The sequence below is a fragment of the Halobacillus sp. 12SKB genome (genome assembly GCF_052941655.1).
Window position 1 is genome coordinate 3873836 of record NZ_JBRFWR010000001.1, and the last position, 55747, is coordinate 3929582.

Annotated in this window: 63 protein-coding genes, 2 tRNA genes and 1 other annotated feature (1 of these 66 only partly in view); of the genes, 26 read left to right on the top strand and 39 right to left on the bottom strand. The window is 42.5% G+C overall.

The genetic code is table 11. The annotated features are described in order from the left end of the window. Positions 1-241: 241 nt before the first annotated feature. The gene (locus ACQ4XT_RS19465; protein WP_446855231.1) at positions 242-1714 is read right to left on the bottom strand and encodes a CoA-acylating methylmalonate-semialdehyde dehydrogenase; all 1473 of its coding nucleotides are present in this window, start codon (positions 1712-1714) and stop codon (positions 242-244) included. Between the two features lie 225 nt (positions 1715-1939). Here ACQ4XT_RS19465 and ACQ4XT_RS19470 point away from each other — a divergent pair, with 225 nt between their 5' ends. Continuing rightward, positions 1940-2803, top strand: a complete 864-nt coding sequence (locus ACQ4XT_RS19470) for an SDR family oxidoreductase (protein ID WP_446855232.1) — start codon at positions 1940-1942, stop codon at positions 2801-2803. A gap of 95 nt (positions 2804-2898) precedes the next feature. On the opposite strand, the gene ACQ4XT_RS19475 is transcribed toward ACQ4XT_RS19470, so the two are convergent. Both ACQ4XT_RS19475 and ACQ4XT_RS19480 read right to left on the bottom strand, forming a co-directional pair. Further along, on the bottom strand, positions 2899-3555 hold the full coding sequence (locus tag ACQ4XT_RS19475; protein WP_446855234.1) for a hypothetical protein: 657 nt from the start codon (positions 3553-3555) through the stop codon (positions 2899-2901). 54 nt (positions 3556-3609) lie between these two features. Beyond that, entirely contained in the window at positions 3610-4977 is a 1368-nt protein-coding gene (locus ACQ4XT_RS19480) for an alkaline phosphatase (protein WP_446855235.1), read from the bottom strand. Between the two features lie 221 nt (positions 4978-5198). Between ACQ4XT_RS19480 and ACQ4XT_RS19485 the strand changes: the two genes are divergently transcribed. Together ACQ4XT_RS19485 and ACQ4XT_RS19490 are read left to right on the top strand one after the other, a co-directional pair. After that, positions 5199-5687, top strand: coding sequence for a hypothetical protein (locus ACQ4XT_RS19485; protein WP_446855237.1), 489 nt, complete (start codon positions 5199-5201; stop codon positions 5685-5687). Positions 5688-5806: 119 nt separating this feature from the next. Further along, positions 5807-6472 (top strand): DUF3889 domain-containing protein, encoded by a 666-nt coding sequence (locus ACQ4XT_RS19490; RefSeq protein ID WP_446855239.1) that lies wholly within the window; start codon positions 5807-5809, stop codon positions 6470-6472. A gap of 138 nt (positions 6473-6610) precedes the next feature. On the opposite strand, the gene ACQ4XT_RS19495 is transcribed toward ACQ4XT_RS19490, so the two are convergent. Next, positions 6611-6683: transfer RNA gene (locus ACQ4XT_RS19495), tRNA-Val, on the bottom strand. 172 nt (positions 6684-6855) lie between these two features. On the opposite strand from ACQ4XT_RS19495, the gene ACQ4XT_RS19500 reads away from it, so the two are divergent. Further along, positions 6856-8175: a DUF2254 domain-containing protein gene (locus ACQ4XT_RS19500; RefSeq protein ID WP_446855241.1), complete on the top strand. Its 1320-nt coding sequence runs from the start codon at positions 6856-6858 to the stop codon at positions 8173-8175. Positions 8176-8301: 126 nt separating this feature from the next. Here the strand turns inward: ACQ4XT_RS19500 and ACQ4XT_RS19505 are convergent. Then, positions 8302-8374, bottom strand: a tRNA-Val gene (locus ACQ4XT_RS19505). Positions 8375-8718: 344 nt separating this feature from the next. On the opposite strand from ACQ4XT_RS19505, the gene ACQ4XT_RS19510 reads away from it, so the two are divergent. The 4 genes from ACQ4XT_RS19510 (at position 8719) to ACQ4XT_RS19525 (ending at position 11209) form a co-directional block, all read left to right on the top strand. Beyond that, a complete protein-coding gene (locus ACQ4XT_RS19510; protein ID WP_446855242.1) occupies positions 8719-9447 on the top strand; it encodes an alpha/beta hydrolase in 729 nt (242 codons plus the stop codon). A 33-nt stretch (positions 9448-9480) separates the two neighbouring features. After that, positions 9481-9996: a 2'-5' RNA ligase family protein gene (locus ACQ4XT_RS19515; RefSeq protein WP_089653965.1), complete on the top strand. Its 516-nt coding sequence runs from the start codon at positions 9481-9483 to the stop codon at positions 9994-9996. 6 nt (positions 9997-10002) lie between these two features. Continuing rightward, positions 10003-10425 (top strand): GNAT family N-acetyltransferase, encoded by a 423-nt coding sequence (locus ACQ4XT_RS19520; protein ID WP_446855244.1) that lies wholly within the window; start codon positions 10003-10005, stop codon positions 10423-10425. Positions 10426-10531: 106 nt separating this feature from the next. Beyond that, a complete protein-coding gene (locus ACQ4XT_RS19525) occupies positions 10532-11209 on the top strand; it encodes a DUF421 domain-containing protein (protein ID WP_446855245.1) in 678 nt (225 codons plus the stop codon). Here ACQ4XT_RS19525 and ACQ4XT_RS19530 read toward each other — a convergent pair. The 5 genes from ACQ4XT_RS19530 to ACQ4XT_RS19550 all read right to left on the bottom strand — a co-directional run bounded on the left by ACQ4XT_RS19530 (position 11196) and on the right by ACQ4XT_RS19550 (position 13289). Further along, positions 11196-12095 carry an MBL fold metallo-hydrolase gene (locus ACQ4XT_RS19530; RefSeq protein ID WP_446855247.1) on the bottom strand — a complete coding sequence of 300 codons (900 nt, stop codon included), beginning with the start codon at positions 12093-12095 and terminating at the stop codon, positions 11196-11198. The genes ACQ4XT_RS19525 and ACQ4XT_RS19530 overlap by 14 nt on opposite strands. Before the next feature lie 22 nt (positions 12096-12117). Beyond that, positions 12118-12417, bottom strand: a complete 300-nt coding sequence (locus tag ACQ4XT_RS19535; RefSeq protein ID WP_446855249.1) for a hypothetical protein — start codon at positions 12415-12417, stop codon at positions 12118-12120. Between the two features lie 36 nt (positions 12418-12453). Further along, positions 12454-12669 (bottom strand): hypothetical protein, encoded by a 216-nt coding sequence (locus ACQ4XT_RS19540; RefSeq protein ID WP_446855250.1) that lies wholly within the window; start codon positions 12667-12669, stop codon positions 12454-12456. Then, the gene (locus tag ACQ4XT_RS19545; protein WP_446855252.1) at positions 12666-12980 is read right to left on the bottom strand and encodes a DUF1360 domain-containing protein; all 315 of its coding nucleotides are present in this window, start codon (positions 12978-12980) and stop codon (positions 12666-12668) included. Before ACQ4XT_RS19545 ends, ACQ4XT_RS19540 begins: the two co-directional genes overlap by 4 nt. Positions 12981-13058: 78 nt before the next feature. Then, positions 13059-13289 (bottom strand): hypothetical protein, encoded by a 231-nt coding sequence (locus ACQ4XT_RS19550; protein ID WP_446855253.1) that lies wholly within the window; start codon positions 13287-13289, stop codon positions 13059-13061. Between the two features lie 191 nt (positions 13290-13480). On the opposite strand from ACQ4XT_RS19550, the gene ACQ4XT_RS19555 reads away from it, so the two are divergent. Continuing rightward, on the top strand, positions 13481-13984 hold the full coding sequence (locus ACQ4XT_RS19555) for a CotY/CotZ family spore coat protein (protein WP_446855255.1): 504 nt from the start codon (positions 13481-13483) through the stop codon (positions 13982-13984). Positions 13985-14031: 47 nt separating this feature from the next. On the opposite strand, the gene ACQ4XT_RS19560 is transcribed toward ACQ4XT_RS19555, so the two are convergent. Beyond that, positions 14032-14583 carry a CotO family spore coat protein gene (locus tag ACQ4XT_RS19560; RefSeq protein ID WP_446855256.1) on the bottom strand — a complete coding sequence of 184 codons (552 nt, stop codon included), beginning with the start codon at positions 14581-14583 and terminating at the stop codon, positions 14032-14034. A 182-nt stretch (positions 14584-14765) separates the two neighbouring features. On the opposite strand from ACQ4XT_RS19560, the gene ACQ4XT_RS19565 reads away from it, so the two are divergent. Further along, positions 14766-15788, top strand: coding sequence for an EAL domain-containing protein (locus tag ACQ4XT_RS19565; protein WP_446855258.1), 1023 nt, complete (start codon positions 14766-14768; stop codon positions 15786-15788). Positions 15789-15842: 54 nt separating this feature from the next. Here the strand turns inward: ACQ4XT_RS19565 and fabI are convergent, their stop codons facing one another. The 3 genes from fabI to mgtE all read right to left on the bottom strand — a co-directional run bounded on the left by fabI (position 15843) and on the right by mgtE (position 20741). Beyond that, a complete protein-coding gene (fabI, locus tag ACQ4XT_RS19570) occupies positions 15843-16622 on the bottom strand; it encodes an enoyl-ACP reductase FabI (protein WP_089653955.1) in 780 nt (259 codons plus the stop codon). 876 nt (positions 16623-17498) lie between these two features. Further along, positions 17499-19361 (bottom strand): monovalent cation:proton antiporter family protein, encoded by a 1863-nt coding sequence (locus ACQ4XT_RS19575; RefSeq protein ID WP_446855260.1) that lies wholly within the window; start codon positions 19359-19361, stop codon positions 17499-17501. Between the two features lie 15 nt (positions 19362-19376). Beyond that, entirely contained in the window at positions 19377-20741 is a 1365-nt protein-coding gene (mgtE, locus tag ACQ4XT_RS19580; RefSeq protein WP_446855262.1) for a magnesium transporter, read from the bottom strand. A gap of 262 nt (positions 20742-21003) precedes the next feature. On the opposite strand from mgtE, the gene prpE reads away from it, so the two are divergent. Next, positions 21004-21735 carry a bis(5'-nucleosyl)-tetraphosphatase PrpE gene (gene prpE / locus ACQ4XT_RS19585; RefSeq protein WP_446855264.1) on the top strand — a complete coding sequence of 244 codons (732 nt, stop codon included), beginning with the start codon at positions 21004-21006 and terminating at the stop codon, positions 21733-21735. 62 nt (positions 21736-21797) lie between these two features. On the opposite strand, the gene ACQ4XT_RS19590 is transcribed toward prpE, so the two are convergent. Genes ACQ4XT_RS19590 through yjbM form a run of 3 tightly spaced genes read right to left on the bottom strand, consistent with a single transcriptional unit; the run spans position 21798 to position 24130 of the window. Beyond that, positions 21798-22685, bottom strand: coding sequence for an RluA family pseudouridine synthase (locus ACQ4XT_RS19590; protein ID WP_446855266.1), 888 nt, complete (start codon positions 22683-22685; stop codon positions 21798-21800). Further along, positions 22669-23475, bottom strand: coding sequence for an NAD kinase (locus ACQ4XT_RS19595; protein ID WP_160912035.1), 807 nt, complete (start codon positions 23473-23475; stop codon positions 22669-22671). The genes ACQ4XT_RS19590 and ACQ4XT_RS19595 overlap by 17 nt, the downstream gene beginning before the upstream one ends. Positions 23476-23491: 16 nt before the next feature. After that, the gene (gene yjbM, locus ACQ4XT_RS19600) at positions 23492-24130 is read right to left on the bottom strand and encodes a GTP diphosphokinase (RefSeq protein WP_446855270.1); all 639 of its coding nucleotides are present in this window, start codon (positions 24128-24130) and stop codon (positions 23492-23494) included. A gap of 133 nt (positions 24131-24263) precedes the next feature. Here yjbM and ACQ4XT_RS19605 point away from each other — a divergent pair, with 133 nt between their 5' ends. The 4 genes from ACQ4XT_RS19605 (at position 24264) to ACQ4XT_RS19620 (ending at position 26452) form a co-directional block, all read left to right on the top strand. Further along, on the top strand, positions 24264-24848 hold the full coding sequence (locus tag ACQ4XT_RS19605) for a CYTH domain-containing protein (protein WP_446855272.1): 585 nt from the start codon (positions 24264-24266) through the stop codon (positions 24846-24848). Positions 24849-24902: 54 nt separating this feature from the next. After that, complete coding sequence (locus ACQ4XT_RS19610; RefSeq protein WP_115824142.1) at positions 24903-25301, top strand: globin domain-containing protein; 399 nt, start codon at positions 24903-24905, stop codon at positions 25299-25301. Next, on the top strand, positions 25298-26179 hold the full coding sequence (locus ACQ4XT_RS19615) for a ClpXP adapter SpxH family protein (protein WP_446855274.1): 882 nt from the start codon (positions 25298-25300) through the stop codon (positions 26177-26179). The genes ACQ4XT_RS19610 and ACQ4XT_RS19615 overlap by 4 nt, the downstream gene beginning before the upstream one ends. A gap of 90 nt (positions 26180-26269) precedes the next feature. Beyond that, the gene (locus ACQ4XT_RS19620; RefSeq protein ID WP_446855276.1) at positions 26270-26452 is read left to right on the top strand and encodes a hypothetical protein; all 183 of its coding nucleotides are present in this window, start codon (positions 26270-26272) and stop codon (positions 26450-26452) included. Positions 26453-26492: 40 nt separating this feature from the next. Here the strand turns inward: ACQ4XT_RS19620 and pepF are convergent, their stop codons facing one another. The 3 genes from pepF to mecA all read right to left on the bottom strand — a co-directional run bounded on the left by pepF (position 26493) and on the right by mecA (position 30414). Continuing rightward, positions 26493-28301 carry an oligoendopeptidase F gene (gene pepF / locus ACQ4XT_RS19625; RefSeq protein WP_446855277.1) on the bottom strand — a complete coding sequence of 603 codons (1809 nt, stop codon included), beginning with the start codon at positions 28299-28301 and terminating at the stop codon, positions 26493-26495. Positions 28302-28366: 65 nt separating this feature from the next. Continuing rightward, the gene (locus ACQ4XT_RS19630; protein ID WP_446855279.1) at positions 28367-29530 is read right to left on the bottom strand and encodes a competence protein CoiA; all 1164 of its coding nucleotides are present in this window, start codon (positions 29528-29530) and stop codon (positions 28367-28369) included. A gap of 185 nt (positions 29531-29715) precedes the next feature. Next, complete coding sequence (gene mecA / locus ACQ4XT_RS19635) at positions 29716-30414, bottom strand: adaptor protein MecA (RefSeq protein WP_446855281.1); 699 nt, start codon at positions 30412-30414, stop codon at positions 29716-29718. 295 nt (positions 30415-30709) lie between these two features. Between mecA and ACQ4XT_RS19640 the strand changes: the two genes are divergently transcribed. After that, positions 30710-31375, top strand: a complete 666-nt coding sequence (locus ACQ4XT_RS19640) for a TerC family protein (RefSeq protein WP_446855283.1) — start codon at positions 30710-30712, stop codon at positions 31373-31375. Between the two features lie 85 nt (positions 31376-31460). On the opposite strand, the gene spxA is transcribed toward ACQ4XT_RS19640, so the two are convergent. From spxA to ACQ4XT_RS19680, 8 genes are all read right to left on the bottom strand, one after another. Next, the gene (gene spxA, locus ACQ4XT_RS19645) at positions 31461-31856 is read right to left on the bottom strand and encodes a transcriptional regulator SpxA (RefSeq protein WP_008638741.1); all 396 of its coding nucleotides are present in this window, start codon (positions 31854-31856) and stop codon (positions 31461-31463) included. A 285-nt stretch (positions 31857-32141) separates the two neighbouring features. Then, a complete protein-coding gene (locus ACQ4XT_RS19650) occupies positions 32142-32732 on the bottom strand; it encodes a GNAT family N-acetyltransferase (RefSeq protein ID WP_226588114.1) in 591 nt (196 codons plus the stop codon). Positions 32733-33496: 764 nt separating this feature from the next. Next, on the bottom strand, positions 33497-34717 hold the full coding sequence (locus ACQ4XT_RS19655) for a putative glycoside hydrolase (RefSeq protein ID WP_446855285.1): 1221 nt from the start codon (positions 34715-34717) through the stop codon (positions 33497-33499). Between the two features lie 172 nt (positions 34718-34889). After that, a complete protein-coding gene (oppF, locus tag ACQ4XT_RS19660; RefSeq protein ID WP_446855287.1) occupies positions 34890-35828 on the bottom strand; it encodes an oligopeptide ABC transporter ATP-binding protein OppF in 939 nt (312 codons plus the stop codon). Then, the gene (locus tag ACQ4XT_RS19665) at positions 35825-36883 is read right to left on the bottom strand and encodes an ABC transporter ATP-binding protein (protein ID WP_446855288.1); all 1059 of its coding nucleotides are present in this window, start codon (positions 36881-36883) and stop codon (positions 35825-35827) included. Before ACQ4XT_RS19665 ends, oppF begins: the two co-directional genes overlap by 4 nt. A gap of 16 nt (positions 36884-36899) precedes the next feature. After that, positions 36900-38030 carry an oligopeptide ABC transporter permease gene (gene opp3C, locus ACQ4XT_RS19670; RefSeq protein WP_446855290.1) on the bottom strand — a complete coding sequence of 377 codons (1131 nt, stop codon included), beginning with the start codon at positions 38028-38030 and terminating at the stop codon, positions 36900-36902. Between the two features lie 6 nt (positions 38031-38036). Then, positions 38037-38963: an oligopeptide ABC transporter permease gene (opp3b, locus tag ACQ4XT_RS19675; RefSeq protein WP_160912009.1), complete on the bottom strand. Its 927-nt coding sequence runs from the start codon at positions 38961-38963 to the stop codon at positions 38037-38039. Between the two features lie 182 nt (positions 38964-39145). Continuing rightward, entirely contained in the window at positions 39146-40849 is a 1704-nt protein-coding gene (locus ACQ4XT_RS19680) for a peptide ABC transporter substrate-binding protein (RefSeq protein WP_160912007.1), read from the bottom strand. Between the two features lie 407 nt (positions 40850-41256). On the opposite strand from ACQ4XT_RS19680, the gene ACQ4XT_RS19685 reads away from it, so the two are divergent. Together ACQ4XT_RS19685 and trpS are read left to right on the top strand one after the other, a co-directional pair. Then, positions 41257-41628 (top strand): DUF3899 domain-containing protein, encoded by a 372-nt coding sequence (locus ACQ4XT_RS19685; RefSeq protein ID WP_446855291.1) that lies wholly within the window; start codon positions 41257-41259, stop codon positions 41626-41628. 53 nt (positions 41629-41681) lie between these two features. Beyond that, positions 41682-41878, top strand: a binding site (T-box leader). Positions 41879-41894: 16 nt separating this feature from the next. Then, on the top strand, positions 41895-42935 hold the full coding sequence (gene trpS / locus ACQ4XT_RS19690) for a tryptophan--tRNA ligase (RefSeq protein ID WP_446855293.1): 1041 nt from the start codon (positions 41895-41897) through the stop codon (positions 42933-42935). Positions 42936-42964: 29 nt separating this feature from the next. Here trpS and ACQ4XT_RS19695 read toward each other — a convergent pair whose 3' ends face one another. Continuing rightward, a complete protein-coding gene (locus tag ACQ4XT_RS19695; protein WP_446855295.1) occupies positions 42965-43726 on the bottom strand; it encodes a YjbA family protein in 762 nt (253 codons plus the stop codon). A gap of 90 nt (positions 43727-43816) precedes the next feature. Continuing rightward, positions 43817-44017, bottom strand: a complete 201-nt coding sequence (locus tag ACQ4XT_RS19700; RefSeq protein WP_160915304.1) for a YuzI family membrane protein — start codon at positions 44015-44017, stop codon at positions 43817-43819. Between the two features lie 199 nt (positions 44018-44216). Here ACQ4XT_RS19700 and ACQ4XT_RS19705 point away from each other — a divergent pair, with 199 nt between their 5' ends. Next, positions 44217-45194, top strand: coding sequence for an LCP family protein (locus tag ACQ4XT_RS19705; protein WP_446855296.1), 978 nt, complete (start codon positions 44217-44219; stop codon positions 45192-45194). Between the two features lie 39 nt (positions 45195-45233). Here ACQ4XT_RS19705 and fabF read toward each other — a convergent pair whose 3' ends face one another. Next, complete coding sequence (gene fabF / locus ACQ4XT_RS19710) at positions 45234-46475, bottom strand: beta-ketoacyl-ACP synthase II (RefSeq protein WP_446855298.1); 1242 nt, start codon at positions 46473-46475, stop codon at positions 45234-45236. Positions 46476-46493: 18 nt separating this feature from the next. Next, on the bottom strand, positions 46494-47432 hold the full coding sequence (locus ACQ4XT_RS19715) for a beta-ketoacyl-ACP synthase III (protein ID WP_446855300.1): 939 nt from the start codon (positions 47430-47432) through the stop codon (positions 46494-46496). Between the two features lie 193 nt (positions 47433-47625). Here ACQ4XT_RS19715 and ACQ4XT_RS19720 point away from each other — a divergent pair, with 193 nt between their 5' ends. Beyond that, a complete protein-coding gene (locus tag ACQ4XT_RS19720) occupies positions 47626-47805 on the top strand; it encodes a hypothetical protein (RefSeq protein ID WP_446855301.1) in 180 nt (59 codons plus the stop codon). A gap of 249 nt (positions 47806-48054) precedes the next feature. Here the strand turns inward: ACQ4XT_RS19720 and ACQ4XT_RS19725 are convergent, their stop codons facing one another. Next, a complete protein-coding gene (locus tag ACQ4XT_RS19725) occupies positions 48055-49011 on the bottom strand; it encodes a BMP family ABC transporter substrate-binding protein (RefSeq protein WP_446855303.1) in 957 nt (318 codons plus the stop codon). 87 nt (positions 49012-49098) lie between these two features. Beyond that, the gene (locus ACQ4XT_RS19730; RefSeq protein ID WP_446855304.1) at positions 49099-49620 is read right to left on the bottom strand and encodes a hypothetical protein; all 522 of its coding nucleotides are present in this window, start codon (positions 49618-49620) and stop codon (positions 49099-49101) included. A gap of 135 nt (positions 49621-49755) precedes the next feature. Between ACQ4XT_RS19730 and ACQ4XT_RS19735 the strand changes: the two genes are divergently transcribed. Continuing rightward, entirely contained in the window at positions 49756-49932 is a 177-nt protein-coding gene (locus ACQ4XT_RS19735) for a YjzD family protein (protein ID WP_446855306.1), read from the top strand. Positions 49933-50128: 196 nt separating this feature from the next. After that, entirely contained in the window at positions 50129-50947 is an 819-nt protein-coding gene (locus ACQ4XT_RS19740; RefSeq protein WP_446855307.1) for an undecaprenyl-diphosphate phosphatase, read from the top strand. Between the two features lie 68 nt (positions 50948-51015). Here the strand turns inward: ACQ4XT_RS19740 and moaD are convergent, their stop codons facing one another. From moaD to ACQ4XT_RS19765, 5 genes are all read right to left on the bottom strand, one after another. Further along, positions 51016-51249 (bottom strand): molybdopterin converting factor subunit 1, encoded by a 234-nt coding sequence (moaD, locus tag ACQ4XT_RS19745; RefSeq protein WP_089654271.1) that lies wholly within the window; start codon positions 51247-51249, stop codon positions 51016-51018. Continuing rightward, positions 51246-51704 (bottom strand): molybdenum cofactor biosynthesis protein MoaE, encoded by a 459-nt coding sequence (locus ACQ4XT_RS19750; RefSeq protein ID WP_446855308.1) that lies wholly within the window; start codon positions 51702-51704, stop codon positions 51246-51248. The genes moaD and ACQ4XT_RS19750 overlap by 4 nt, the downstream gene beginning before the upstream one ends. Then, positions 51704-52222, bottom strand: a complete 519-nt coding sequence (mobB, locus tag ACQ4XT_RS19755) for a molybdopterin-guanine dinucleotide biosynthesis protein B (RefSeq protein WP_446855310.1) — start codon at positions 52220-52222, stop codon at positions 51704-51706. The genes ACQ4XT_RS19750 and mobB overlap by 1 nt, the downstream gene beginning before the upstream one ends. Positions 52223-52396: 174 nt before the next feature. Further along, positions 52397-52681, bottom strand: coding sequence for a metal-sulfur cluster assembly factor (locus tag ACQ4XT_RS19760; protein WP_089654274.1), 285 nt, complete (start codon positions 52679-52681; stop codon positions 52397-52399). 104 nt (positions 52682-52785) lie between these two features. Beyond that, a complete protein-coding gene (locus tag ACQ4XT_RS19765; RefSeq protein ID WP_446855312.1) occupies positions 52786-53550 on the bottom strand; it encodes an alpha/beta fold hydrolase in 765 nt (254 codons plus the stop codon). Between the two features lie 182 nt (positions 53551-53732). Between ACQ4XT_RS19765 and ACQ4XT_RS19770 the strand changes: the two genes are divergently transcribed. The 4 genes from ACQ4XT_RS19770 to ACQ4XT_RS19785 form a co-directional block, all read left to right on the top strand. Next, on the top strand, positions 53733-54551 hold the full coding sequence (locus ACQ4XT_RS19770; RefSeq protein ID WP_446855315.1) for a Cof-type HAD-IIB family hydrolase: 819 nt from the start codon (positions 53733-53735) through the stop codon (positions 54549-54551). Between the two features lie 94 nt (positions 54552-54645). Continuing rightward, complete coding sequence (locus tag ACQ4XT_RS19775) at positions 54646-54792, top strand: hypothetical protein (protein WP_202410115.1); 147 nt, start codon at positions 54646-54648, stop codon at positions 54790-54792. Positions 54793-54794: 2 nt separating this feature from the next. Then, positions 54795-55004 (top strand): DUF3813 domain-containing protein, encoded by a 210-nt coding sequence (locus ACQ4XT_RS19780; RefSeq protein ID WP_089654266.1) that lies wholly within the window; start codon positions 54795-54797, stop codon positions 55002-55004. Positions 55005-55426: 422 nt separating this feature from the next. Further along, positions 55427-55747 carry the 5' portion of a DUF6944 family repetitive protein gene (locus ACQ4XT_RS19785; protein WP_446855317.1) on the top strand. 225 nt of this gene lie beyond the right edge of the window, so the window shows 321 of its 546 coding nt (coding positions 1-321); it begins with the start codon at positions 55427-55429; the stop codon falls past the right edge of the window.

Consider the following 55747-nt stretch of genomic DNA (forward strand, 5'->3'; position numbering starts at 1 on the left):
AACCAACATCCCCAAGAATATGATTTCCTTCTCTTCGTTCACCTCCTGTTATTGAATTTTCTTTATTTACTGAATTTTTAAATAACTATTCTTACTTTACATTAAAAATTGAAAAATTCCATTATACATAATGTTAAATGTTGCATTTAGTGTTTAGATTTTTTGTAAGATTGGCAGGGATTTTGTGGATCCAATGGTGGGAAGTGTGCGCGAAATGTGTAAATTCCGCGCACTCATAAAATTAATACCAGCGTTGGGTCAGCATTTTACGCTTCGTATAGAAGTTCAGTCCATCCTTACCATTGGCATGGAGATCGCCATAGAAGGACTTCTTATTTCCAGAGAACGGGAAGAACGCCATTGGGGCAGGAACGTTGACGTTGACACCAAGCATTCCGGCATCCATCTCTTCTCTGAACTGTTGAACGGCTTTTCCGCTTGATGTGTAAATAACAGCACCATTGGCGAATTCAGATTTGTTGGCCGTTTCGATCGCTTCGTCAAGTGAATCGGCACGAACAATACTAAGAACAGGAGCAAAAATCTCATCTTTCCAGATCTTCATTTCATCGGTGACGTAATCAAAAATCGTCGCACCAAGGAAATAACCGGACTCATTCTCTCGAAGTTCTACTCGACCATCACGTACGAGCTTCGCATTATCCTGTTCCCCGGCTTCGATATAGCCGAGAACACGCTCGCGGTGGGAGTCACGAATCAATGGTCCGAGATTGGTTTCCTGATCTAAACCATTTCCTACATTTAACTGGTCAGCGGCTTCTTTTAATTTGGCGACAAGGTCGTCAGCTACATCACCTACCGCTACAACAACAGAACAAGCCATGCAACGCTCTCCTGCGCTTCCGAAAGCCGCATTGATGATACCTTCTACCGACTTGTCTAAGTTACAGTCAGGGAGAACGATGGAGTGGTTCTTTGCTCCAGCAAGTGCTTGAACTCTCTTGCCGTGGTTAGCGGCCGTTTTGTACACATATTCCGCAACAGGCTGAGATCCAACGAATGAGATGGCGTCAACTTCGTCATGCTCAAGTAATCCGTTTACAACATCATGGGCACCATTAACAACGTTGAGTACACCCTTCGGAAGACCCGCTTCATGAATCAACTCGACGAGCATCTTCGCAAGGATTGGAGTACGTTCGGACGGTTTCAATACAAATGTATTGCCACAAACGATCGCGAGCGGGAACATCCATAACGGCACCATCATTGGGAAGTTGAATGGTGTAATTCCACCGACGACCCCTACCGGATAGCGGTACATTCCAGAGTCGATTCCTTCCGCAATATCTGGAAGAACGTCGCCCATCATAAGACTTGGTGCACCAGCTGCGAATTCCACACATTCAATGCCGCGCTGCACTTCACCTGTCGCATCTTTCATCGTTTTTCCATTTTCCTGTGTGAGTGCCTTTGCTAACTCCTCACGATTTTCTACGAGCAACTGGTGATACTTAAACATCACTCTTGCCCGTTTCGGCACCGGCACTTTTTTCCACGTTTTGTATGCTTCTCTAGCTGATTGGACCGCTTTATCTACATCCTCTTTTGATGAAATGGGAACTTGGGCAATGATCTCTCCTGTCGCAGGATTGGGTACGTCCTCCACTTGCCCGCTTACCGACGAAACCCACTCGCCGCCAATGAAGTTCTTGATCGTTACCTGATTCTTTTTTGAGAAAGTTGTCTCCATTTTTTCACCTCTACTCGTAGATTCTGTTCCTTTACACCCTTCAAATATATTATAAATTCAGAAAATTTCTACATCAATGGACGAAGTGTCAAATCAAAAACCTCCCATTTTGACACAATGACCTTTTGCCGAGGGATATCTAATATTTGGATAATACTGGATGACCTGGGCATCCTAATATTGGGTGACCAGGTCATCCAGTATTTTACATATAGGAGGGTTCTGATGAGCAATCAAAAGAAGGAAATTCAGCCGAAGCAGCACCAGGAACGGCAGCCGGGTTTTGAACATAAAATGAATCCGCTCCCGGAATATGTGGATCCAAATTATAAAGGAAGTGAAAAGTTAAAGGGAAAAGTGGCTGTAATCACTGGAGGAGACAGTGGTATTGGGCGTGCAGTCAGCTTGTACTTCGCTAAGGAAGGTGCCGACATTGCTGTCTTATTCCTCAACGAACAGGAAGATGCTGAGAAGACGAAACAGTTGATCGAAGCGGAAGGTCGAACATGCCGCCTATATAATGGAGAGATCGGAAGTCCAGCATTCTGTGAAGAAACCGTCCAGCGCATCAAAGCAGACTTCGGAAAGATTGATGTGCTCGTAAACAATGCAGCGATGCAATTCCCGCAAAAAGACCTCTTGGCTGTTACGAATCAGCAGCTTGAGAAGACCTTTCGGGTGAATTTCTTTTCTTATGTATATATGGCTAAAGCGATTATCCCTCACCTGCAAAAAGGAAGCACCATCATTAACACCTCTTCGGTTACCGCTTATGAGGGGAATGAGCAATTGATCGACTATTCTTCAACCAAAGGAGCCATTACCACGTTCACACGTTCTCTCGCCAAGTCCTTAGTAAGTAAAGGCATCCGTGTGAACGGCGTTGCCCCTGGACCCATTTGGACACCATTGATCCCTGCAAGTTTTGATAAACAAAAAGTGGCGGAATTCGGTTCTACGAATCCCATGGGGCGTCCGGGACAGCCGTATGAGCTCGCTCCTGCATATGTCTATTTAGCAAGCAAAGATTCCAGCTACGTGACAGGTCAAATGATCCACGTGAATGGTGGAATACCTGTGAACGGGTAACACATGATGAACAACAAAAATAAGCGGCCCCTCCACCTTAAGAAGATGAAGGGCCGCTTATTTCTACTATTTTATTGTCCGTCGAACGTAAATGGTTATTTCCATTCTACTTCTATTTTTTCTCCTTCTGCCAACGCGTTCCCTTCCTCATCCAAAACATCACTGGTCTCAATCGTCACAGTCTCTAATTCTTCCCAATCCTGTTCGAGGACGAATCCCATTTGCCCTACTCTTGTTTCGCCTGGCTCGTACTCTCCTTTCAGTTTTTCCAAATAAAAATCGTCATTGAACCCCAACTTCTCCGCCGTATTCGTCTTCAAGACTTCCACAGGCGCTAAGTTCACTTTCTGATCTCCCGTATTTTTTATAGCAACAGTAAACTTAATATAATTAAAATTTGTTTCATTATGAGTATAGGCGTGGAAATAATCCACTAAGTCAGGCGAAGGAGAATAATTGAGCACTTTCACGTCCTTTACCGCCATTTGGACCGGTCCAACTTCGCTATACTTCTCCATCTCCTTCATAGCTTTAAGAGTTAACTGACCATCCATATCTTCTATCTGGTCCCCTGCTTCCTTTAAATCCTGATCATCAGGCGCTTGGGGGTTGTTTTTATATTTTGTTTGTTCTGGGATTTCAAATAATGGAGGTTGATTCTCCGACTCATTCCCTTCTCCAGCCACTTGGTTGGAACACCCCGTGAGAATAATGGAAATGGTTAAACTCAATAATAGCAGCAAACGTTTCAACGTTTATCTCTCCTTTTCTAAAAAAGCCTCCCTAAGGAAGGGAAGCTTTTTCTTTTATTTATGTGCCTGCTTTTTCATCTTTCCATTCTCCATCAAGTTCATGACCTTTTGTCCAACCTCATGGTTATCATGCAGTCCTGCGAATTGTTGAGACTGAGGCCCATAACCGTAAACAATTACATCTTCACCTGTGTGGCCGCCTGTTGTCCAACCGGTACCGGAACGAATATCGAAAATGTGCTCAATCGCATTATCAATCTCCGTGACTGATCCATTTTCTGCTGCATCTTTGACGGATTGAACTTCACCGTCTGTTAATTCAAGGTCGATATACTGCTCTAACGTTTCATCAACCCCTGCCCCTTCAGCAATCTCTGAAGCCATAAAGTCAGGTGTACGTTTCGCAGCTTTCAAAGGTTCAGGATTCCACTGATATTCTCCATCCCGTCCCATCGTCATTCCACCTGTAGAGTGGTCGGCTGTCGTAACAACTAAGGTATTCTTATTGTTCTTCGCAAACTCAATGGCTTCTTCATAAGCCGCTTCAAAGTCCTGCATATCGCTCATAGCCGCCACTACATCATTATCATGACCCGCCCAGTCGATCTGACTGCCTTCCACCATCAGGAAGAAACCATCTTTGTCCTTGCTCAGCCTGTCCAAGGCGGAAGAAGTCATTTCCTTTAAGGAAGGAGCATCGGAAGAACGGTCAATCATCTTGTCCATCCCTTTAGGAGCGAATAAACCAACGATTTGTTCATTGGAATCTTCCATTAGTTCCTCACGAGATTCCACGTAGCTGTATCCATCTTTCTGGAAGTCATTGGTCAGGTCGCGGTCCTCCCTTTTGAAATATGAAGTACCTCCCCCAAGCAATACATCAATTTTATGTTCCCCTTTCACTTTTTCATCAAAGTAATCATCAGCGATATCATTGTAATTATGACGGGATTCATCATGGGCACCGAATGAGGCAGGTGTAGCATGATTGACTTGAGATGTCGCTACAAGACCGGTTGCTTTTCCTTTTTCCTTCGCCAACTCTAGAGCAGTTTTCACTTCATTCTTCTCCATGTCCACTGCGATTGCATTGTTGTAGGTTTTAATTCCGGCTGCCATTGAAGTTGCAGCGGCAGCGGAATCTGTAATACTCTCTTCCGGATCCCAGGAATAGGTCTCCTGCATGCCGATTAAATGCTCATCGAACGCCGTGTTTTCCGTATAAGGAGTAGAAGGGTCATCCTTGAAGTAACGGTAAGCGGATGTATAGTTAGGCCCCATCCCATCGCCAATTAGAAAAATAATGTTCTCTACCTTTCCTTTATCATCTTTAGATTTTGCATGAACTTCATCGTTAAAGGTAAAAGCGGATCCTCCAAGAATCAAAGACGTGGATAGAGCCACAGGCAATAATTTTTTCATATACTTTTTGCTGAACAACTTAATTCCTCCTCGTAATATGTCAATGCAGTAAGCATATTACTTGGAGATTATGAGACATTAATTAATAAACTGTAAATCTAGCGTAAATTTACAATTTAAGACAATAGGATCAGGTCGATTGTCGGAAGTTTATTTGTCGCCGAATCATTGGTTAAGCATGATATAATAGTAAAAATCTACTTGATAAAGGGTGTGCACTCATGAACAAAAGCTTTTGTCACTGCTTTAGTAACAAGGAAGAGATCGAACGAGGAATCGCAGAAAAGTGTACATATCTCGCTTTTTGTGTCGTATCTGGAGAGCATGGAGCTGTCGAGTTCAGTTTCCGTACCAGTTATATTGACAGTGATTCGGTAGCGCCCTACAGGAAATTTTTCGACGTAAGTGAGGAATTTGAGGAAGATAACAAAACCTCAAAAAGAATAAGAATCCATAGCAAACAACCACTTGCCCAAAATGATGTGGAACCAACAGAAAAGTCATTCCTACGGTCTTCTGAACGCTTTTACTCCTATAAAATCAGTCTGGATTTACATAAGCTCCAATCTTTCAAAGACAATCCGGACAGATACTTGAGAACCATCCATTCAAAAAAACTGTACGATGAAATGAAGGCTGTATATAAGAACATTTTCAGGTATCCACCTGACGCATTAAAAGATGATCACTGGTTAGTCCTCGTTGATTAACCTCCCCTTCATTATCAGACGATTTTCATGGAAAACAGGAGTACATAATGGACGGTCACACACCAGTCAAAAATGACATAGGCTATTGAGGATATAAAGTAAAGACAGGGGGAAAATGAATGTACTCCAATTTTAATCATGTCCCTTATGGTTATGGCTATTCCTATGGACCAAATCCTTACTACCCTTATTCTCGTTATGCCTATCCTCAATCCTATGAAACATACGCCAACTACTACGGCTATGATGTAAGGCAGACGGTGCGCGGCCAGGCAACCTGGACAGAAGGCGGAGAAGTGACCAAATGTGGAATTCCATGGTCGAATAACCGATACATGACGGCTGCAGTTGGTCAAAATTCACCTTACCAATGCGGGCAGACGATCAAAGTGAAAAACACAGCCAATCAACGGGTGGTTTTAGTCACGGTCGTCGATCAAGTCCCTAACTATCCAGAAAATAAAATCAACCTTCACAAAAAAGCCTTTGAAACGTTAGGTGCAAGTGTAGATCTTGGTGTCATCAATGTAGAAATCACACCGAACCCTCAATTAGAGGAAGAAAAGTGGGGGAAATATCTTTTAGAGATCGCTCAGTCGGCCTATCCGAATTATAATGCCACAGACTATAGTAAAGTAAGCCAAACCCAGCAGAACGGTAACGTAAAAGAAGTTTACAAGTTTGTTATGGAATCCCCTCAGGAAACCATGAGCATTGAAGGAACGGTCATCTATAATCCAGCGACAGACCGAATCATTTCCATTAACTTCAAGGAAGTATCATAACATTCGATATTTTTAAAGAGACAGCACTCATCTGTCTCTTTTCTTTTGAGAAAAACTAGATATATCTATAAATAAAAAAAGAAATGACGCAGCCTCTCCCTGGATGAGAAACTGCGCCATTCCGGCACTTAGTATGGATGATTCCGATTGGGCTCGAACCAACGACCTCCACCCTGTCAAGGTGGCGCTCTCCCAGCTGAGCTACGGAATCCTATGTAGAAATTTGTCGGCTGTTTTGCTGACAAATAATAATATACTACGGAACAAATGAAGTGTCAATAAAATTTTAAGAGTTTTTTAAGTTCATGTAAAAGCTTCTTTTTATCCTTGCCATAATCGGTCATACTAAGAATCATACCCTAAACGAGGAAGTAGGTCTTTCAATGAACAAAGGAAAGGTTTGGATCAATCTCAGAGATAGTTTTTGGTTTCTCCCAACGATATACAGTATCCTATCAATCATTGCAGTAGCGATAACCGCTCTCATCGATCAATGGATCATATCGGAATACAAAAACAACATCCCTTCTCTCTTTTTGACGAAGTCTTCGGTTGCTCAAACATTATACGGCTCAATGGTGACTTCTATCTTAACGATGACAACCATCAGCTTTTCGACCATCATGGTTGTACTGACAACGTACACAACACAATTCTCCCCACGTACCCTTCAGGACTTTATGAAGAGTCGCGTGACTCAACATGTGCTGGGTGTGTTTTCTTTTGGATTTATTTTTTCTCTTATCAACCTGTTTCTATTAGGAAAAGAACCGGGCTTAGGGTTGGTCAGCCCCCTCTTCACGGTAGTCGTCTCAATTATTTGTTTGGCATTTTTCATCCTGTTCATCCACCATTCATCACGGTTCCTAAAAGTGAACAACTTAATTGGTTCAATAAGAAAAAGCACCTCCGCACTCATTGCAAAAACATTTGAAGAAAAAAATTATCTAACAGCGACCGAGTGGGATGACAACGAACTAAAATCATTAGACCAGTCAAAAGCTCAAATCATCCAGGCTGAGAAATCCGGCTACGTTCAAAATGTCCAGTACGGCTCTCTTATTAAGTGGGCAAAAGATCACACACTCATACTTGAGACGAATTTTTTAATGGGAGACTACATCCAAAAAGGAATGCCCCTCTTTTATTATTGGCGAGATACGGACAGTGAACTTAAAAACCCTCAGGAGTGTGCCGCGCTAGTTCTAATTGGGAATGAACGGATTGATACTCAGGATGTCGAATTTTCTGTACAAAAGCTTGTGGAGATTGCAGTCAGAGCCATTTCACCAAGCATGAATGATCCTCATACAGCGACCAACTGTATTAACCGGATTGGGTCATTGCTCATAGAGCTGGCATCTGTGTATGAACCAATCCGATACTACATTGATGCTGATGAGGACCTTCGTCTAATCGCACAGCCAAAATCCTTTGAAGAGTATCTGTATAAGAGCTTTTACCAAATAAAAATTTATGGTTATCATGATATATCCGTTATGAATAGTGTCGTAGAATCTTTGTACAAAATTGCTGCTATGCACGATCAAGCGGTTCAACAAGATGTTTGGGCATTCGGAAAAACAATCATCAATGCTGTAAGAGTTGAGGAATTGGATGAACTCGATTTCAAGAGGTTCAATAACGAGGTAGAAAAGTTAGCACAAGCTTGTAACGAAGATTTCAGCTTACAAAAGTCATAGGGAAAAAAGATCCGTGAACATTTTTATGCTGACGTCACTTCACAGGATAAGATGTTCACAGATTTAAATGAAATAGTACCATAGAAAAAAGAGAGCCTCCATATAGAAGGCTCTCTTTTTAATTAGTGATTCCGATTGGGCTCGAACCAACGACCTCCACCCTGTCAAGGTGGCGCTCTCCCAGCTGAGCTACGGAATCGTATGTAAAGTTCTGCACTTGCTGACAAGAAATAATATACTACGAAATACAATCAATGTCAATAACCTCGCAAAAAATTATATCCCCTAAACCGTTCTGAACGCTCCCCCCCTTAACGATTAAAAAAAAGAACTCAGAAACATCTTGTAATAGAATCTTCGCAATCCTTCCAGTTAGTGATAAAGTCTTATGAATGTAGAAACTATTTTACCTGAAAATGCCACCTATTATCTTTTCCACTTTTTCGACAATTATATGATAAAATAAATAGTGGAACGTTTACATGAAAAATTTAATGGGAAAGCCTAAAAGAACTTTCCATGCTGTGAGGAGGTGGTCGGAATATGGGTAGAGACGGATCCATGACAGAATACACCATTGATAGTCAATACTTAGAGGAGACAATGACACTGAGGGTGTACACCCCGAAAAATTTCTCTCCATTATACAAATACCATTTCTGTATCATGCAGGATGGAAACGATTATTACTCGATGGGACGCGCGGCCACATTGAGTGATAAACTCCATAAAGAAGATAAGATTGAGAATACCATTTTCATCGGCATCCATTATAATGACAAATATGATCGCCAAGACAAATACCATCCAGACGGAAAGAAACAGGGGGAATACGTTAATTTCCTCATTCGTGAAGTTGTCCCTTTCCTTGATGATGAATTGCCTGGGTACTGTATGGGGCGCGGCCGCACGCTTGTCGGTGACTCTTTAGCAGGAACACTTGCATTGATGACAGCGGTTAAATTCCCGAATATCTTCGGTAATGTCATTATGCAGAGCCCTTATGTGGATGAACATGTGAAAGAAGTGGTGCAATCCACCAGAGACTTTTCTTCCTTGACCATTTACCATACCATTGGATTGGAAGAAACAGATGTCGAAACAACAGAAGGGGCAAGAAAGAATTTTCTTGAACCTAACCGCGAACTGCGCGAATTCTTGAATCGCCAGCCTCTTGCCTACACGTATCATGAATTAGAGGGTAATCATACATGGGGCACATGGCAGAAGGATTTTGAACGTGCTTTATTGAAAATGTTTGGTAAGGAATAGCGATATATAGAAGGAAACAGGAGGGTTAGTCCAATGAGATACGGAATAGCAGTTTTTCCATCAAAAAAAGTACAGGATGTGGCGAATTCTTACCGCAAGCGGTATGATCCCCACTATGCGTTGATTCCCCCACATATCACGATGAAAGAAGCATTTGAAGCAGAAGAAGAAGAAATTGAGAATAAAATCATTCCTGAATTGAGCGAAATTGCTAAGAATACGCAGCCTTTTTCCTATGGTGTTTATAAGGTGAGCTCTTTTTCTCCGGTCACAAATACGATTTACTTAAAAATCGAACCGTCCGATGAAATTTTCGAATTGAATGATAAGCTGCATGCAGGTGAACTTCCAGAGGAAAAAGATTTTGCTTTTGTTCCACATATCACAATTGCCCAGAAGCTTTCGGATGAAGAATTCTCTGATGTATATGGCAGCCTCCGCATGCTGAAATTCGACTTGAATGATAAAGTGGATCGCTTCCAGTTGCTTTACCAGCTTGAAAATGGGGCTTGGAGTGTATATGAAACATTCCGCCTTGGCAAAGGGTGACGCTCCTTGGACATCGTGAAAGTTAGAAATAAACAGCAAAAAGACGACGCTTTCTATGTGAGACGCGTCGTCTTTGTAGAGGAACAACATGTTCCCCTCGAAATAGAAATCGATGAATTTGACGATACTGCCATCCATTTTGTTGGATATGTGGGAAACCAGCCGGTCGCTGCTTCACGACTACGCTTTGTTCATGGATTTGGAAAACTTGAACGGATTTGTGTCATGAAGGAATACCGAGGTCGATCCCTCGGTAAACAGATCATTGAATCGATGGAAGAAGTCATTCGTGACTATGCATTTGACAAAGCCAAATTGAATGCCCAAACCCAGGCAGAGGCTTTCTATGAGTCTCTGGGGTATCTTACCATTTCAGATCCCTTCATAGATGCCGGGATCCCTCACGTTACGATGGTAAAAAAATTATAAAACGATGATAAAAGAAACTCCGGAATTCCGGAGTTTTTTCGTTTATCCTAAGGTCCTTTTGTCTAAAATGAAACGTATAGGCTACAGATAAGGGTCGTGAAACGCTATGGAGTACTTACAAATTACTTTGGAAACACTTTTTGGTTTTGCTGCACTTTTTGTTATGACAAAAGTGCTCGGAAAAACACAAATCACCCAAATTACCGCCTTCGACTTCATCTCTGCTCTTGTCCTCGGCGAACTCGTCGGTAATGCTTTATACGATAAAGAAGTCGGAATCCTTGATATCGGTTTCGCCATCTTGTTATGGACTATTCTTATCTTTACCACGGAAGTAATCACCCAAAAGTTTAAAGGGACACGTAAGATATTGGAAGGAAGCCCCTCCCTCGTCATATATAAAGGAAAGATTGATCGTAATCAACTTAAGAAGAATAAGTTGGACCTTAACCAGCTCCAGCATTTGTTACGCTCCAAGGATGTTTTTTCTATCCAGGAAGTTCAATACGCTGTTCTTGAAACAGACGGGACAATCTCTGTCCTTAAGTCCTCCCAGTATCAAAATGTCACACGTAACGACATGAATTTAGCTCCACAGCCCGTCCCTCTCCCTCGTACCATCATCAGTGACGGAGAGATTATTTGGGACAACCTCCAAGAAGCAGGTTTTGATGAGAAGTGGCTGAATGACCAACTGAGAGCACAAAGTTATAATGATCCTGCTGAAGTCATGTACGCCGAACACAAAGAAGGCGAACCGGACTTATTCGTCATTGGTCTGTAATATGAAAGCTCCACGTATTGTTCATAATGCGGTCCTCAACGAGGCCCGCTTTTTTTAATCCGATCAAGTAAGCGGTGACCGCTGTTCTGAACAGCAGCCATTGGGACAAACCCTGAGCTTCAACGTTATAGTGCTCACACATAGCCCTAACGATCACTTCATGCGCAGCTGGACCTTCTTCGGCCAGGTATTGGTGCAGCCACGCGGACAGCTGTTCATGGTAATCCATGTTGTTTTGGATCGTCAAGGATGGAGAAGCTTCAAACTCACCATGCCCGGGTACCGCCCCCCTGCATGGAATTTGAGAAAGGGTGTCCAAACTCTCCAACGCCAAACTGACATCTGTCATAAAGGGAATTTTATGTTTTTTCAGTGTCTCTACACTAAAATAACTGTCAGCCGCAAAGAGAATGCCATTGACTTTCAAAGCTAACTGATGATAACTATGACCAGGAAGATGGTAAGCTTCCGCTCTTAACGAACCAAACCCTATCTCCCCTTCTCCCACGACCTCATCCACCCGTACAGATGGCCCTTCTAAAAATTTGTTATGTAGCTCTGGCAACGGGTCATTTCCTCCGAATAAATAAAGGGGTTCCATAGCTGGATTTCTTAAAATGGCTTCTTCAAACACAGGAGCGACGGTATGGACTTCGTAGTTTTCCTGAACAAACCTTGCCCCTCCATAATGATCCGCATGAGCATGGGTAATAAAAAGGTGCGTCAAAGGAAGCTCTCTTTTCTCGAGTTCCTTGAGCACCTTTTTCACGGATGAAGCATCGATTCCAGCATCGATGAGTACCCCGTTCACCCCTTGATGTACGTATCCAATATTGACCGTACTATGGTAGTAATAACAACATTCATCCAGCTGTTGAAAAGACATATCCACGACTCCTTTAGCTTTTTCATACAGTTTCGCTAAAGTACTGCCCTTTTCCTGTTATATTGGAAAGAATCTTCTCTGTACCGCTTCTCTTAAACGTAGAGTGGACGCTGTTCACAGCATGGGTATTCCTCGTTATTTGAATCGATTTTCTCCGCTGGTCTTCCACACGGTCTTGTTTATGAGGGTGATTGTGCTTCATATTACTATCCAACGCAGCTTTGAATACTTTTTCAAGGACAAAAGGTGAACGTTCATGCTGGGTCGTTCTGATTTGATAATCCTGATACTGATAATGATTCACAGGCAGAATATATCCCATAGCGACGCCTCCTTTGTTTATCTATACCCTTTTTTCCTACTCAAAGAAACTTTCCATCTTTCCCATCTGTTTGGTCAAAAACTTTTCCATGTCCGTCATCCGCTTGGAGAAACGACGATCCCATGCCTGAAAGTCTTTTTCCCACTCATTGAATTTCTTTTCAGGCTGTTTAATGATTCCATTCATTTTCGACGTTTCTACATCAATTTCCTTTAACACTTCAAATAATGATTTTTCCTTTTTATCTGTCATTGTCGATCCACCCATGTATAGATGATGGATTGTAATCCGGCAAGGGCCAGTAACAGGACCAACCACTCTCCGTACGGAACAATAATATAGAAGAAAAGCATAATTAAAGCAGACCACACACCGACACACCACTGACAACTTAACCCTTCTCCGATAAAACCCTTAGGCTCCACCCATTCCTCTTCTATGCCATGCTCGTTTTCGATCACCTTGACGTCAATAAAAGGCCGGCGGATCCATTCCATAATATAATCTCTAACAATGAGACGGGTCAGACGGAAAGTAGCAAGGGCCAGCAATAGGATTTCCATGTAAGTAAACATTCTTCTACCTCTCTCCCATGAAGAAAAAGCCACTACGATCGTTGTAGTGGCTTACTCTTTATTTTCTTAAAACCAACGAAATCCCCCACGGCGATCGGAAGATTCATCATCATGACGGCGGTTTTTAGAACTGCTTTCTTCTCTTGACTCTTCTTCTCTACGGCGTCTCGGTCCACCAAAAAATGGATCGACACGGTCGTCTCGGTCATGACGGTCATCGCGTTGTGGTTCAATGACAACATTGTCCGCTTTAATAACGAGGTCCTTCACGTGGATGACCTTCTTTTTATCAGACATTCCATTCACTCCTTATTCGAATTCACTTCTAATCTATGGTGTTTGCCCCAGTTGGGTATAGTCTCCTGCCCATGAACAACAAAAAAAGTCCGGATTAAGAGAAAAGAGACAAATGCCCACACCGACCCAGACACATTTCATATTCTAGTAAAGACAATACGTCAATGCGTATGGAAAGGGGAAATTAAAAAATGAGCTGTGGAAAAAGATTCGATTCAGGTTCATGTGTGATTGATATCCTTAAAGATATCGTCGATGCTCAGAATGATGTCATGCACGATTGCACGACAAGCTGTGAGCGTTCAATCGCAGACCTTTTAGGTGACACTGGTGGAGGATCCGGCTTCGACACGGTTCCTGTCATCCTTTACTGTAAAGATGGATGCACACCTTTCAAAGGGTACGGTTCAAAACGAAGTGGCGACGATTGCAAAGTGAAGGGAAGCTTCTTCTTCAGAGTTAAATCTGTAGATGACGATGGTTGTGCCATCCTCGAACTTCTTTTTGCTGACCGCTGGCGTGATGATGACGAGGATGATGACGAAGTTGAAGGTTCACGTCGTCATAGAAACTTCGATCCAAAATCACCAGCTGATCAAAGCTGCAAAGACCTCCGCGCTTCAGGAATCTGCATCACAGTAGACTTGAACTGCTTCTGCCACGTTACATGTCTACCGGCAGCAGCAACTCTTTAAGATTTATAAAAAAACCGCGCACGGATGCGCGGTTTTTTTATCATTCACTAAAACCCTAGAAGTCTAATATCTTTAATGTCTTCAAAAACTACCTCCCGCTGAAACGGACGTTGAAAAACTTTCATGTGCACGACACCATCTACATAATCCGTAATGTACCCCCGGTAATTTTCCTCTTCTGTCGTTACTTCACATTTCATTTTCGGCACGTGCGGGGAAAGATTGAAGAAATATAAAACTTTTTCTTCCAGTGTCATATCATGGAAACGTTGTCTTCGATCTCGTGGTGCATCCTTTTCCACCTTTTCTTCTGAATGAACAGCGGAAAGATCCGCATTCCTTTCCTCTCCACCAGCCTCAGGCTCTTCGGATTTGTTCAATTTAGCCAGTTCTTGACGGTGAGGGGAGTTTTGTCTGCGCATCCGTATTTCACGCTCATTCGATGAAGCTTCTGCCGCCGGCTGTTCTGTCTTCTCTTCTGCTTTAGAAGGCCGCTGACTTCGAAAGCTTGTTTGCATGGGGACTTCTGCTGGTTTCAAGCCCTTAGGCTGGACAATATAAAGCATAGGCTGCTTAGCAAGTCGCTTTTCTTCTGCCATCAAGATCTCTCCTTTTCCATTCGGTCATCATTTTATGTATATGCCCAAGTCACAGACCATGTTCACTTTTGTCCTCATTTGACAAAATCTCTCATGATTTTACACAAATTTAACACAACCCGGTGATTCTTTTATCTTACGGTTGTTAAGGTAAGTGTAGACTACCGATTAGGAGTGTTTTCATGAGTCTTGCTCAACAACGAGAGCGCAAGTCAACAGAAGATGTACTCGCTTCTTACATGAATGAGAATAAGCTTTTTATCCATTATCAACCCATCGTCGATATACATAAAGAAAGCGTCATCGGTTTTGAAGCGCTGACAAGATTTCCGCCGAGCACTTATTTCAAAAGCCCTGTGGAACTTTTCCAATTCGCGGATCAGACGAACCGGTTATTTCAACTTGAAAAACATACACGGGAGCTAGCCATCGACTCAATCACCGCCCACTTGAAGAATGAACAGCAATTATGGGTGAATTTAACGCCGAATGTCATTCATGATGATTCTTTCTCACCAGGTTTCACCCATGCCGTCTTAAAAAATACAGAGTTGAACCCGGACCAAATCGTCTTTGAGATCACCGAACACTCCGCCATTTCTGATTTTCAAAGCTTCCGAAAGCTGCTGACACATTATAGGGAACAAGGGTTTAAAGTAGCGATAGATGACGTTGGTGCCGGTTATTCCTCACTGCAGATGATTTCTGAATTAAAACCGGACTATATGAAAATCGATCGGTCATTGATCACCGATATCGATCAATTCCGTGGAAAACAATACATGGTAGAGGCGTTACAGCATATTGGAAAGAAATTAGGAGCAGGAATAATTGCCGAGGGAGTGGAAACTGAAGGCGAGTGTCTTCAATTGATCCAAATGGGGATCTCCCTTATGCAGGGATATTATTTTGCTAAACCTGGTTATCCTCCTCCCCCGTTACCAAAGTCCATATCTGAACACTTGAAACAGCAAAGAAATAACAAAATGTTTCCTTTGAGAATTGATGAGTGGACCACCTTTTCTGAACTGATGACATGGATATCGGCTTATCAAGGAAGCTATGATCACCTCTCCGCGCTGATCCATGGTCCTAATGGAAAAGAAGTAATTCCATTAACAGAAGTGGTGCGATTTGTTACCTTCTATCATACAAAAAAAGAAGCAACCGTATGGACACACCTTCAATCCTGGCTTAATAAATGACAAAACCCCGTTTTTACTTAAAGTAAAAACGGGGTTTTCGTGTTGGAGATTGGATTAGTAAGCGACAATACTGAATCCGGAATCAACATGAATCACTTCTCCGGTCACGCCGCGAGATAGATCACTCATTAGATAATAACCGGTGTCACCGACTTCTTCTTGAGTGACAGGACGCCCCAGTGGCGCACGTTCCTCAATCACTTTAAGGATTTGATTAAAGTCACCGACGCCCTTAGCGGAAAGTGTACGGATTGGCCCAGCGGAGATAGCATTCACTCGAATGTTATGTTTACCAAGATCGTTCGCTAAGTATTTGACACTTGCATCAAGGCTAGCTTTCGCTACACCCATGACGTTATAATTCTTCACGACTTGTTCCCCTCCAAGGTAAGTGAGGGTTACGATACTTCCTCCATCTGTCATCAACGGTTGGGCTGCACGAGCGACCGCTGTTAGAGAATAAGAGCTGATGTTGTGAGCAGTAAGGAAACCATCACGACTTGTGTTTAAGAATTCATCCTTCAATTCTTCACGATTCGCAAATGCGATACAGTGCGCAAGGCCGTGAATCGTGCCTACATCTTTTCCGATTTGTTCGAATGTCTGAATGATCGCTTCATCGTCTGTCACGTCACATTCATAAACCAGTGACTCCTCGCCACCTTCTAGAGTATCGGCAAGATCCTGCACCGACTTCTTGAAGCGCTCCGATGCAACGGTGAAAATCAAACGCGCTCCAGCAGAGTGAAGCGAGCGGGCAATCCCCCAGGCAATGCTTCGTTTGTTCGCCACTCCCATGACGACATACGTACGTCCTTCTAGTGAAAAGTTCATATTGAACACCCTCCTTGAGGTAGTAGGATCTAAATTAGTATTTGTTATTAGTACCTGCTCCTATTTTAAACCATAAACTTTCGAAAAACAAACTTCCCTTTATCCTTTCCCTATTTCCACTCACATAAGCCCACCCTTTATCCAAAATCAAGAAATCGGATGATGTTATTCAATAAACTGGCAGGATTGTGGAAGACTTGATTTCGAGATGTTTGTGTGGATTTAGGGGCTCCGGGAAAAGGTTTGCTTTCCGTGGGCGAGTGATGAGCCTCCTCGAGCTAACGCTCTGCGGGGTCTCATCTACCACGCACTTCCCACAGGAGTCTCACCGTTTCCCTACGCCCCTTTGCCATATGAGGTTCTCGAAATCCCTCTTATATTACCTGCCAAAAACTGTTATAAATCCTGCTTAAACCGCGTTGATATAGGATTCTCAACCATAAAAGCTCCTATTGCTGAAAGGTAGTTTCGAGAATTTCTTCCGGCAAGTGGACGGAGGGGAATGGCGAGACTCCTAACTTAAGTGTGCAGGCGCCTTGATCAGCGGCGTATGGACTGGACGGAGCTGGCGGAGATAAAGGAAACACGAAGAACGGAGTGATTCGATGTTGACTTATCGTACAGAAGCGAGGGAAGTCTCACTAGCCGCTAGGCGCCAGAACCAGATATCGAAGAGGGAAAAAAGTGCAGGGTGAGACCCCACAGGACGCAGTCCGAGGAGGCTCACCGCGCTCCCGCGGAAAGCGAGCTATTCCCCGTAGCCCCCATCCACTCAATAATAGTCTCGAAACTGAGTCTTCCACTAAAGGGAGCTATAGTGGAAGAAGGGAAATAGAAAAACCGCTCCTTCTCGTGATGAGAAGGAGCGGTTTTAGGTTAACACCATTCACAATATTCTAGTTCCATTTTCAGTTCTTCCACGTACTCATGAGAACCTGTGACGATCAGGCGGTCACCCATCTTCAATTCTGTATCCCCGTGAGGCACGATCGAATCTTTGCCACGGAAGATCCTGACCATAATGACATCTCCGGTAAATGGAAATTCGCGAAGGTGGATGCCATTATAGACTGAATTATTCATGTTGATCTGATAAAGCGCACTATCTTGTTTGGTTAAGATATCTACAACATTCGGTGCTTCGATCATCGCTTTAAGGAGCGCTTTAGAAGACAAGAATACGGAGAACACATTGATATTAAGGTCTTTCATTTCCTGAGATAAGTCCGGAGACTCTACTCGGACAATGATCCGCTCAACTCCCTGCTCTTTCGCAAAGCGAGCAATCTCCGCATTTCGTTCTTCGTCACCCGTAGAAGCAACTAACAAGTCCACCTCGAAGACTCCGAGTTCTTTCATCTTCTCAACATCATAGCCATCTAACTCTTTAATATCAAAGCAATTACGACTGATCCGTTCATCAATTTTGTCCATTTTCGTATGGTATAGATGAGTTTCATAGGCATGAATATCCAGTTCTCGTACAACCGGTAAGGTCATGCGGTTGGACCCAATAAAGGATACAACCGTTTTATGGCCTTCGTCTTCAAATCTTCCATAAATCTTTTTGAAGACAATCGGTGCCACAAGACATGTCAGGACAGCCACCAGGATCAGTGCGCCTTCCATTTGGTCATCGATCATTCCTTCCCGCTTCCCAATGGCAGCCGCAGCAATTACAAGGGAGAGTGTGGAAGTAAGGATAAAACCTGAACCAAATACTGTTTTCTTGTCATACCACTTACTCAAGATTAAAGCAGGAACAATCTTCGAAACGAGCAAGGCTATAAATAACAGCGGAATCAATATGAGGACACGGGAATCAGTAAATAGACTCCAAATATCAATTTCCACACCAACCATGACGAAGAAGATAGGAATTAAAAATCCATAACCGAAGCTGTCCAAACGCTTGACCATCTCAGGGTTAGGAGACAGCAGGGACACGAGTGTACCTGCCAAGAATGCACCAAGGATATTTTCTGCTCCTACCGTTTCAGATAAAGCAACAAGAAGAAGGATGAGCGTAAACACCGCACGCGTATCGATCTGGATGGTCCCTTTGGCCATCGTCTCCACGAACGACTGATGACGAAACTTTTTGCCGATGTAATAGAAAAGAACACCTGCTGCAAAAAGCAGAAGCAATAACCATGTGTTTCCACCGCTCTCCCCATAAATGGATACGAAAACAGCAAGCAGAATCATTGTCACAAGATCGGCAATAACAGCAATAAGCAGAATCGTCTGACCGATCGTTGTCTTCATCATTTGTGCATCTTTCAGTGTCGGCACGACTACACCTAATGAAATGGTAGAGATGATCAGTGTCATCAAGAAGGCATTGTCAATAAAACCTGCCAACACGAATAGATAAGAAAGTGCCAGAGATATGACGAAGATGCCTATGAAAACAGTGGTCGCTACCCATACCGGATTCGGGGCACCTGTACCCTGGTTTTCCGGCTTAGCTTTCTTCTTTCTACTTGCAAATATAGAGAAATCAATTTCTAATCCACTGAGGAACATCAAGAAAATGAACCCTAGTGTGGACAGGATCTCTAACCAGCTTCCTTGCTCTACAATATCAAATCCACTTTGACCGATGATTAATCCTACGATGATTTCTGCTACTACAACCGGAATGATATTCAATTTAAAGCGGTGTAGTAAGATGGGAGTTATGAATGCTGCGATAATTACAATAACTAGAGAAGTTACTGATGCACCATGTTCCATACTCGCCCTCCTTCCTTAAATCAATAAATTCATGAAAGCTGTCGCCAGTCCAAAGTAAATTAGAATGGAAATCAAGTCATTCACCGTTGTAATGAATGGTCCTGACGCAACAGCAGGGTCGATCTTCAAGCGATGCATAAGAAGGGGAACGAGAGAGCCAGCCAATGTTGCTACAACCAAGGTCATAAAGATAGACAATCCGACTAATACGCCTAAGAAGAAGTTTTCATGCCATATATACACAATGAGAGTGATTAATACACCGCAGGAGAGTCCAGTAATTAGACCGGTACCTGCTTCTCTCATCATCATTTTCCATTTTCCTTGCTTTTCAATTTCCCCGGTAGCGATACCGCGGACAGCAACGGCTAGTGCCTGCGTTCCTGTATTTCCCGCCATTCCGGCAATCAGCGGAATAAAAATAGCGAGGATGGCTACTTGATCCAAGGTGTCCTCAAAACGCCCAATAAGACTTGCTGTCAGACTGCCCAAAAAGAGGAGAATGACAAGCCAGGGCAAACGCTTTTTGGCTGATGCAAAAGCATTGTCATCAGGACTGTCGACGTCAGAAACGGCAGCAAGCTTAGAATAATCATCACTTGCTTCTTCTTCCATGACGTCCATAATGTCATCGACGGTGATGATTCCAAGGAGATGGTCCTGGAAATCAACGACCGGTAAGGCAAGAAAATCGTAGTCGCGCACCATGCGTGCCACTTCTTCCTGGTCTTCACCGACTGAGACCGATACCACCCGTTCATTCATAACGTCGGATATCAGCCACTCTTCTTCAGATATAATCAAATCCCTCAACGAAATAACACCGACGAGCCGTTTATCTTCATTGATGACATATGTGTAATAAATCGTCTCGGCGTCCGGGGCTTCTGTTCTCAGATGAACCATCGCTTCCTTGATCGTCATACCAGCCTTAACGACAACGAATTCTGTTGTCATTATGGACCCGGCGGTTTTTTCTTCATAATGAAGCAGGTCTTTGATTTCGTCAGCTGCATCATCATCCATGATCGTCAAGAAACTCGCCACTTTATCTTTATCTAATTCGTTTAAAATATCAACGGCATCATCCGTCGACATTTCAGCGAAGACTTGCGCAGCAAAAGCCGGGGCCATTTCAGTAAAGAAGGGTTCAATTTCATCATAATCGATGTGCTCCATGACATCTGCAACCTCTGCCGGAGAGAGGTAGGTGTAGATCTGCATCCGTATTTCTTCATCTAGATCCTCAAAAATCCGGGCCTGGTCATATGGATGCAGTTCGAGAAATTCTGCACGGAACTGGTCGATATGATCATTGAACAAGGCATCTTTAATATTCGTCCAAACTTCTTGGCGCTCCTGGTCATCTAAGTGTTCCATAAGCAACCCTCCCCAGTGTCTATTTCGTTTTTGACCGTTTAATCTTAATGGCGATACAGATGTTTGTCAACGAAAGTTACTCAATTTCCAAACAGCCAAATTCATCACATAAATGTAGTTTAACAGAAGAAATCAATGTTAGGGAATAAACTCCTCGTATGTTTAGTATTTCAAAGGCTTGGGAAAAATATCTCCTATATATAGGACATTGCCAAATCCATTATGGATAAGACACTTTTCGAATGACTAAAGGAGACTGACCATGAACTACGACGTAATTGGGGACATCCACGGCTGCTTTGAGGAGTTAAAACAATTATTCGATGAACTCGGCTACGAATGGAGCGATGGTCTCCCGCAACACCCTGACGGACGAACTCCAGTCTTCGTCGGAGATATTACTGACCGTGGCCCCTCATCCATGGATTGCATAACCTTCGTCTATCGTTTAGTTACTGAAAAGGGAGCCCATTATGTCCCGGGAAATCATTGCAACAAATTGTACCGCTTTTTTCTAGGTAATCCAGTCCAAGAAAAGCATGGACTGGAGACCACCGCTGAGGAATACCGTTCCCTATCTAAAGATGCACAGAAGGAGATCAAACACCAATTCAAGCATTTGTATGAACAATCCCCTCTCCACTTGATTTTAAAAGATGTTCATGCGGTTGTTGCTCATGCTGGAATCCGCGAAGAAGACATCGGACATAAAAGTAAAAAAATCGAGACGTTTGTTCTTTATGGAGACATTACAGGTGAGAAACTGCCGGACGGTCGTCCTGTCAGGCGAGACTGGGCACAGCATTACACAGGGAATCGATGGATCGTTTATGGACATACTCCAGTCCGTGAACCCCGTTTTGTTAACAAAACCGTTAATATAGATACAGGATGCGTGTTCGGAGGAAAGCTGACCGCTTTCCGCCTGCCTGAAGAAGAGATCGTCAGTGTACCATCGAGTATGCCTTTCATAGTAGAAAAGTTCAGATACTAAAAAAGCAGGAGCACTCGAGTGCTCCTGCTTTTTTTATAGACCATCCATTGATCAAATGCTTCTTAAGTCATTTGTTCCCAAAGTTTTGGTGGTTCTGATGTAAAAGTCATCTTTTTCTTCGTCCATGGATGGATAAAATGAAGCCGTTCACAATGCAAGGCTTGACCATCTATACCTGACACTTTGTTCCCGCCATATAACGTGTCTCCGGCTAAAGGGTACCCTCTATGAGCCATATGAACACGAATTTGATGCGTCCGTCCGGTGAGGAGTTTAAAGCGGACCCGGGAGTAATTCTTACCCTGATTAATCAGGTGGTAACGAGTTTTTGAAGGCTTGCCCTTTGGGGATACAACTCTTCGGATGATCGAGTCTTCTGCACGGTCAATCGGCTCATCAATGAGACCTTCCTTATCTTGAAATTTCCCTTCTACCATGGCTACGTACTGTCGTGATATCAGGTCCGGTTTCTTGGTTAGAAGCCTATGACTATAAGAGTGTTTAGCAATCAACAACAATCCAGAAGTATCTCTGTCCAGCCTCGTAACAATATGGGCTGTACATGGATATCCTCTTTTTTCATATTCAAACAGCAAGTAACTGGCGATCGATGGCTCTTTTTGATCAAAAGGAGGAACGACAGGGATTCCTTCCGGCTTGTTGAGGACCATGACATCTTCATCCTCAAATACAATCGGTAATGTCCCCTGATAGGGGAAGATCGCTCCTTTTTCTTCTTTAGGAAAAACGACTACGACTTCATCCCCCGTCTCTAATGGACGCCACATTTCTTCCTGAGTTCCATTAATCATTAACGCTCCGTCCATACGAACCTTCTTTATTAACTGCCGGGAGAACTCACCCGCTTGCAACAAAAAATCACGAATGGAATAACCGGCGTAAGCATCTGTTACCCGCCAACTCTTTTTGACATCACTCTGAGTAGTCATCAGCTACAAAGGAGTCGTGGACACGTTTCCAGAAAGGAAATGGACGGAACCGTGCAAACCGTACTTTTTCTTCGGCCACGCGGCATTGAATGGATTTCACATCTTTATAGGTACGAGTGATGTGATCGATTGTGAAAAGAAAGCTTCGGTCGTGCTTTGGCTTGAACATGCATGTATGATGACTGGGTAAAATTAACGGGGACCCAATCGTACGGAACACACGGTTATTGATCGAAGCCATTTCAGCAATTTGGAAGGCTTCAAGAGAAGGGTGCAGGATCGCTCCTCCCAGTGCTTTATTATAGGCCGTACTTCCGGATGGTGTAGATACGCAGAGTCCGTCGCCACGGAACGTCTCAAAATGGTCGCCTTTAATTTCGATGTCCATAACCACCGAACCTTCTGACGTTTTAATCGTACACTCATTCAGTGCAAGATAACGATCCTCTTCTCCCCCGCTTTTCGGGCGGATGGTAACTTCAAGGAGCGGGTACTCGACCACCTGAAATGGAGTCTTCGCAATTTCTATGATCAGCTTTTCTAATTCTTCCGGCATCCAATCCGCATAAAAACCGAGGTGGCCGGTATGTATTCCAATGAAAGCTGTTTTATCCAATCGGTGAACATAGGTGTGAAAAGCTTCCAACAATGTACCATCCCCACCAACAGAAATGGCAAGATCGGGTTCATCTTCATCGTATTCCAACTTAAACTCCGTCAAGTAGTTTTTAATTTTCGAACGGATTTCGTTCGATTTCTGGTCACCTTTTGAAAGGATCGAGAACTTCATCGGTCCACCCACTCCTTTAAGTTTTTCTAGGGTTCTTCTTTTGTTCTTCTTTTCTTAAGAACGCGCGTTGAGCTTCTTGGATCTCGCTTTTTATTTTGGACATCTCTTCATCTAACTGAAAGGCGGCCTCACCGGCACGTTTGAGGCGTGATTTAATTTCTGATGGTATTTTCCCCGAATACTTATAATTTAATGAGTGTTCATTGGTCGCCCAAAAATTCATGGCAAGGGTACGGATTTGAATTTCCGCCAATACTTTCTTCTCTCCATGAATGGTTTCCACAGGATAACGAATAATGACGTGAAAGGATCTATACCCACTATCCTTTTTCCGTGAAACGTAATCTTTCTCTTCTACAATTTCAAAATCATGACGATTCCGAAGCATGTTAACAACCGCATAAATGTCATCAACGAATTGACAGACTACTCTCACACCAGCTATATCCTGTAATTCTTCTTCGATATTTTCAGGATTGATAGCTTTCCGTCTAGCCTTTTCAATAATGCTTGATTTCGGCTTGACCCGTCCGGTTACAAATTCAATAGGAGATTGTTCCTCCTCATATTCAAACTGCCGTCGCATGCCTTTTAATTTTATTTTTAATTCTTCCACTACTTGTGCATAAGGTGCTATAAATATATCCCAATTCATCAAGCAACCACCTTTATGTATCCAATCTTCATAGTAAATATGTGCGTTTTGTTCATCATTCATTGTATCATAAAGTTAGCCTGCAGAATAAGCAGAGCGCCTGACATTATACTAGGATCAGGAGGTCTTAACCATGGCACAGGAAATTGAAATCGAGTTTAAAAACTTATTAACAGAAGATGAGTATGAAAAAGTTTATCATTTTTTACCATTCAAATCAGTTGAACTCATGGAGCAAACCAATTATTATTTTGAAACAGAAGAACTAAACCTTAAACAGCAGGGAGCTGCTTTGAGGATTCGTCAAAAAAATGGGCAATGGACATTGACTCTGAAGCAGCCTCATGCAGAAGGTCTGCTCGAAACTCATGATTCACTCACAGAAGAAGAAGCTAACCTTTGGATTCAAAACAAAATGACAGACAAACCTCACGTGTCTAAACAACTGAATGATCTGGGCATTCCTTCGGAAAATCTCTACTACCTCGGTTCTCTTACAACGAGACGGAAAGAGGTTGAATACAAAGAGGCCACCGTCGTCCTTGACCACAGCCTTTACTATGACAAGGAAGATTACGAGTTGGAAGTAGAGGCCCGCTCCAAAGAGACCGGAAAAAAAGTGATGGAAGAAATTCTGCACGCATGCAATATTCCAATGCGTGAAACAGATAATAAGATCAAGCGTTTCTACGATAGAAAACGACTGCAATCAGAATAGTTGCCGTTCTCTAGCCCTCATTGCTAAAATGATGAACAGACAGGAAGGGATGCTATGCAACAACGAGAAACGTTTTTTGAGGAAATTGGCAAAGAAAAAATCGATGAGCTTGTCGAAGCTTTTTATAAACGTGTAAGTGAGCATCCGGATTTAATTCCAATCTTTCCGGACGATCTTACAGAAACCATACGAAAACAAAAGCAATTCTTAACACAGTTTTTCGGGGGCCCGCCACTCTATGTCGAGGAACATGGCCATCCGATGTTACGGGCAAGACACCTGCCTTTCAAAATTACCCCGACAAGAAGAGACGCATGGTTATCCTGTATGTCCGGTGCCATGAATGAGGTTGATATTCAAGAACCTCATCGTTCTTTCATGTTTGAAAGGCTAACGATGACCGCAAACCATATGATGAATTCACCAGAAGATGAGAAAGGAGAATCGATGTGAGTTGGAAAAGTTTAAACAGTGACAGCGAAAAAACAGGAACAGCGAGTGGTTTTTTCGATTTACTGAAAAGACCGATTGAGATCTATGTTTTCATTGATCCCCTATGCCCTGAATGCTGGTCACTGGAACCCTTCCTCAAAAAGCTCACGATCGAATACGGACGCTTCTTTACTCTCCGGCCGATCATCAGCGGGAAGCTTGCTTCGTTACACCAGAATAAAATTAAAAAGCCGGAAAATTTAAAAGAGGCTTGGGACAAAACCGGTTCACGTACAGGCATGTGCTGTGACGGAGATGTGTGGCTTGAAAACCCCGTATCCTCTCCTTTAGCTACTGCTCTTGCAGTAAAAGCAGCTGAATTGCAGGGAAAAAAAGCTGGTATGCGGTTCTTACGGAAAGTACAGGAATATGTTTTCTTGGAAAAACAGAACATTTCAGATGAGTCAGTTTTAATTGAGTGCGCCGAAAAATCCCGTCTCGATGTATCTGAATTCAAAAAAGATCTCTACGGAGACGCCGCAAGAAGAGCCTTACAGTGTGACTTAAAACTTGCTCATGAGATGGATGTGGATTCCACTCCCACCATTGTCGTGTTCAACGAATCAGAAGAAGATGCCGGCTTAAAAATCACAGGTTTATACACTTACGACGTTTATGTGAAAGTGTTGAAAGAAATGCTGCAAAAAGATCCAAAGCCAGGAATCAAACCAGCTTTGGAGGATTTCTTGCAACACTATCGCTTCGTCGCCAACAAAGAGATTGCCGTCGTATATGACTGGACGGAACAAGAAGCCAAGCGAGAAATGAAAAAGCTTGTGCTCAAGCAAAAAGTACGTGAAGTCCCTGTTAAGCATGGAGCTTTCTGGCAATATATTTGATTAAACTCCCGTAAACGGGAGTTTTTTCAATGGCTAAGTCATGTGCACCCATTCCCCTCCATAAAATGAACCATGGAGGTGTGTGTGGTGATGAAAATGAAGATTTGGGTAGTTCTTCTCTTCGTAATCAGTCTTTTATTCCTTGCTGCTTTCCACTTGTTCGCGCTCATGAATTTATACCCTATTTACATTAGTTCCCCCTTATTGTTCATTGCGATCTACTTAATCGTATCCATACCATCCCACAAAAAGACATTCCGTGGTTTTAAATAATGAAACCCACAGAACCATTTGTTCTGTGGGTTTCTCAGTATTATTTCTTCAGAAGCTGTTCCATTTCGTTTAGTTTTTCTTCAAAAACATCCAACGCAGATAAAATTGGGTCTTTCGATGTCATATCAACACCAGCCTGCTTTAACACCTCAATCGGGTAGTCGCTGCTCCCCGCCTTCAAGAAGTTCTTGTAGCGTTCAACTGCGGGTTCTCCTTCTTCAAGGATCTGTCCAGCTAATGCCTGTGCAGCTGCATAGCCGGTAGAGTACTGATAAACATAGTAGCCCATATAGAAATGCGGGATACGAGCCCATTCAAGACCGATTTTTTCATCAATAACGATGTTATCTCCGAAGTATTTCTTGTTAAGATCATAATAAATTTCCGTCAGTTTTTCAGCCGTCAAAGCTTCACCATTCTGTGCCTGCATATGAATCTCATGTTCAAATTCTGCAAACATTGTCTGGCGGAAAACCGTCCCACGGAATCCTTCCAAAAAGTTGTTCAACAAATAAAGCTTCTCTTTTTCACTGTTTGTTTTCTTAATCATGTAGTCGTTAAGAAGCGCTTCATTACACGTTGAAGCTACCTCCGCCACGAAAATGGAGTAATTACCATAACGGTACGGCTGGTTTTTATGTGTGTAATAACTATGAAGAGAATGACCAAGTTCATGAGCTAAAGTGAATAAATTATTTACATTATCCTGCCAGTTCATAAGGATATATGGATTCGTTCCATAGTGACCTGATGAATAAGCCCCGCTTCGTTTTCCTTTATTCTCCTCAACATCAATCCAGCGATTTTCAAATCCTTCTTTAACTATATTGACGTATTCTTCACCCAACGGCTCCAGACCTTTGGTAACCAAATCCTGTGCTTCTTCGTATGAAATTTCCATCTCTGCATCTTTCACAAGTGGTGTGTACAAGTCATACATGTGAACCTCATCAAGGTCCAGAACTTCTTTACGAAGTTCTGCATAGCGATGCAAGAGAGGAAGTCTTTCGTTTACTGCTTCCAACAGATTATCATAAACCGACTCCGGGATATTATTACTGTCCAGTTTCGCCTGTCGTGCCCGGTCATACTTCCTTACAGACGCGTTGAAGTTGTTCTTCTTCACATGCCCACCCAGTGTTGATGCAAATGTGTTCTTGAAAGATCCAAACGTATCGTACATGGCATCAAACGCAGATTTCCGCACTTCACGATTATCGGACTTCAAAAAATTGATATAGCGCCCGTGGGTGAGGTCGACCTCTTCTCCTTCTTCATTTTTAATGGTCGGAAAAGTGAGATCCGCATTATTTAAAGCGCCAAAGGTTTGTGAAGGATTAGCACCGATCTCAGAGAATCCTGCCAACAGTTTCTCCTCTTTCTCACTCAATACATGAGCTCTTTGTCGTGTGATTTCATCGAGTGTATGTTCATACAGCTCTAAAGGCTCATAAGATTCAATGAAGCTCTTCACTTTACCTTCAGGAAGAGCAAGAATCTCTGGAACGATAAAGCTCATAGCCGAAGCGATTTTTGTATATAAATTCTCGGCCTTTGCATTCATCTCCTGATAATGAGCATTCGTTGTATCCTGGTCATTTCTCATATGTGCGTAAGTGTACAATAGACCGATTTTGTGGGAAATTTTATCTTGAAAGGAAAGAAGCTCATATAGCTGCTCCGCCGATTCCCCAAGTTTACCCTGGTACTTTTGTAATTCAGGAAGCAGCTCCTTTGCTTCTTCTAACTCTTTATACCATTCTTCATCTGTTGCAAACATGGCTTCGAGGTCCCAAGTTTTTTCAACAGGTATTTCTTCTCTTTTTGGTAGCTCTTTCGCAGACGACATCCAACATCCTCCTTCAAAATAATTCGTCACCCTAAAAATTTCTCGATTGAGGTGCAAATCCCTTCTTAAATCTTAATTCTTTGTAAATTTTTCAACTGTTCCAACGTCCTGCGGTCATCTTCCAATGCATCTTCCACTCGTTTATGGAAAGAGACCTGTTTACTCTTGATATAGTTATTCTTCCCTGTTTTTTCTATGATATTTAATTGAGTAAGTAAGTCTAGATATTGTTGGCTTAAATGAGGAACATATCCGTTTAGAGTCGCAGGGGTCTTCAAGAAGGGAAAGTCGAGGAGGGCTCCTAGGGGGAGATGAAAGAAATGATCGAGGAAAAGGCGGGTTTGCCATATATACGGCTTCCCTCCGGCTTGAACTTGCCCGGGAACAGGTAAATAACAAATGCTCGGGATCAGCGAGAAATGATAACCCCTTAAGTAAAGGTACTGACGATATTGCCGTTCTTCAGAGCTTACTTGACTCTGATAAACCGTACGATTTTTATACCATAATCTCTCCAGCTCTTTTAAGAAACGATCATCATCATGGCTGAAAGATACGGAGGAAAATAACCGCGCAAAACTCAAATTAGTTATAGTTGAAGAAAATGTGTTTGCAAAAACCCGGCGACCACCTGTGGATTTCGTATTGGAAAGCACACATATGATGTTTTTTGATGCATGAAAGAAATATAAGTGGTATTGGTCATGCAAATAATAAAGAAAGGAGCGGGTAAAGTCACTGAGAGAATAATGATGGGAGTTTGAGGAATGAAGGTGCTTTGCACCGAGAATCCAGAGAGGAAAGATCCCCGCATGACGGTAGGAGAGCGTTCGTTTATTGATTTCGCGCTTTGAAACAGACGCACACTGATACTCAATCGCGATTTTCTTCCCATTGACGAGTAAGTATAGGTCTGGTCGTTGTCTAATCTCTGGCAAGTATTTCTCAAGATGAACGTCATAGCCTTGATTTTTCAACCATGTAAATAAGCGCCATTTCCCTCGCTCATGTTCGACCGTCTCCCCTCCTTTTATCTCCGTACAATTGCTTTTGGGTAAATGTGAAAAGTGTGGGACCGTACGTGTTCCTGAACGTACACTCAACATTTCATGACAGGCAGGACAAAAATAAGGGGTTTTCCTTGCACACTCTATTTCTGCTTGCGTCAGCTGGTACAAAGATTGTAATTCTCCATTTGTATCCAAAGCATACAACACCTGCTTAATCACCTCCTATCTCTTTTATTCGACACAAGAACTCAATAATCCTGCTTATCTTCCTCTCGGTACAATTATAAAAAAATGACAAAACTTGCTTATGCGAATGTAAGCCTTTCGGAAAGAGACGTTCTTTAGGATGAAAATGTGTCATTTAAGACAAAAAAATAAGCACACGAGGTTGTGTGCTCATCGAATTAATCGATAGGGAAATATTGTTTTACTGATTCCAATGCCTGCTCGTTAAATATCGTTTTTCCATACTCCTCTAACCTGTGAATCGTAAGGGATGACTCATGTCCGTATTCCATAAGTTGACTCAACACATTTTCTTGGTCATCATCACTCATATTTTCATCACTGAATTGAATATATAAATAGTAACGATCTTCATAATGGAATAAGCGCTGCTCCATGGACTCAGCAGGTAATACATAGTGGCTCAGTTGGATCACATCTTCAAAGTCATTGAACTTGAGTGTGAAAGTCAGTGGTTCATCTGACTCCTCCTGATCCTCTTCGTACTCATTCCTTTGATCATAGTCTTCGGAAGAATGGAATTTATCATCAAGCAGTGATTCCAGTTTTTCATCCACTGGAACATCAATTGCCTTACCGTCCTCATTCGGAAGTTCGAGCTTTTGGCCATCCTGGGATACCTGGGCCTTAGTGACAATCACTTCTAATCCTTTGTCCATAGCCTGAACCTGAATCCACAATGGACCATCAGCTTGGAAGTTTTCCTGGTCGTTCACTTCATCCATCATTTCCCAAAAAAGCTGTTCACTGCGTTCTCGGTTATACCAGATTTCTTCTCTGTCAAAACCTCTTTGTTCTACATCTTGATATGTTACGTAAAATTTAACGGTATTTTCATTAATGCGTTCGATTTCCATACGTTTCTCTCCCTTCTTGTCATGTTTTAAGGGGGAAGGGAACACTCACCCTTGCGTCGCTTATAAAACCTTACCCGTTAGGCCAAAGCTTCAACCGTCATGATGTTTAGAGATAAGGGTTGATGTACTTCTATTGTATGACAGCAAAGGCTGTTTGGAAAACAAAATGCTCGATTTCAGCACATAACCATTTGTGTCATGAATAAACATGGAAATAGACCCTCATTCGGTTGATTGACTTTTTATTTTAGCTTATTCCCTTAGGTTTGTCACTACATAGCAGGAGGATTTTTCAATGAACTGGGACTTGCTTGAACCATTACTTATCATTATCAGTATTGACATCATTCTCGGCGGTGATAATGCTGTAGTCATAGCACTTGCCAGCCGCAATTTACCCCCTGATCAAAGAAACAAAGCGATTTTTCTAGGGACAGGCTTAGCCATTGCTGCCAGAGTCCTTTTGACTATGGTTGCTCTTTATCTTCTCCAAATCCCTTTCCTTCAATTAATCGGTGGGTTGCTTCTCTTTTATATTGCCATGAAACTGCTAACTGATACGGAAGAGACCGATCACATTAAAGCAGGGGACAGCCTTGCTGCTGCTGTTAAAACAATTGTGTTTGCAGATATCGTGATGGGTTTCGATAATGTACTTGCCATCGCTGGAGCCTCTCACAACAACATCATTCTCGTCATGATCGGGCTTCTCGTATCTGTCCCTATCATTGTCTGGGGAAGTCGAATCATCCTCGTGCTCATGGACAAGTTTCCACTCCTCATTTATTTCGGAGCTGGGATTTTGACCTATACAGCTGCCGAGATGGTCATGGAAGACCGCTATATCCTCCAGTATATGGAGAATTATCCATTCATCCATCAGTGGTTTGCCGTGGTTATGGTTATTGCAGTCGTTACTCTAGGGTATTTATCCAACAAAAGAAAAGGCACGGCAGTCTAACGAAAAAAGCACCCATTTTCTATGTCAGAATAAGGGAATTAAAAAAGCTGTAATGGTATGTTCACCATCACAGCTTTTTTATTTATTAATTGACTAAGCGTTGAGCTTCTTTCAATTGGAATGTGCGTACACTTCTAGGTAAGAAACGGCGAATTTCATCTTCGTTATAACCTACCTGCAGTCGTTTATCATCCAAGATGATTGGACGACGTAACAATCCAGGGTTCTCCTGAATCAAGTCAAAGAGATCTTGCATCGGCAGCTGATCGAAATCCACCTTCAACTTTTGAAATACCTTTGAGCGTGTAGAGATGATTTCTTCCGTTCCATCCTCCGTCATACGTAGGATTTCCTTGATCTCATCCAACGTAAGAGGCTCAGAAAAGATGTTTCGTTCAGTGTAAGGAATATCGTGCTCTTCCAACCATGCTTTAGCTTTTCGACATGATGTACAACTTGGTGAGGTATAAAGTGTAACCATACAGAAACTTCACTCCTCAATATTTTATGGTAGAACTTTAATTGCTTTTTTATTTGTAATCAATATAATCTAACCATGATTCTACTATAACACACCTGTCAAGTTTCATCTATAAAAACACGAACATATGTTACAGAAAGCAATTATAAATCGTTTCCATCTACTTATACCACGTTATATGTAGGATTAAACATCTTTTTTTATAGAAAGTTAAAAAACACTCTATTTTCAACTACTGGCGTTCCATTGAAAATACCCACCATAATTAACGGTGGGCATACATGATCAATTTTTAGTTTTATCCAGTTCTTTCAAAATGTTTTCAGTATCACGATCTTCATCATGAGTCAGGACTTCATCAACAGGTTGATAGGACTTCCCGTAAAATTCTTTATCCTTATACGTATGAATTTCTGTGTACATCTCTTTCATTTGTTTGTAGATTTGTTCTTCAGAGGCATCTTCTGGAGACCAGTAAAGGATTTCCATCTGATTAAGTTCGTCTGTAACCACAGAACGCCTGGTGTAACCGATGGATTTTGCATGCTTGAATCCTTCACGCTGATAAAAACGGAGCCTTGCTTCGGTATCCGAATCCTCATAGTCGACGGGTTCCACTTCAAGGATGATCGGCTTCCCTTTCGCTTTCATTTTTTCGATGAGTTTATGACCAAGTCCTTGACCACGCGAAGCAGTGGAAACGTATACATAGTCGATAAAAAGAAAAGAATCAAATTCCGCGTACATAAGGACGTGGTTTTCTCCCTCATCTTTGTAGTACACATTACTTTTTTCTTTCAATAATGCTTCCATGTGTTCTTTCGATTTCATTTCCTCTACTGGGAAATACTCGTTCAACTTCTCATACCAATTCATTGATCTACTCCCTTATCATTAGTCATTTTCTATTATACCGAATAATCATTCAGTTGTTAAATGCTATTCTATACACTTTCTTTTGCATTTGTAGCATCAGCTGTGTATAGAATGTGGAAGAATCCTTTAAGATATGCTTTATTTATCCATTTCCTAAAATGTCCTTTAAGAAACATCCTTCACCCTCTCTCACCTTTAAAAGTTCCAGATAAACTCCCTATACTTTAAAACTCAGTTCGAGATGTTCGTGGGTTCGCTGCCTTGGTTGAGCGTCAGGGGTGGTTGGGAAGCTACTCGCTTTCCTGTGGGGGAGTGGCAAGCTTCCTCGGGCTAACGCCCTGCGGGATCTCGCCTATCTCCTTTCTCCCACGGGAGTCTCGCAGCTTCCCGACCACCCCTTTCGATATAGGTAAGAAAGTAACCCCTTACCAAGTTGGATTGTCTTCAACTACCCGAATGTTAGAAGTATAAAGGGATCTGTATCAATCTTCTCGTTCTTTGAATCGGTTTATATAATCCATTATCATTAATGATAAAAGCTGATCTTTTAGAAGTGGTTTCGAGAGTCGCTAGGCGCCGGAACCGGATATCGAAGAGGAAAAAAGTACAGAGTGAGACCCCACAGGACGCAGTGAACGGAAAGTGAGTCATTCCCCACAGCCCCCCAACCAATCAAAAACATATCAAAATCATGTCTCCAACAATCCTTCCATTACTTCTATATAGGAAAAGGTGTGGAATCTTTTTGATCCCACACCTTTTTACTAATCTAAGGGTGTATAGTCTACGCCTTTCGTGTAGTTGTTTCCAGCATTCCATAGGAGGAATTCATTGATTCCGTTCTCGTTTAAAGCACGGATTTGAGCTTCAACCTCGGCTTTTCCGTATTGTTTCGTAGGTCCAGAGTACAACCATGGAGCTTCGAAATCCTGTAACCAAGGACGGGAAGTTGGGGAATTCTCCAACGCTTCCAATACCTCGTTCTCTACTTTAGCGTATTCACTTATTAAACGGTAAGGTTCGGTATCTGGTTTGGAGATTCCAAAATACGGTCCCCAGTGACTTGGATAAATCATAGAAGAAATGACATCAACATTTGATGAGATTTTAGAGAAATTCTGTCCGATGTTCGGTGCTTCTGTAATGGTCGCTGCATAACCAAAGATATCAACAGATACATCAACCCCATAATACTCCAACTCTTTACTGGCATATTCTACGAAGTCCGTAACAGCCTGTACACGTTTTTGGACGTTGTCCATGTCCATATCTCCATATTTCCCTTGGCCGTATTCCAATACATCATCACGGCTTCCAAAGCCTTCCGGGAAGCGCACATAATCGTATTGGATTTCCTCAAAACCCATTTCTGCTGCTATTTTAGCAAGTTCTACATTATATTCCCATACTTCTTCCATAAATGGATTAACGAATGATTCACCTTTTCCATTCTTCCATACTTCCCCGTTTTGGGTGAAAGATAAATCCGGGCGTTTTTCCGCTAGTAAACTGTCCTTAAATACAACCACACGAGCAATTGGATAGATTCCCTTTTCCTCTAGTTCCTCTAACATGGCACGAGGATCATCAATAAATCCCTCGGCAACGTCCGCATATGGAGACCCTTCTTCCGGCTCAAACGTGATGTTCCCGTTATCCTCCTTGATATCAATGACCATGGCGTTCAGTTCTGTATCTTCAACCAGCTTCGTAAGCTCTGCCATCTTCGCTCCACCGGCAGAAGGTCCCGTAACAAAAATACCTCTGACGGCATCTGGGTATTCGAAGGTCAGTCCAGAGTTATATGTAAACCGTGCCGCTGGACTAGGAACGGTCAATTCCTTCAACCCCGATTTTTTTTTTGTAAGCATCGCGACCTCTTTCGTTCCTTCTCCTTCTTCCGCCTTAACGTTATGTAATGACCCCATCATTCCGAAAAAGAGAATTCCCGTGAAAATAATCATCCATAGTTGTCTTTTCCCCATGTGCATCCTACTCCTATCCTAATTTCTTCTAATCTTTATTATAAAAGAGGAAGACCATTTATAACAGAGCTGACTGACAATTTTTCATAATTTTTCCCTATTACACAACCATTTTCCTAAACACAGATAAAAAAAGACTCTGTCACTTCGACAGAGTCTTTTCATCATACTATTATTCTCCCGTACCGTGCTCACGTTGGTACTGCTCGAATTCTTTTGTGGTACAAAGAACAAAGTGTCCAGGACGTACTTCCCGGAACTCTGGTTCTTCACTCGTGTCATGTTTCGTAGGATCATAAGTGAAACGCTCACGAGAACGTTCATAATCCGGATCTGGTAATGGAATGGCAGATAGTAGAGACTGTGTATATGGATGAATTGGGTGCTTATACAATTCATCTGCATCTGCAAGCTCAACCATTTTACCAAAATACATAACGCCAATCCGATCACTGATATATTTGACCATTGATAAATCGTGAGCGATGAACAAATAGGTTAAACCTTTTTCTTCTTGAAGCTTTTTCAAAAGGTTAACTACTTGCGCCTGGATAGAAACATCAAGGGCGGATATCGGCTCATCAGCGATGATAAAGCTTGGATCTACCGCAAGGGCGCGTGCGATACCGATACGTTGTCGCTGACCGCCACTGAACTCGTGCGGATAACGGTTGGCGTGCTCTTTATTTAACCCTACCGTTTCCAACAACTCCTGGACTCTCGCTTTACGAGCTTTCGCATCTTTCGCCAGCCCATGGATGTCCATTCCTTCTGCAATAATATCTTCAACCTTCATACGTGGGTTCAAGGATGCATATGGATCCTGAAAAATCATTTGCATTTCACGGTTAAACTTCTTTAAGTCCTCACGGGATTTTTTTCCGTGTACGTTCTCGCCGTCGAAAATGACCTCTCCTTCTGTCGCATCGTACAAGCGGATGATGGTTCGTCCAGTTGTCGACTTACCACAACCAGATTCGCCAACCAGACCGAATGTTTCTCCTTTGTAGATACTGAAATTCAATCCGTCAACGGCTTTTACTACACTATGACGGCCTGTTTTGAAATGTTGTTTTAAATTTTTAATTTCGACTAGTTTTTCTTGACTCATACTCGTTCACCTTCCGAACTGCTGGATGAATTGGCCATACCTTCCATACGCTTTTTCACCGCTGCTGGTGGTTCAACCTTGGGTGCATGCTCATGAAGCAGCCATGTAGCTGCATAATGCGTATCGCTCACCTTAAACATTGGTGGTTCCTGTTCAAAGTCGATCTTCATCGCATATTTATTACGTGCAGCAAAAGCATCTCCTTTTGGTGGGTCCAACAAATCTGGTGGTGTACCAGGGATAGCAAATAACTCTTCATCTTCACTATCAAGAGAAGGCATAGACCCTAACAGACCCCAAGTGTATGGGTGTTGGGGATTGTAGAAAATATCATCAACTGTACCAATTTCAACAATTTTACCTGCATACATAACCGCCACTCGGTCGGCTACGTTGGCTACAACTCCAAGGTCATGAGTAATGAAGATGGTTGCTGAATCTGTTTTCTTTTGAATATCCTTCATCAACTCCAGGATTTGAGCCTGAATCGTTACATCCAAGGCAGTGGTCGGTTCATCAGCAATTAAAAGCTTTGGATTACATGCCAATGCAATGGCAACAACCACACGTTGCCTCATCCCACCCGAGAATTGGTGCGGGTATTGTTTCATACGATTTTCGGCATCCGGAATACCAACAAGTTCAAGTAATTCCAAGACACGCTTACGTGCATTGGACTTATTCATTTTCTGGTGTTTAATCAGACCTTCCATGATCTGATTCCCGACTTTCATCGTCGGGTTAAGAGAAGTCATTGGATCCTGGAAGATCATCGACATCTCTTTACCACGGATTTTTTGCATTTGTTTCTCGGTCATTTTTGCAAGGTCACGGCCTTCAAAGATGATTTCTCCTTCTTTGATACGACCTGGCGGCTTTGGAATCAAGTGCATGAGAGCTTTGGTTGTAACAGATTTACCCGAACCAGACTCTCCTACAATCGCTAAGGTTTCACCTTTTTTCACATCAAAATTTACGCCACGTACTGCTTTGACTTCACCACTGTAGGTGTCAAAGGAGACGTGCAGGTTTTTAACATCTAGTAGTTTTTCCATATTGTACACCTACCTCCTATTCACGCATCTTCGGATCGAATGCATCACGAAGACCATCAGCTAAGACGTTAAAGGCAATCATGATAAGGGAAATTATAATTGCCGGGAACAAAAGAATGTGCGGATAAATCTGCAAGGATTGGAATCCGGCATTGATCAATGTTCCTAGAGAAGCCATCGGTGTTGGAAGACCAAGTCCGATAAAGCTTAAGAACGCTTCAAAGAATATCGCAGCAGGAATTGAGAACATCGTATTGATGATAATCAATCCTAATGTGTTCGGGATTAAGTGTCTTTGCAGGATACGGCTATCCTTCGCACCTAAAGTACGGGACGCCAGTACGAATTCCTGGTTTTTCAGTTTTAAAATTTGACCTCGGACAATCCTGGCCATCCCTATCCAACCGGCTATTGCGAGGGCAATGGTAATGGATAAGATCCCTGGTTCAAGAATCAGAATCATCAAGATTACGAGAACAAGGTTCGGAATACCGACAAGGATTTCAATGAAGCGCTGCATGTAGTTATCCACACGGCCACCATAATAAGCAGAAATCCCGCCATATGCTACACCAATAACCATATCAATTGCTGCAGCTAAGAAAGCGATATACAGAGATACACGCGTTCCCATCCATGTACGTGTCCATTGGTCACGTCCAAGACCGTCTGTACCAAACCAGAAGTTCTCGTCCATATCTTTCGCACCATAGACATCATAAGTCGCTCTAACTTCTGCCGGCTCACCATTGGAGCCATCGTTTAATACTTCGGTCGTGATAAAATCTTCCTGATTATTAAAGCGCATTAGAGCTTTCTGTTCTGCACCTTCTAATGTGTCGGCGGACTGTACATCAGATAGTGTACCATCCATTCCAAGCCAACCTAGGCCTTCAACCTTAGGCGGCATTTTTGCACGAGAAAGGTCCTGTTCATATTGTCCATAATCATTCATGTATGGGCCAAAGGCAGCCATTAAACCTAAAATAATCAATATAGCAAGGCCAATCATCGCCCCTGCGTTCTTACGTAGACGGATGAAGGAATCCTGCCAGAAAGAAAGGCTCGGCCGCGAAATCTTCTCTATTTCTGTCTCTTTCGTTTCTACGGGCACAAATAAGTCTTTCGAGGGTTTGTGGTTATCCATAGTCGATTACTCTCCTTCCGCCAGTCGAATTCTAGGGTCAATGACTCCATAAAGCAAGTCGATGACCAGGATGATGAATATGAATAGGAAAGCAAGTAAAAGGGTTGTTCCCATAATGATTGGGTAATCATTCATATTGATCGCCTTAACGAACTGCTCACCAATTCCAGGTACGGCAAAAATATTTTCAATTACAAGTGTACCCGTCATCAACGATATAGCTAGCGGTCCCAACACTGTAATCAGTGGAATTAAAGCGTTTCTCAAACCGTGTTTAAATACTACACCGACCTTGTTCACACCTTTGGCACGGGCTGTCACAATATAATCAGACCCCATTACCTCAAGCATTTCTGTTCTCATAAAACGGGCAGCAATTGCAATTGGGAAGATGGCCAACGATACGGTTGGTAGTATGGTATATTCCCAGCCTTCCCACAGGGCAACTGGCAACCAGCCGAACTTAACGCCGATATAGAATTGCAGCAAACCAGCAAATACAAAGGATGGAACCGACTGACCTAAAACGGCAAGGAACGTCGATGTATAGTCCATGATACCATTATGGTAAATGGCGGACACTAACCCTAATAACATTCCTATGATTGTACCTATGAACATAGCTTGGAAACCAAGCTGCATAGAAGGACCAATACGCTCCATGATGATATTTGTTACTTCTCGGTTATCGAACTGGAAAGAAATCCCTAAATCACCTTGGGCTAAGTTGACCATATAGTTAAAATACTGCACTGGAACTGGATCATTCAATCCGTACTTTTCTAAAACTACCGCTTGCTGTTCATCTGATAATTTATCTGCAGCACTTAGGGGAGTACCTGGTAAAAACTTCATCAGAAAGAACGTTAAGGTAGCAATTAAAAACATCGTTATAACCATATAAATTAAACGCTGGGTAATATAACGAGCCATTTCAACACCTCCGAATGTTGTACCTACAAACTTTCTCTTCTTGTTGTTATAATTGACAGAAATTTTACTATAATCTGAATAATTTGATGGCAGGGAAAAAGAGAGCATACGCCAACACGTTGGACATATACTCTCTTCCCCTGTAAAGCAAGCCTATATGTGGTTGGAAATTGCTATTTCAATTATTTACCTTCAATATAAGCATACTTGTAAGTGAAATCAGGTCCCATTGGCTGAGTGATTACATCCTTAACATAAGGCTTCCAAAGTCTAGCTGTAGCACGCTGATAAAGTGGTGCAAGTACAGCATCTTCTTGGATTAGAATCTTTTCAGCTTCTAGGAAGGTTTCGAAACGCTCAACTGGTTCTTGAGCAAGCTCATTATTGGCTTTTTCAATCATACCATCGTACGCTTCAGAAGAATAACCAGTTTTGTTGTTTCCGCCATCTGTGACGAACATGTTCAAGAATGTGTTCGGGTCGATGTAGTCAGGACCCCAACCAGAGTTCTGGATATCATACTCCATGTTCTCGTCACGCTGAAGACGCTCTTTAAATGGTACAGACTGAACTTTTACAGTCAAACCTTCAAGCTGCTCAAGCTGGTCCTTGATGTAAGCATCCATGTTCATAGCCACTTCACTATCGCCACCTAGGTAGCCAAGTTCAACAGTGTCCATGCCAAGCTCTTCTTTAGCAGTAGCCCATAGTTCTTGAGCTTTTTCAACATTCGTTTCAATCAGATCACCGTTAAGCTCACGGAAATCTTCTTCAGTTTCAGGGTGCTTCGTAAAGTTCTGTGGTACGTGACCAGCAGATGGAATAGATCCATTGTTCAAGATAACATCAACCATGGATTGGCGGTCGATTACCATTTGAATCGCTTTACGAGCATTCACGTTACCCAATACTTCATTTTCCTGGTTCATCTTCAAGTAGAACAAAGTAGGTTCTTCTTCAACCACGAACTCATCAGAAGTACGGTATTGGTCTACGAACTCTGCAGAAAGACCAGTACGGTCGATTTCACCAGTGTCATAAAGGTTTACAGCTGTTGATGTTTCTTTAACAACTTTAACGTTAATTTGATCAAGTTTTACATTTTCTGCATCCCAGTAATCTTCGTTCTTTTCAACAGTCCAGCCTTCTCCGTGGTTCCATTCAGTAATCTTGAATGGTCCGTTTGAAAGAAGTGTATCTGCTTCAAGAGCGTAGTCTTCACCATGCTCTTCAACGAAAGCCTGATTTAGCGGTAGGAATGTACCGAAAGTAGTTAGAGATTCGAAGTAAGGAACTGGCTTCTCAAGCTCTACTACTAGTGTATAGTCGCCATCAGCTTTAACACCAAGCTCTTCGACAGGAACTTCACCGTCAACAACAGCTTGTGCATTCTTGATTACGCCACCCATCATGTATGGGCCGTACTCAGAACCTGTATCTGGGTTTACAGCACGTTGCCAAGCGTAAACGAAATCGTTCGCTGTGACAGAATCGCCGTTTGACCAAACAGCGTCTTCACGAAGGTTGAACGTCCATGTAAGACCGTCTTCACTTACTTCGTGGTCTTTAGCAATTCCTGGCTCTGGCTGAGCGTTCTCACCAAGACGATAAAGACCGTCTGTAGTTGAACCTAACCATTGGAATGCTACAGCATCAGTTGCTAGAGATGCATCCATAGTTGGGATCTCTGCAGCGTCTGTAATGTTAAGTACTTGTTCTCCTGAAGCTTCTCCCTCTTCACCGGAAGTGTCTTCAGTTTCTGTTGTTTCCCCGGAGTCAGCATCGTCTGTGGAATTTGACGTATCGTCTGATCCACCAGAACAAGCTGCGAGGAACATGCTAAGTACTAGTGCAAGTACTAGCAATAACCAATTTGTCTTTTTCATGATAGAAAATGACCTCCCCTAAAAATTTTCTAAAAATTTGTCGTGGCGTTTTGTCCACATATCGAATTATACAAGTTTTCTAACTATTTTGCATTACCTTTTTTTTTGAAAACTCTCAGGATTCCCATCATTATTACGTTTCAGTAACACAAAATGAGACTAAATACCTAGTTTATTTTACAATGTTATAGACATAAACTTATTATTTATAAGCTCATATGCATAAAAAAAGATATGGGATTTTGAAACATTGTTATTTATTACGGTTATCCGTTAAAGCGTTTGTATAGACCATGCAATATTTTACCAAAGTTGAATTTTCTGTTTATTTAATGTGTTAACAATTCCTTCATACTTATTAAACGTGCTATAATATAGGTCGAGTTTGTATGAAAGGTGGAAATGATGTGATCATCATAAAAAATAAATGGTTGATTTTCGGTTTGAATATGGCGATCGTTACAATCCTGTTTATCGCTCTTGCCCCTGCTTACGATTTATTCCATTATATTAACCAGCTCTTCTATATCGCATACTTCTATATATTCATTGGTATTATAATGTGGGTCGTGCGTGGTGGATTCTTCGATGGAATCACTTACGGGTTCAGACGTTTTACTAACCGAATGTCTAAACAGAGAGATTACTTGGATGATTGGGAAGAGAAACCCCTCCCCTCTCAAACTGTCCACCAATCTCTGCCCAAGTTCTTCTTGTTCCATGGGACATTGTTAAGCATAAGTTTACTGGCTTTACTTTTTCTTTACTATTCAGGATAAGAGCTTGCATACATTGAATGAATCCGATATAATACTGACTTACTAATATAGTACGAAAAGCAATGAAGAAGGATAAGTACGTAGGATGGATCCTTTACAGAGAGGCTGTGGTCGGTGAAAACAGCTGAGGACACTCTACGGAATTGGGCCTTCGGAGCTTCAATAGACGTAAATCGGCGTTAACGATTCAAGTTGACTTCTATATATTTAGAAGTAATTAGGGTGGCACCGCGGATCATTCGTCCCTTCCATAATGGAAGAGATGAATGATCTTTTTTCGTGCAAAAAAAAATGTTGAGGTGATGATGATGACAAAAACGATTTTCTCAGGCATTCAACCAAGTGGTACGTTAACGCTTGGAAACTACATTGGAGCCATGAAACACTTTACAGATTTGCAGGATGATAACCACTGCTATTTTTGTATTGTCGACGAGCATGCCATTACAGTTCCACAGGATCGGTTGAAATTGAGAGATAACATCCGTTCTCTGGCCGCTCTATACTTAGCTTCAGGAATTGACCCTGAGAAAGCGACTCTATTCATTCAATCGGAAGTACCCGCCCACACCCAGCTGGGTTGGATGTTACAGTGTGTCAGCTACATTGGTGAACTGGAGCGTATGACTCAATTCAAAGACAAATCTGCCGGGGGAAAAGAAGGTGTATCTTCTGGTCTCCTTACCTACCCTCCGCTGATGGCGGCAGATATTCTCCTTTATAAAACGGATATCGTACCTGTCGGTGATGATCAGAAACAGCACCTGGAACTCACAAGAAATTTAGCTCAACGATTCAATAATAAGTTCAATGAAATTTTCACCATTCCTGAAGTGAGCATCCCCAAAGAGGGTGCACGCATCATGTCTCTTCAAGAGCCTACGAAGAAAATGAGCAAATCTGATGAAAATCAAAAAGCGTTCATTTCTATGCTGGATGATGAAAAGAAAATCATGAAGAAGATCAAGAGTGCCGTTACTGATTCTGATGGAATCGTGAAGTACGATAAAGAAAACAAACCTGGTGTTTCCAATCTGTTGACCATTGAATCTGCTTGCAGCGGTGCAAGTATTGAAGAGTTAGAGCAGAAGTATGAAGGAAAAGGATATGGAGATTTCAAAGTAGGGGTCGCAGAGGCGGTCATTGCCGTTCTCAAACCTATCCAGGACCGTTATGAAACATTGATCCATTCCGAGGAATTGGATGAGATCCTAGATGGAGGGGCTAATAAAGCTTCCTATGAAGCCAACAAAATGATTCGTAAAGCGAAGAAAGCCATGGGTCTTGGCCGCGTGAAGAAGAAATAACAGACAAAAAGCCAGAATTGAGTTATCCCTCAATTCTGGCTTTTCATATGTTGAGAAACCCCTTCATTCTCTCCTTGCCATATCGTTTCAAAGAAAGGCTGCCCTTTCACCATCTTTTTGCATAGTTCTTCGTGAGCCATTGACCATCCACTACATGTACCTTCATATAAACGATCCCATGCCTCATCATTTGAGAATTGCTTTATGGTCGGATATTGCGCAGGGTTCCATTCCGTTAACCAATAGCGGATTTCTTCAGGATGATCGGATTGCTTCAACTGATCGAGTGCCATCATCAAAAGCTGCTTTAGTTGTCGTTCTCTCCGCGTCAATCCAGACATTTTCCTAGGGTCTAATGATAAAATATGATGTTCTTTTAAAACTCTTTCTTCTATTAAATAGTGCTCAGGTTCTTTTCCTTGTACCATTTCAAATACAAGACGCTCTTGTCTGGGAATTAAACGGCTCTTCTTAACGGGAAGTGTGTATCCGATTGTATCAAACACCAAAACATCCTTACCATTCGTTACAACTGCTGCATATTCAACGGTGTGACGTTCTTGATTTTTCTTCATATACGTTTTGCGATGGACATCCTGAAGCAGCGATGCTGGTAGATCTTGCAAATCATTTTCAATAAAATTGAATAGTTCATCACTGATTAAAATCAAAGGAATTTGATCAATCAGCTCAATTCCATCCTCTTTGCGCCATTCATGAAAACGACAGACGTTATACCCATTCTCTTCACCTTCAAACCAGTTCACCCACAGATCATGCATGTATAACATTTCGGACCCTCACTTTCACTCGGTGATCTCTTTTGGTTACATTATGACCAATGCTGGCTTTTTTATTCTTTGAATCCATATTTTAGAAAATTAATCTTCCATAAGAATTAAGGCTGTCGTAATGAATATCAACCCGATAGGAAAAAGATAGCACTCTACCCGTGTGCGGATCAGGATAAAGAATTCAATCCAACTCAACCCGGCAGGAACGAGATTCAAATACGTGATCGTTACCGTTCCTCCTGCAACAGCAAAACCGAAACCAGTTAACAGCAGCATCCAGTACCACATAACTTCATCCCCTCCGGCTCGTCCTCCTATTGCTATCTTATGAAAGCGAATGCCTTGTCATGCGGTGAATTCCCTTTAAATCCTAGTCTTTACTTCATTGGCAATAACAGGTACATTTATTAACAGACAGAATTTTATAAACAAGCTTTTTTAGTGGGTTACGTTTGAAAGGGTGATGAAAGTGTCACAGTCGAGATCCTTGCAGAAACGCAGCAAGAGAAGGCGAAAACGCAAGTTATTTATTGGTATGTATGCTCTTATCTTTTTACTAATCATCAGTTACTCTGGGTACGAATACTTAGCAGGTAAGCATCAAGCGATGAGTCAACAGGCTTCCGCTGCCGAAAGTATCGATCAGGTAGAAGCGGTCGAAAGTATTTATAAAGAAGACTTCAAAGGAAGAGATAACGGGGACGGGAAGATGACCGTTCTGTTATTAGGAGTCGATCAACGAGGGTCTGAGATTGCAAGGACGGATACGATCATGATCGCAGAATATGATCCCGCTTCAAAAGAAGCAAAGGTCGCTTCTTTAATGAGGGACCTTTACGTTGATATCCCCGGGCACGGATACAACAAACTGAACGCCGCATTCGCTTTAGGAGGCCCTGAACTTCTCCGCGAGACTATTGAAATGAATTTAGGAATTGAAGCCGAATATTACTCGATCGTGGACTTTCAAGGGTTTACGCAGATTGTAGACACTTTATCACCAGATGGCATGGAAGTGGATATAGAAAAGAATATGCAGTACCGATCTGGAGATGGAACAACAGACATCCAATTACAAGAAGGAACACAGATCCTGAACGGAGAAGAACTTCTTGGTTATGTGAGATACCGCAGTGATGCGCGAGGAGATTTTGCCAGAGTAGAGAGACAGCAGAAGGTTATTCAATTGATGAAGGATGAACTTCTCTCTTTCCAGGGAGTTCTGAAAGCTCCACGTTTGATTGGGAACATTCAGCCTTTTATTGATACGAACCTAGGTGGAAGTAAAATGATCCAGGTTGGTAAAGAACTTTTACTGAATCCTGTGGAATCCATGGATATGATCAGCATCCCTTCCACTGATAATGTATGGGATGAACGGAAGCCTTACCCGATCGGCCTGGTGCTTAACCACGATGAGGAATCTACGAAACAAACGCTTCACCATTTTTTTGAGCAAGAATAAAGAAAACCCGATGTCTGGCTTCCAGACATCGGGCTTTTTTTATTCTTCGTATTTTTGGAAAATAAGACTAGCATTGTGGCCGCCAAATCCGAGCGAGTTACTCATCACAGTATTCACGTCTTGTTTACGTGCTTCATTCGGAACATAATCAAGGTCACACTCCGGATCTGGAGTTTCGTAGTTGATCGTTGGAGGCAGTATTCCATCGTTAATTGCTTTTAAAGAAATGACCGCTTCCACCGCACCTGCTGCACCCAAAAGGTGACCAGTCATAGATTTAGTTGAAGAAATCGCAAATTTATTCGCATGTTCTTGGAATACCGTCTTGGCAGCATGTGTTTCGAACTTATCATTCAGTTCTGTTGATGTTCCGTGAGCGTTCAAGTAATCAATATCTTCCGGTTTCAAACCAGCATCATCGATGGCTTGTCTCATTGCACGCGCCGCACCATCTCCTTCAGGTGCCGGAGAAGTGATGTGATAAGCATCTCCTGTTGAACCATAGCCTTTCAGCTCGCCATAGATTTTCGCCCCACGTTTTTTCGCGGATTCCAGCGTTTCCATGATCAAAATCCCCGCTCCTTCACCCATGACAAAACCATCACGGTTTTTATCAAATGGACGACTTGCTGTTTGAGGATCTTCATTTAGAGATAAGGCACGCGCAGCTGCGAATCCTGCAAAAGACATTTTGTTCATAGGCGCTTCCGTACCACCAGCAATCATGATGTCCGCATCGCCGCGCTGGATCACTTTAAACGCATCTCCAATGGAGTTTGCTCCTGATGAACATGCGGTAACTGTACAAGAGTTGATTCCTTTAGCACCGAGAGCAATGGATACTTGACCTGCAGCCATATCAGGAATCATCATCGGTATGAAAAACGGACTGACGCGGCGGTAGCCTTTTTTCTGGAATGTCTCAAATTGAGACTCGTATGTTCCCATTCCACCAATACCGGATCCAATCCAAACGCCTGTTCTGTGAGCCACATCATCTGTGATTTCAAGGTTCGCATCCTCAACGGCCATATGGGCGGCGACCATCGCATATTGGACAAACGGGTCCATGCGGCGCGCATCTTTCCGGTCTACATAATCAGAAGGGTCGAAGTCTTTCAGCTCAGCTGCCACGTGTACAGGATAATCTTCTTTATTGACCTTAGTGATTTCCCCTACTCCGGACACGCCATTTTTAATATTTTTCCACATTTCTTCTACCGAATTACCGACGGGAGTAACGGCTCCCATTCCGGTAATGACAACACGATGTTTATCCATCATTTTATTCCTCCTTGGTTACTTCCCCCATCGAAGGGCAACGGCTCCCCATGTGAGCCCGCCACCGAATCCGACAAGAACGACTAGATCATTTTCTTTAATCTTACCTGCCTTCACGTCCTCTGACAAAGCGATTGGAATAGACGCTGAAGAAGTGTTCCCATAACGCTTCACCTGCGTAGACATTTTTTCTTCAGGGATTCCTAAGCGTTGCCTTGCCGCTTCCATTATTCTTATGTTCGCCTGGTGTGGCACTAAATAGTCAACATCCTGTTCACTCAGACCAATTTTTTTAACAACATTGACCGAGGACTCAGGCATTTGTCTCACAGCGAACTTGAACACTTCACGACCATTCATGAACAATGTGTCCTCTGGTGTTTGATACAAGTGAGGTCCACCTGCTCCGTCTGCCCCAAGTTCAAAGGATAGAATTCCTTTATCATCACTTACCGGTCCAATGACTGCTGCTCCTGCTCCATCACCAAAAAGGACGCATGTGTTGCGGTCGGTCCAATCTGTAATTTTAGAAAGTTTCTCAACCCCTACGACAAGAACATTCTTGTAAGCATTCGTTTCAATAAATTGCTTAGCTGTGATGACACCATACATGAACCCGGCACAGGCAGCACTCAAGTCCATAGCCGCCACTTTGTTAGCACCAAGCCTATGTTGAAGCATGGCAGCTACAGATGGAAATGGTGTATCCGGTGTAACTGTAGCAACGAGGATCATATCAAGATCTTCTGCTTTCATATCCGCATCTTTCAAAGCTTCTTCTGCTGCACGAAAAGCTAGATCAGAAGTATCCATATCGTCTGCAGCGATCCGACGTTCTTCAATCCCTGTTCGTGTACGAATCCACTCATCACTCGTATCCACCATTTTCTCCAAGTCTTTATTCGTCAGAACTTTTTCAGGCGCATAGTGTCCAATGCCCAAGAATCCTGCATTCATATATTCATCCCCTTAAAGGTAATATCTAATATCAATTCTTATGACTTGGTACTAATTTTAATTCATCTTGGACTAATCTGCAAGTTTTGTATCAGAGGATCCACGAACTCGTACTTCTTTTTATTTTCTGTTGTACCTGCCTACAAAATACATGACGTTCTTTCATAAATTGTAGCAGAGGAGGTGTGCTTGTATGGGCAAAAGAAAGTCATCCCCATTTGATGATTTTTGGGGATTCCGTCAGCAAGAAGAAGAAAACGAAGGGACAAAGAATTCGGAGCCGAAACTCAATGATCTCTTTCAAGAAGCTTCAAAAACATGGAAGTCCGTGTCACCGATGATTAAACCCATGATTGATAAGTTTAAGAAATAAAAATCTTGTTGTATAAACTACAATGCTGCTGTTACTATTCATATGAGTTATTCCGCTATATGGCAGGATTGTGGATTTTCAAGATACTAATATAGCAAAGGGACGGAGGGGAATGGAGCTCCCGCGGAAAGCGAGCTATTCCCCGCAGCCCCCATCTACTCAACAAAAGTCTCGAAACTCAGTCTTCAAATAAAGGGAGATTAAATGAAATGAATCCATATGAAAGACCTCTGAAGCTGGTTGTCTGCTTCAGAGGTCTTTTTCAGGGAGTTCTCCTGTTTCTTTATAAGTTTCTACGACTTCTTCCATTCTACTGCGGAATTTTTCTGGAATACTTGGGCTGTATTCCCCCATTTTTATCGCGCCTTCCTGAAAATCGAACGTAAGCATTTCTCCAGGTAAGTCTCCGTTCATATAACGCTCCATCGCCAGTTTATAAACTTCATCTACCTTTTGGACGGTACTTGTGAGCACCGTATTTTCAGCAACGGAAGATTGGTCCTCTACATACCCGATGGCATAATGTCCATCATTTTGCGCCTGTTCAATGACCGCAACATTAAAAACATCTCCGGCTGGATAAAAAACATCCGCACCCTCTTCTTTCATCGATTCATAATACATGAGGGCCATCTCTGTATTTTCCCAGCTGTTTGTAAGGGAAATGTCGACTTCGGCCTCCGGGTTTTGATGAATCACACCTTCATAAAATCCTTCTACTTCTGGTTGCCATTCAAATGCTCCAATAATTCCAACACGATCCGATTGTGTCATCTCACCGGCTACCATGCCTGCAAAAAATCCCATGGCTTGTGCATCGAAATTGAGGCTTGTTACATTTTCCGCTGAGAATTGGCCATTAAAGTAGACAAAATCCATCTCAGGATAAACCTCATGCAATTCCCTGAAGTGATTTCCATATAAGCTGCTATGACCGAAGATAACGTCAATCCCTTTGGCTGCAAATTCATCAATCGCCTCGGCTGTATGTGTATATGTGCGTATTCCTTCTTTAAAATAAATGTCTACTCCATATTCCTCCTGGATGGCTTGCAATCCTTTGTATCCCTGCTGTCCCCATGCTTTATCATGGATGGTCGTTTCGACAAGCATGCCGACCTTGATATCTTGTTTATAATCTGGAAGACCTTGACATGCTACAAGGAAAAATAATAGAGAGAGGATCATGATGGACTGTAATTTCACATTCAAGCACTCCTAAGTACCTACTTATATCCTCTCCCTATTCTACATTTTTTTCATAACAAAAGTAAATGACCAACATTGAAAGCTTTAGATTCTTTGAAGCAGCTGCTCACACCGCCACAATGCCTCCACTCTTTCTTTAATGGCCCCCTTATCAACCGCTCGTTTTTCCAGGCGGAATGGCTGCTGATCCAGAAAGCTTTTTAGGAAAGTATCCATAAAGTCTCCAATGTAGGTCGCCTGGTGATCCGTGATCCATTGGCGAAGCTCCTCTTTTTCCTGCGCCCCTGTCTTACGGATATCCATCCATTCACCATAGAGAAGAGGTATTTCAATCCAATCTCTTTCCGTATCTCCATGCCTGATCAACAGTCCATCATCGACCAAATCCACTTCCCATTCATCATTTGATTGTTGGACATGATTTTCTTTATCACTTCGTTGAAAAAAATGCTGAAAATTACTGTTTCTGCCTACATACATATATAGTAGATCACTCTTCGAATCCACAATGGGGTCGATACCGATGACTTCGATTCCTTCTTGAAGAAGACTTGACGTCAAATGATATCCAATCCAATGAAAGCAAGGGTTAATAGTCACCATCATAGGCTATCCTCCTCTTCCTCGTCTTCCTACATTTTATTCAATGGAAACCTCAATCATGAAGCGATTTCATATTTCCTTTTCTTGTACTCTCTGATAAGATAAGGATAGATTGTGTAAAAAATGAGGTGAATAATGATGCGGATGATTTGGACAATCATTTGGGCTTTTCTATTGAGCTTCATGTCCGCTTATGTAGTCAGTAACATGGCTGGGAGCAGTTTCGCTTTCTCCCAAGTCATCATTATGACAATTCTTTTCACCCTTGCTGCAGTTGTTCTAGGGGATGGAATCATCAAAGAAGAAGAAGCATAAGCCACACTCAAGCGTTGCTATCCTTCGGGAGGCAACGTTTTTCATTTGGAAAATGATGAAATCCTCCTCTAGCCACAAGGGCAGGGTTCCTTTATAATCGGAGAGTGTGTGAACAAACGCACAATTGTTCTATCAACAGAAATGGGAAATATAGATATAAAAAAAGGAATACAGACGGGCAGGAGGAACAAATAGTATGGAACAACTATGGTTGATTATAAAATATTTATTTTTGGGGATTTTTCAGGGGTTTACTGAACCCATTCCGATTTCATCCAGTGGCCATTTGGTCATTGCACAGGAATTACTAGGGGTTGAACTGGAAGGACTCACCTTTGAAGTGCTAGTGAACTTTGGATCTCTCGTAGCGGTTTTAATCATTTACCGGGAAGATCTCATTCGATTGATTCAAAATGGATTCGGATACTTATTCAATCGCAGCCAACGCGATCAACAACAGAAAGATGATTTTGATTTCATTATCTATTTAATCATAGGAACGATTCCGGCTGGGGTGCTCGGTGTTCTTCTAGGAGATGCTATTGAAGTTTTATCTACCGTTCAAACGGTAGGCATCACATTGATCATCACAGGGATTGCCCTTTGGTTAATTCGTAACCTGAGAGGACGTAAAGGCGACGGACAGTTAACGTGGAAGGATGCCTTGATTGTAGGGATTGGACAAGCAGTCGCTCTGATACCGGGAATAAGCCGCTCAGGAGCAACGATTGTTGCCGCTATGTTTTTAGGAATGAAACAAGAAACCGCTCTGCGTTTCTCATTCTTGTTATTTATCCCTGTCAGTCTCGGCACCATGCTACTATCCATTGAAGATGTCATTCATCATGCAAGTGCTGAGAATGCCTGGTTCGCATATGTCATGGCCTTTGCGGGATCCGTCGTCGCTTCGTATTTCTCCTTAAAATGGTTCATGGGCATCATGGCTCGTGGCAATCTGAAATACTTTGCGTTTTACTGTTTTATCGTAGGTGGACTTGTGGTGCTATTCTTATAATCCCGAAAAAAGCCGGTACAACTCTAATGGTTGTACCGGCTTTTTCACATAGAATGGGTGTCAAGGATTTAACCCCCGCTAACCGGAGGAATGAAAGCGATGGTATCTCCCTCTGTGATGGTTGTATCTTCAGGAGCAAACTCCTCATTGACTGCCATCATACAATTGTTCACTTGGTCGAGCGAATATTCGGAGCGCACTTTTTCTTTTACCTCTCCTAAAGTCATACCAGCTGCAGCCAACCTCACTTCATCCGTTCCAATCGCTTCCTTCAATCCCGCAAAAAATAAGAGTGTATTCAATTGATTTCCTCCTTTAACGGAACCCCCGGCCGGACCTCTTTTTGGTCTCCAATCCACTCTTCACCGTCTTCCCAATGCTCCTTTTTCCAAATGGGGACGATCTCCTTGATTCTTTCAATTGCATAGCGGCTGGCTTCATAAGAGTCATTCCTGTGGGGAGTAGATACAGCAATGATTACAGCAATATCCGTAATTTCAAGACGTCCGATCCGGTGAGCAATGGCTACTTCTGCACTCGGCCATCGATGCTGGATTTCTCTGGAGATCTGTTCCAGCTTTTTTTCCGCCATATCTTTGTATGTCTCATATTGCAAGTAAAGTGTCCGTTTGCCTTTCGTAAATTCTCTTACCGTGCCGATAAATGTATTCACGGCCCCCGCTTCTCTTCTGATTACCCTTTTTGTTACTTCTTCAATCTCAAGAGGTTCTGTCGTAATCCAACAACGTTGCTCCATCAGGCCCCCTCCTTCGCTAAACGATAGACCTCTGGTAAGCGCTTTCTCCACTCTCTGAGCGATATGACAGGAAAAGATATTTGATCAATCATTCGCTCATCCCAGCATATGACTAATTGGATATTCGTCAATTGGCCAAGCAGAGGCAGATCTTCTTCCCTTTTTATAATGACTGCCTTAGGGTAGTCGTCCTGCTTGTATCCTTCCACAGCAATTAGATCAGGAGAAAAATGCTCATAAATCTCCACTAGTTGCGTGAGAGGAAAATCATCTTCGTGAGATAATTCAAGTTGAAATCTCCGAGGGCTGTCCACTCCTGTCAAAAATGCGCCCGATTCATGCAGACGATAACTATCTGTATCAAGATGCATGACCTTCAGCGGCTCCTCATGACCATGGTGCTTGATTGCAGCAACTTTCTCACCACGATCCGTTCCATAGGCAATTAAATCTGAGAGCAATGAGGTCTTTCCAGTGTTTTTATAACCGACAATTTGAAAAACCGGCGTTTCGGCCATTCGTCTTCCCTCCTTGGTAATCACTCGCACACGTTCAATAACAATGGGGCTTGGATGATGTGCACTGGACCGCGAACGGAACAGAAAAGACAACGCTCTTCGCCGGATCTATCTTCCTTTGTTATGTAAAAACCCCTACCGTCGTTCATACGGCAGGGGCATAGCTTCCATAAATCAATCTGGAATTCCAAGAGCTATTTTTGCATAACGGCTCATACGATCTTTGGTCCAAGGTGGATTCCAAACGATATTCACCTTAATTTCATTCAATTCAGGCAAGTCAGCGAGAGATCGTTTGACATCCTGTTCGATATGACCCGCAAGCGGGCAGCCCATCGCCGTTAAAGTCATCGTTACCGTTGTATCGCCATTGTCATCTATATCGACGCCATAGACCAAACCTAAGTTGACGATATCAATGCCGAGCTCAGGGTCAATGACATTCTCAAGGGCACCCATTGCATTTTCTTCAAGTGCAGTTGTACTCACATTAGTTCCCCCTTCACAATTCTTCAAACTCTATTATAAACAAAATTTCAAAGAGAATAAAATATTCCCACTGGTTACAATACTAACTCCAACCAATTGACCATTTCTATGACAGCGAAACGACTGACTTTATGATCACGCCCGACCTCTCTTAGAAAACGAATATTTTCCGGGTTCTTATATTGAGCGATCGCTTCATTATAAAAATCATAGGAATGATCGAATGGAACAACCGGATCCGCATCCCCATGCCAGAAAAACAATGGACGTCCATAAAGTTTATCCATTTGCTTAGAAAGGTCAATACCTTCAAGTGAGCTGTATAATTCATCAAGGTCTGCCTCTTTCAAAGGAAGTGAAACGCCGGAGTTTTCCACATCCTGTATGAGCTTACGGGCAAATTCAACTGGCTTTGGCGACCCCATCATAACAGCAGAAGCTTGAATCCACGGATACATCGTCAATGCAGCACTCGTCGTAATGCCTCCCATGGACGTTCCACCGACACCAATGCGGCGATCTTTAATGAGATCCTGGCGATCGAGTTCATCTTTTATATCTTGAAGCTCTTTTAAATTTTGATACACGATATCCCAAAACTTGAAGTTCAGTTCCTGCTTCGGCAGCTCTTCGTCACGTTCTCCATGATGAGCGCTATCAGGAAGAATGACCCGGTACCCCTTTTGAGCAAGGAGATATGCTTGGGGTAAATTATGCTCTTTTGCGGAGGTAAAGCCATGGAAGTAAATGAACACGGGCAATGGCTGATCTTGTTTCGCCGAATCGACAACAGTTAGAGCGGGTACATTTTTATAAGTATTACGGTAGATCCCAATCATTGTTCCTATTTCCTTTCTCCAAAAACTTTACGTTTTGTTTAAGTTGTGTTTATAAATAGTTTATATAATATGTATCGTAACACTGCCATCTTTAATTGGAAAGTGTTAGGTTAACTCAAGGGAAATTCTTTACATTCTACCGTTCTCCCCGATAAACTATACATACAAATGAGGTGAAGATTATGGAACGACATCTGATTGCTTTAGATTTAGATGGTACATTGTTAACCGATGAGAAAGTCATCAGTGAAAAAACAAAAAACACAGTCCTTCAAGCTATGAAGCAAGGTCACATCGTAGTTATAGCGACAGGAAGACCACACAGAGCGAGCATTGATTACTATCATGAACTCAGCCTGGATACACCTATGGTCAATTTCAACGGGGCACTGATTCACCATCCGAAAGACCACCGTTGGGATGCCATACACTCACCCTTAGGCATCCGTACAGCTCACAAAATCATTCACACCTGTCAGGAGCTCGGGGTAAAAAACATTCTTGCTGAAGTAAAAGATGAGGTGTACCTGGATCAATATGATGAGGAAATCATGAGTATTTTCCAAACAAAAAACGATCCCATTACCGTAGGACGCCTTCAATCAAACTTGAAAGAAGACCCGACATCCATTCTCATTCATCCAGAAGAAGAAAAAATTCAAAAACTCCGCGATGAATTGGACGATCACGCTGCTTTGATTGATCACCGTAAGTGGGGCGCACCGTGGCATGTCATCGAAATAGTTCGGGCAGGTATGAACAAAGCCGTCGGCCTGGATAAAATCGCCCGATACTTCCACGTTCCGAATGATCGCATCATTGCCTTCGGAGATGAAGACAATGATTTTGAAATGATTGATTATGCTGGCGTAGGTGTAGCGATGGGAAATGCGATCAATGAATTGAAAGACCTTGCCAACCATATCACCTATTCAAATGAAGAAGATGGAATCGGCGCATTCCTCGATGACTATTTAAAAATAAACAAGCGTGCGATATAAGGTACATTTTTCCTCGCGTAAAAAAAGGCCCTTCTGCCATACTAAGCTTGAACGTGAAAGCGTTCAGGCTTTTTTATGACAGGAGGGTCTTGTCATGGAGCAGCAAAAGAAAACCAATCGTAAACAGGATCGCTGGACAGAAGTTCGAAAATTCGACGAGAGCGAGATGGAGCCGAAAAGGCTTTCAGAAGCGAATCGTAAAGAAATCGAAGCTGACCAGCATACGGTAGGAGGGTTTTAACCATGGAGAAAAACCTTTTTGAAAACGCGCGCGATGCGGTCAACCGTTTCACCCAAAAACGTGGGGGCAAACATGACGCGACTAGCCAACATGATATGGAAGCCGCGAAACAAGCGATTCAGTCTGCCTATAGCCAATGTTCTCAAGAAGAGAAACAACAGCTACAGCAGTTTGAACAAGAAGTGGAAGCTCACCACAACAACTTACGATAACCATCGTAGAGAATCAGGCCGTTTACAAACGGCCTGATTCTTTTTAAATGAAAGCTCCCACCGTGGATGACTTCTGCCATTTTGTTGAAAAACTATGAGTAATAATAGGTGTTTTCATGCAAGTGTGGTTTATGGAGTTATAAACTTGTCTTATCGGGTATATAATGAGTACCCCCTAATGATTTTCTAAATACATCGAAGCGCCCGATTGAGTGCACAATCGGGCGCTTCGATGTATTTATGGACAAATGCTTCTAAACTTTTCAGTACCTGAAGATCGGGATAATTAAACTCCACCTTCGTCCGCAAAACAAAGACAGCTCTCCCCATAATTCATGATGTCGTGCGGTTACATTACGATCCTCCTCTTTCTTATCACCATCAGACCATTCCGGAGTACCATAAAGAGAGGAGGAATAAACATGGGCAGTAAGAACGACCAAACTCTGATCGGCTCTTGGATTGTTGCAGCGGGAACAGTTGCTTCAGCGGTAAATGCGTCGATCAATGCCAATACTGGTGATGACCGTGAAGGTCTTGATCTCATCGGCAATACCCTGCAGGCCACAGGAAACGGCGTTGTTGCGAATGATTCAGACTCTATCCTTTCTGCGTCAGGTAATATCATTCAAGCAACTGGAAACTCAACGATCATATACAGTATTCTAGGCGATCTAAATAGAAGAACAGATCTTAACCTTGTTATAAAAGGAAATTTGTTACAAGCATTGGGAGGGGTTATT

Bases quoted from the DNA above. Each gene is read 5' to 3' on its own strand.
- ACQ4XT_RS19465 (WP_446855231.1), bottom strand. From the start codon at position 1,714: ATGGAGACAACTTTCTCAAAAAAGAATCAGGTAACGATCAAGAACTTC.
- ACQ4XT_RS19470 (WP_446855232.1), top strand. From the start codon at position 1,940: ATGAGCAATCAAAAGAAGGAAATTCAGCCGAAGCAGCACCAGGAACGG.
- ACQ4XT_RS19480 (WP_446855235.1), bottom strand. From the start codon at position 4,977: ATGAAAAAATTATTGCCTGTGGCTCTATCCACGTCTTTGATTCTTGGA.
- ACQ4XT_RS19485 (WP_446855237.1), top strand. From the start codon at position 5,199: ATGAACAAAAGCTTTTGTCACTGCTTTAGTAACAAGGAAGAGATCGAA.
- ACQ4XT_RS19490 (WP_446855239.1), top strand. From the start codon at position 5,807: ATGTACTCCAATTTTAATCATGTCCCTTATGGTTATGGCTATTCCTAT.
- ACQ4XT_RS19500 (WP_446855241.1), top strand. From the start codon at position 6,856: ATGAACAAAGGAAAGGTTTGGATCAATCTCAGAGATAGTTTTTGGTTT.
- ACQ4XT_RS19510 (WP_446855242.1), top strand. From the start codon at position 8,719: ATGGGTAGAGACGGATCCATGACAGAATACACCATTGATAGTCAATAC.
- ACQ4XT_RS19515 (WP_089653965.1), top strand. From the start codon at position 9,481: ATGAGATACGGAATAGCAGTTTTTCCATCAAAAAAAGTACAGGATGTG.
- ACQ4XT_RS19525 (WP_446855245.1), top strand. From the start codon at position 10,532: ATGGAGTACTTACAAATTACTTTGGAAACACTTTTTGGTTTTGCTGCA.
- ACQ4XT_RS19530 (WP_446855247.1), bottom strand. From the start codon at position 12,095: ATGTCTTTTCAACAGCTGGATGAATGTTGTTATTACTACCATAGTACG.
- ACQ4XT_RS19535 (WP_446855249.1), bottom strand. From the start codon at position 12,417: ATGGGATATATTCTGCCTGTGAATCATTATCAGTATCAGGATTATCAA.
- ACQ4XT_RS19540 (WP_446855250.1), bottom strand. From the start codon at position 12,669: ATGACAGATAAAAAGGAAAAATCATTATTTGAAGTGTTAAAGGAAATT.
- ACQ4XT_RS19545 (WP_446855252.1), bottom strand. From the start codon at position 12,980: ATGGAAATCCTATTGCTGGCCCTTGCTACTTTCCGTCTGACCCGTCTC.
- ACQ4XT_RS19550 (WP_446855253.1), bottom strand. From the start codon at position 13,289: ATGTCTGATAAAAAGAAGGTCATCCACGTGAAGGACCTCGTTATTAAA.
- ACQ4XT_RS19555 (WP_446855255.1), top strand. From the start codon at position 13,481: ATGAGCTGTGGAAAAAGATTCGATTCAGGTTCATGTGTGATTGATATC.
- ACQ4XT_RS19560 (WP_446855256.1), bottom strand. From the start codon at position 14,583: ATGGCAGAAGAAAAGCGACTTGCTAAGCAGCCTATGCTTTATATTGTC.
- ACQ4XT_RS19565 (WP_446855258.1), top strand. From the start codon at position 14,766: ATGAGTCTTGCTCAACAACGAGAGCGCAAGTCAACAGAAGATGTACTC.
- fabI (WP_089653955.1), bottom strand. From the start codon at position 16,622: ATGAACTTTTCACTAGAAGGACGTACGTATGTCGTCATGGGAGTGGCG.
- ACQ4XT_RS19575 (WP_446855260.1), bottom strand. From the start codon at position 19,361: ATGGAACATGGTGCATCAGTAACTTCTCTAGTTATTGTAATTATCGCA.
- mgtE (WP_446855262.1), bottom strand. From the start codon at position 20,741: ATGGAACACTTAGATGACCAGGAGCGCCAAGAAGTTTGGACGAATATT.
- prpE (WP_446855264.1), top strand. From the start codon at position 21,004: ATGAACTACGACGTAATTGGGGACATCCACGGCTGCTTTGAGGAGTTA.
- ACQ4XT_RS19590 (WP_446855266.1), bottom strand. From the start codon at position 22,685: ATGACTACTCAGAGTGATGTCAAAAAGAGTTGGCGGGTAACAGATGCT.
- ACQ4XT_RS19595 (WP_160912035.1), bottom strand. From the start codon at position 23,475: ATGAAGTTCTCGATCCTTTCAAAAGGTGACCAGAAATCGAACGAAATC.
- yjbM (WP_446855270.1), bottom strand. From the start codon at position 24,130: ATGAATTGGGATATATTTATAGCACCTTATGCACAAGTAGTGGAAGAA.
- ACQ4XT_RS19605 (WP_446855272.1), top strand. From the start codon at position 24,264: ATGGCACAGGAAATTGAAATCGAGTTTAAAAACTTATTAACAGAAGAT.
- ACQ4XT_RS19610 (WP_115824142.1), top strand. From the start codon at position 24,903: ATGCAACAACGAGAAACGTTTTTTGAGGAAATTGGCAAAGAAAAAATC.
- ACQ4XT_RS19620 (WP_446855276.1), top strand. From the start codon at position 26,270: ATGAAAATGAAGATTTGGGTAGTTCTTCTCTTCGTAATCAGTCTTTTA.
- pepF (WP_446855277.1), bottom strand. From the start codon at position 28,301: ATGTCGTCTGCGAAAGAGCTACCAAAAAGAGAAGAAATACCTGTTGAA.
- mecA (WP_446855281.1), bottom strand. From the start codon at position 30,414: ATGGAAATCGAACGCATTAATGAAAATACCGTTAAATTTTACGTAACA.
- ACQ4XT_RS19640 (WP_446855283.1), top strand. From the start codon at position 30,710: ATGAACTGGGACTTGCTTGAACCATTACTTATCATTATCAGTATTGAC.
- spxA (WP_008638741.1), bottom strand. From the start codon at position 31,856: ATGGTTACACTTTATACCTCACCAAGTTGTACATCATGTCGAAAAGCT.
- ACQ4XT_RS19650 (WP_226588114.1), bottom strand. From the start codon at position 32,732: ATGAATTGGTATGAGAAGTTGAACGAGTATTTCCCAGTAGAGGAAATG.
- ACQ4XT_RS19655 (WP_446855285.1), bottom strand. From the start codon at position 34,717: ATGGGGAAAAGACAACTATGGATGATTATTTTCACGGGAATTCTCTTT.
- oppF (WP_446855287.1), bottom strand. From the start codon at position 35,828: ATGAGTCAAGAAAAACTAGTCGAAATTAAAAATTTAAAACAACATTTC.
- ACQ4XT_RS19665 (WP_446855288.1), bottom strand. From the start codon at position 36,883: ATGGAAAAACTACTAGATGTTAAAAACCTGCACGTCTCCTTTGACACC.
- opp3C (WP_446855290.1), bottom strand. From the start codon at position 38,030: ATGGATAACCACAAACCCTCGAAAGACTTATTTGTGCCCGTAGAAACG.
- opp3b (WP_160912009.1), bottom strand. From the start codon at position 38,963: ATGGCTCGTTATATTACCCAGCGTTTAATTTATATGGTTATAACGATG.
- ACQ4XT_RS19680 (WP_160912007.1), bottom strand. From the start codon at position 40,849: ATGAAAAAGACAAATTGGTTATTGCTAGTACTTGCACTAGTACTTAGC.
- trpS (WP_446855293.1), top strand. From the start codon at position 41,895: ATGATCTTTTTTCGTGCAAAAAAAAATGTTGAGGTGATGATGATGACA.
- ACQ4XT_RS19695 (WP_446855295.1), bottom strand. From the start codon at position 43,726: ATGTTATACATGCATGATCTGTGGGTGAACTGGTTTGAAGGTGAAGAG.
- ACQ4XT_RS19700 (WP_160915304.1), bottom strand. From the start codon at position 44,017: ATGTGGTACTGGATGCTGCTGTTAACTGGTTTCGGTTTTGCTGTTGCA.
- fabF (WP_446855298.1), bottom strand. From the start codon at position 46,475: ATGGATAAACATCGTGTTGTCATTACCGGAATGGGAGCCGTTACTCCC.
- ACQ4XT_RS19715 (WP_446855300.1), bottom strand. From the start codon at position 47,432: ATGAATGCAGGATTCTTGGGCATTGGACACTATGCGCCTGAAAAAGTT.
- ACQ4XT_RS19720 (WP_446855301.1), top strand. From the start codon at position 47,626: ATGGGCAAAAGAAAGTCATCCCCATTTGATGATTTTTGGGGATTCCGT.
- ACQ4XT_RS19730 (WP_446855304.1), bottom strand. From the start codon at position 49,620: ATGATGGTGACTATTAACCCTTGCTTTCATTGGATTGGATATCATTTG.
- ACQ4XT_RS19735 (WP_446855306.1), top strand. From the start codon at position 49,756: ATGCGGATGATTTGGACAATCATTTGGGCTTTTCTATTGAGCTTCATG.
- ACQ4XT_RS19740 (WP_446855307.1), top strand. From the start codon at position 50,129: ATGGAACAACTATGGTTGATTATAAAATATTTATTTTTGGGGATTTTT.
- ACQ4XT_RS19750 (WP_446855308.1), bottom strand. From the start codon at position 51,704: ATGGAGCAACGTTGTTGGATTACGACAGAACCTCTTGAGATTGAAGAA.
- mobB (WP_446855310.1), bottom strand. From the start codon at position 52,222: ATGGCCGAAACGCCGGTTTTTCAAATTGTCGGTTATAAAAACACTGGA.
- ACQ4XT_RS19760 (WP_089654274.1), bottom strand. From the start codon at position 52,681: ATGGGTGCCCTTGAGAATGTCATTGACCCTGAGCTCGGCATTGATATC.
- ACQ4XT_RS19765 (WP_446855312.1), bottom strand. From the start codon at position 53,550: ATGATTGGGATCTACCGTAATACTTATAAAAATGTACCCGCTCTAACT.
- ACQ4XT_RS19770 (WP_446855315.1), top strand. From the start codon at position 53,733: ATGGAACGACATCTGATTGCTTTAGATTTAGATGGTACATTGTTAACC.
- ACQ4XT_RS19775 (WP_202410115.1), top strand. From the start codon at position 54,646: ATGGAGCAGCAAAAGAAAACCAATCGTAAACAGGATCGCTGGACAGAA.
- ACQ4XT_RS19780 (WP_089654266.1), top strand. From the start codon at position 54,795: ATGGAGAAAAACCTTTTTGAAAACGCGCGCGATGCGGTCAACCGTTTC.